This is a genomic window from Pseudomonas putida (assembly GCF_001636055.1).
GTDB classification, from domain to species: domain Bacteria; phylum Pseudomonadota; class Gammaproteobacteria; order Pseudomonadales; family Pseudomonadaceae; genus Aquipseudomonas; species Aquipseudomonas machongensis.
The window spans coordinates 5,663,295-5,720,965 of record NZ_CP011789.1 but is presented as its reverse complement, the minus strand read 5'-3'; the positions used below and the strand labels follow the sequence as shown (position 1 = coordinate 5,720,965).

The window sequence follows — 57,671 nt, the reverse complement described above, 5'->3', positions numbered from 1 at the left end:
GGCGACGTTGCGCCGCACCGACAGCGATTGATGCGATTGCTTCACGTGGCGAAGCGAGAACAGTTCGGCCGTGCTGCGCAGCGCTGCGAAGCGCTGGCGCAGCAGGGCGCTGGAATCGAACATGCGGGAACCTCCGGTTCGCGGTGGCTCCCCCTAGAACCACCCCTCTTGCATGCCCAGGCAGGTGTCGTCGCGTGCCTCGAGCAGTGCGAGCTCAGTATGGCAGCCTGGCACTTCCCAAGTCAGGAAATAACGTGCGGCCTGCAACTTGCCACAGTAAAAATCGCGATCGACATCGACTCCCTTCATCAGCCCGAGTTCGGCATGGATGGCCTGCTCCAGCCAGCGCCAGCCGATCACGCAGTGGCCGAACACCTTGAGGTACAGCGCCGAGTTTGCCAGCGCGCCGGCGACCTTGCCCTGGGCCAGGTCGCCGAGCAGTGCCAGGGTCACGGCTTGCAGGCGGTTGACCAGTTGCTCCAGCGGCTGGCGCAGTGCGTCCAGGTTGGGGTGATGGCTGGCGCGCTCGGCAGTGCTGGCGATCAGGCGAATCAGCTGCTTGAGCCCGGCGCCGCCGTTCTGCGCCAGCTTGCGCCCGAGCAGGTCGAGCGACTGGATGCCTTCGGTGCCTTCGTGGATCGGGTTCAAGCGGTTGTCGCGGTAGTACTGCTCTACCGGGTATTCGCGGGTGTAGCCGTGGCCACCAAGAATCTGGATCGCCAGTTCGTTGGCCTTGAGGCAGAACGTCGAAGGCCAGGACTTGACGATCGGGGTGAGCAGGTCGAGCAGTTCCTGGGCCTGGGCGCGTGCCGCCTCGTCGGGTGCGCTGTGGGTGTCGTCGAACAACCGGGCGGCATACAGGCCCAGGTCGAAGGCACCTTCCACATAGGCCTTCTGCGCCAGCAGCATGCGTCTTACATCGGCGTGTTCGATGATCGGCACTGCTGGGCTGCCGGGATCCTTGTTGTCCACCTGGCGGCCTTGCGGGCGTTGGCGGGCGTAGTCCAGCGAGTACAGGTAGCCGGCGTAGCCGAGCATCACCGCGCCCATGCCGACGCCGATGCGCGCCTCGTTCATCATCTGGAACATGCACGCCAGGCCCTGGTGCGGCTTGCCGACCAGATAGCCGACGCACTGGCCGTTGTCACCGAAGTTCAACGCCGTGGAGGTCGTGCCACGCCAGCCCATCTTGTGGAACAGCCCGGCCAGCAGCACGTCGTTGCGGGCGCCGAGGCTGCCGTCGTCGTTGACCAGGTACTTGGGCACGATGAACAGCGAAATGCCTTTCACCCCGGGCGGTGCATCCGGCAGCTTGGCCAGGACCATGTGCACGATGTTCTGCGACAGCTCGTGGTCGCCGCCGGAGATGAAGATCTTGTTGCCCTTGAGCCGATAGCTGCCATCGCCTGCGGCTTCTGCACGGGTGCGGATATCGGCCAGCGACGAGCCGGCGTGGGGCTCGGTCAGGGCCATGGTGCCGAAGTAGCGACCTTCGATCATCGGCTGCAGGAAAAGGCGCTTCTGCTCGTCGCTGCCAAAACTCTCGATCAGGTTGGCTGCGCCCATGGTCAGGAAGGGGTAGGCCGTGGTGCCAGCGTTGGCGGCCTGAAAGTGGGCGAAGCAGGCTTGCGAAACCAGGCTTGGCAACTGCATGCCGCCGACGTCGAAGTCGCGGTTGGCGTTGAGGAAGCCCGCCTCGAGGAAGGCCTCTACCGCAGGCTTGACCTCGGGAATCAGCTCGGCGCGGCCGTCGACATAGCGCGGCTCGTGCTCGTCGCCCTTGCGGTTGTGCGGGGCGAAGTACTTCTCGGCAATCGTGCGGGCCGTACCGAGCGCTGCGTCGAAGGTCTCGCGGTTGTGCTCGGCGAAACGCGGGCGCTGGGTCAGGCCCTCGGCGTCGAGGACTTCGTAGAGTTCGAAGGCGAGGTTGCGGCTGCTGAGGAGTTGCTCGGACATGACGGCATTCCTGGGTTCGAGATGCTGCGAGTCTAGAGCCAGGGATAGTGGCTGCACAGGCTCATGGGTGTGCGTGATGACACTCCAGAAGGCTGAGCGCAGGTGGGCCATCAGTGTCGCTCGCTTGTCGAACTACCTTGCGCTGCTCCACTGGTATTTCTGTCAGGTGTGGCTTGTGCATCGCTGGGGTAGCCTAGGCTCTGTCTGAAATGCATCTGCACTCGCCCATACTGCGTTGAGACGGGGCTCGGAATGCTCATGTACTCCAGTACCGTCGGGCGAGGCCCCCGGGCGTTCCTTACCCTGTTCGCCTTGTCTGGCCTTCGTGCAGACACATTCAGGACAGAGCCTAGGCCTTTGTCGGATCCCCGTTGAGCTCTGATTGGGGGGCTGCTTGCCATTTAGACCCGCACCGGAGCATTGCCCAATGACCAGCAACGCGCCATTAGTCCATTGCCAAACCCCATCGGTATCGGTGTTTGCTCGCAAGCTGAAGGTACGGGAAATCACCTGCCATCGTGATGGGCTTGCGCTTGGGCAGACCACCCTGCTCATCACGCGGCACAGGCACGATCCTAGTGGTTTCCTGGATCGTAGCAGCGACCCGCGTATGGCTGGGCGCGGTCTGGTGAACTTCGCGTTGGCCAACGATTTCGCTGGCAAAGTGCTGCGTGTTCAGAGTGTCGACGCGGGTATTGAAGTTGCCTTGGCTGATATCGATAGTCGGCCTTTGGTGCGTATCACTGCAATCGCGACAGGTGCAGAAGGGCGTGACGATTACAGCCAGGCGGTGGTACGTCGATCGGTGTACGAGGCTCACGGTCTGGCGGGCCGTTTGTCGAGCATCAGCGATACAGTTGGCGGTGGTGTTCCCCGCATGACCCAGCGCTTTGTCTATGGGGATAGCAGTGCACTGGAGCGGGGGCGAAACCTGGCGGGTCGCTGTATACGTCTTTACGACACTGCTGGCCTTGCCCTGCACGACGCCATCGCCATGACGGGGACCACGCTGTCTGTCACCCGACGTCTTCTGGGGCAGGGAGATGAAGTACAGACAGTGGTCGATTGGCAAGGTGAAAGCGTCGATGAATGGGATCGCGCACTTGAGCCGATTGCACAGGCGCGCACTACGTGTTCGGTCGTGGACGCAACCGGAACAGTATCGAGCATTGTCGATGCAGCAGGGCACCTGCGGCGTGTCACCTATGACATCGCGGGTCGGCTCCAGGCAAGCTGGCTGAGGCGCAAAGGCGCTCAAGAGTGCGAGATCGTCCGGTCGACGAGTTACCTGGCAGGTGGACATAAGACCCGTGAACTGCATGGTAATGGTGTGTTGAGCACCTATTTCTTTGAGCCACGAACGCAACGCCAGGCGCGGCTACGGATCGAGCGGCCTGCGAGTCATGCCCTGGGTGCAAGGCTCCTGCAGGATTTGCGGTATACGTTCGACCCTGTGGGCAATGTGGTGAGCGAACGTGACGAGGCCGACAATAGGCGGTTCTGGCGCAACCAGGTGGCGGAACCGCAGACAACCTACCATTACGACAGCCTTTATCAATTGGTCAGCGCCTGCGGAAGGGAGCAGGTCAATGCGTCATCGCGGTCGGGAGAGTACAACACGCCGTCTCCTTCTCCCCATGATGAGACGCTCTTTACCTGTTATACCCGCAACTTTATCTATGACACTGCTGGCAACCTGACGCGCATGGTGCACCGGGTGCCTGCTAGCAATCACTGTCGTGTCGTCGAGATCGCAGTCAGTGACCGCAGCAATCGGGCGGTGCTGGGCATGATGGCGAAGACACCTGCCGAGGTTGAGGCGTTGTTCACGGCAAAGGGTCAGCAGATCTCGCTGTTACCCGGCAATCCCTTGTGCTGGACGCCTCAAGGGGAGTTGCATCAGGTCATCTCCCAGCAACGCGAGGAGGGGCAGGATGACCATGAGCACTACCGTTATGACAATGCCAGCATGCGAGTCCTGAAAGTCAACACGCAGTGGAGCGCTGCAAGCCAGCACACGCTTCGAGTCACCTATTTACCCGGGCTTGAATTGCGCTGCACTACCCGCGATGCCTCCCTTGAGGAGGAGTTGCAGGTTATTTCGGTCGGTGAGCCCGGTCATGCACAGGTGCGAATGTTGCACTGGTGCAGCGAGGTGCCTGACGGGTTGGAGAACGATCAACTGCGCTACAGCTACGACACGCCACTGGGCAACGGCATCCTGGAGGTCGACGGCGCGGGCAGACTGATCAGCCATGAAGCGTATTACCCTTTTGGGGGAACCGCGTTGTGGGCAGCCCGTAGCGAGCTTGAAGGGAGTTACAAGACCTTGCGTTATTCAGGCAAGGAACGAGATGCGACTGGGTTGTACTACTACGGTTATCGCTACTACCAGCCGTGGGTCGGGCGGTGGCTGAGTGCAGACCCGGCGGGTGCGGTGGATGGCCTTAACTTGTATTGCATGGTGCGCAACAATCCGGTGACGCGCAGGGATGCCAACGGATTACACAGTTTTGAGTCGGAGTTCGGGGCTGACTTCGCTGCGTTGGACAAGTTGATCGAGTTTCCGGAGATTTTTAAAAATCTGAAGCCTGGGGTTGTACTAAAGGGCAATGTCAGTCACGACACGCAACATCGAAAGAAATTAACGGTGTATTGGATGCGTGAGAGTGAGGCGTATCAACCCACTGAACTGGAAAGGGTCATAGGTCCGTCGGGCAACAGCGAGCAAGAAGCTCTTGGTCCGGCTGCGCAGCTCGCGGAGGATCTAGGGGTGACTGAACAGTTTGCCAAGGACTTTATGCGTAGCACGTACACTCTGATAGAAAACGGCGAGGAAACGCCCTTGTTTGTACACAACGTCGAGAAGTACTTCAGCCCGCAGCAGCTAGAGGTTATTTCGATGCTTGCGCATCAAGCACTTGCTGCCGAGATAACCAGCTTACTCTACTCCATCGAGCCTGCCGGCGGGGCGTTCACCGAGGAAGGCCAGGTGCGCGGCATATGGTCAGCGGCCCCGGGCGCGGCCTCTGAATACCAGATTCACAGGGGCACAAGAGGCGAACCGGACGAGGTATCGATCAGCTCGAGACAGGTCTTCAGCCTGAAGGATGTGGCGACAGGGGACTTTATAGCTAAGGTTGATGCGATTACCCAGCAGACTGTATTGCTGGCCACATCTACCGAGAGTGGAGCGGTAAATTATAACCTCCAGAAGCATGTGCCCAGCCTGCAAAAGATAACGCTTTTGCATGTTTTGCCGGAGCAACCGGTGACCAAAAAGTCACCCGTTTTATCCAGATTCAAGTTCTGGAAATCGAAAAAAAAACAATAGGTGGGTTGCCCGCGACCACCGTTTCGCTGCTGAACCGGTGGGAGCGGGCTTGCCCGCGATGGCGTCAGTACGGTCAGCCGATGGTCATCAGGCTGGCGTTACCCCCCGCAGCCGCGGTATTCACGCTCACCGCACGCTCGATCACCAACCGCTCCAGCGCGATCTGCTGATCACCGCTGGACAGCCCATGCACACCCACGATGGCACCGGCACGCTTGGCGACCTGCTGGCACACCGCACGCAACTGGTCGGAGTCGCCGTGATGGATGACCGCGTCGAACGCCACTTCATCCTTGCTCCAGTCGGCCACCAGCTTGATCTTGCCTTGCAGTTCTTTCGGCAGGCGTCCGCGCAGGCCCTTGGCCGGCTCGCCGTCGGCCCACACCGCCGAGCTGCCCACTGCCAGCACCGCGGCGAACTGCGCGAGCAGGTCAGCCTCGTTGTCGGCCAGGCACAGCACATGCTCGCGAGGCAATACGGTGTAGGTGTTGCGCTCGCCGGTCGGGCCAGGCAGGACACGGGTGATGCCACTTTGCGACTGTTCGGCGAACTGCTCGCACAGTTCCACCAGCTCGGGCTGGTTGCTCGAAGCCCAGGCCTTGAGCACCTGCAGCGGCTTGAGCAGTTGGTCGCGCAGGGTGGTGTCGGCCTTGGTCTCACCGTCGGCGCGCTGGAAGTGGCGGGCGATGGCGTCAGCCGGACGGGTCGACAGCAGGCGGTACAGGTACAGCGGGCCACCGGCTTTCGGGCCGGTGCCGGACAGCCCTTCACCACCGAATGGCTGCACGCCGACCACGGCACCGACGATGTTGCGGTTGACGTACATGTTGCCGGCGTTGACGTTGTCCACCACCTTGGCGATGGTCTCGTCGATGCGGGTGTGCACGCCCAGCGTCAGGCCGTAGCCGGAGGCGTTGATCTGCGCGATCAGCTGGTCGAGGTGCTTGCGGTTGTAGCGCACCACGTGCAGCACCGGGCCGAAGATCTCGCGCTTGAGTTCGTCGAAGCTTTCCAGCTCGATCAGGGTAGGCATGACGAAGGTGCCGCGCTTGCACTCCTCGGATTCGGCGATGGCCACCTGGTAGACGCTGCGACCTTTCTCACGCATGGCCTGGATGTGCTTCTCGATGCCAGCCTTGGCTTCTGCGTCGATCACCGGGCCGATGTCCACCGACAGGCGCTCGGGGTTGCCCATGCGGTTCTGCGCCATGGCGCCCTTGAGCATCTCGATCACGCGGTCGGCGGAATCTTCCTGCAGGCACAGCACGCGCAGCGCCGAGCAGCGCTGGCCGGCGCTGTCGAAGGCCGACGACACTACATCGATCACCACCTGTTCGGTCAGCGCCGAAGAGTCGACGATCATCGCGTTCTGCCCGCCGGTTTCGGCGATCAGCGGGATCGGACGACCCTGGGCATCCAGGCGACCGGCGACGTTGCGTTGCAGCAGGCGCGCGACTTCGGTGGAGCCGGTGAACATCACGCCCTTGACCCGCTCGTCGCCGACCAGGCCGGCGCCGACGGTTTCGCCGCGCCCCGGCAGCAGTTGCAGCACGCCTTCAGGGATACCGGCTTCGAGCAACAGGCGCACGGCCTGGGCCGCGACCAGCGGGGTCTGTTCGGCCGGCTTGGCCAGCACCGGGTTACCGGCGGCCAGTGCGGCGGCCACCTGGCCGGTGAAGATCGCCAGAGGGAAGTTCCATGGGCTGATGCACACGACCGGGCCGAGCGGGCGGCAGGCGTCGTTGCTGAAGTCGTTGCGCGCCTGCACTGCGTAGTAGCGCAGGAAGTCCACGGCTTCGCGCACTTCGGCGATGGCGTTGGCGAAGGTCTTGCCAGCCTCGCGGATGAGCAGGCCCATCAGCGGCTGGATCTCGGCTTCCATCAGGTCGGCGGTGCGCTCCAGGATCGCGGCGCGCTCGGCCGGCGGGGTGGCTTGCCAGATTGGCGCGGCATTGAGGGCACACTGGATGGCGTTGTCGACGTCGGTGACGCTCGCCTCTTGCACATGGCCCACCACATCGCGGTGATCGGCTGGGTTGAGCACTGGCGCAGCGGCTTCCTGGCTGGTGGCGCAGGCCAGCAGCGGGGCAGCCTTCCAGTCGTTGTGTGCGGTTGCCAGCATGGCGCAGGACAGCGACGCCAGGCGGTGTTCGTTGGCCATGTCGATGCCAGCCGAGTTGGCGCGCTCGCTGCCATAGAGGTCGCGCGGCAGTGGAATGCGCGGATGCGGCAGGCCGATGCTGCCTTCCTGGGTGGCCATGCGCTCGATGCTCGCGACTGGGTCGGCGACCAGTTCCTGGATGGAGATCGAGTGGTCGGCGATCCGGTTGACGAACGAGGTGTTGGCGCCGTTTTCCAGCAGACGACGCACCAGGTAGGCCAGCAGGGTTTCGTGGGTGCCGACCGGCGCATAGACACGGCACGGACGGTTCAGCTTGCCATCGGCGATCTTGCCGACGACCTGCTCGTACAGAGGCTCGCCCATGCCGTGCAGGCACTGGAACTCGTACTGGCCTGGGTAATAGTTCTGGCCGGCAATATGGTAGATGGCCGACAAGGTGTGGGCGTTGTGCGTGGCGAACTGCGGGTAGATGGCTTCCGGCACCGACAACAGCTTGCGGGCGCAGGCGATGTAGGACACGTCGGTATAGACCTTGCGGGTGTAGACCGGGTACCCCTCCAGGCCTTCGACCTGGGCGCGCTTGATCTCGCTGTCCCAGTAGGCGCCCTTGACCAGGCGGATCATCAGGCGGTGACGGCTGCGCTTGGCCAGGTCGATGACCGAGTCGATCACGTACGGGCAGCGCTTCTGGTAGGCCTGGATGACGAAACCGATACCGTTCCAGCCCGCCAGTGACGGCTCGAAGCACAGGCGTTCGAGCAGGTCCAGCGACAGCTCCAGGCGGTCGGCTTCCTCCGCGTCGATGTTCAGGCCGATGTCGTAGTGCTTGGCCAGTTGGGTCAGCGACAGCAGGCGCGGGTACAGTTCTTCCATCACGCGCTCGTATTGCGCGCGGCTGTAGCGCGGGTGCAGCGCCGAGAGCTTGATCGAGATGCCCGGGCCTTCATAGATGCCGCGCCCGTGCGAGGCCTTGCCGATCGAGTGGATCGCCTGCTCGTAGGAGGCCAGGTACTTCTGGGCGTCGTGCTCGGTCAGCGCGGCTTCGCCGAGCATGTCGTAGCTGTAGCGGAAGCCCTTGGATTCGAAGCGGCTGGCGTTGGCCAGGGCTTCGGCGATGGTCTCGCCGGTGACGAATTGCTCGCCCATCAGGCGCATGGCCATGTCGACACCCTTGCGGATCATCGGCTCGCCACTCTTGCCGATGATGCGGGTGAGCGAGGAGGTCAGGCCGGATTCGTTGTGGGTGGAGACGAGCTTGCCAGTCAGCAGCAGGCCCCAGGTGGCGGCATTGACGAACAGCGATGGGCTGTTGCCCAGGTGTGGCTGCCAGTTGCCCGTGCTGATCTTGTCGCGGATCAGCGCGTCGCGGGTACCTTTGTCGGGGATGCGCAGCAGGGCTTCGGCCAGGCACATCAACGCCACGCCTTCCTGGGACGACAGCGAGAACTCCTGCAGCAGGCCCTGGACGATGCCGGCGCGGCCGCTGGCGCTCTTCTGGTTGCGCAGCTTGTCGGCCAGGCCTGCGGCCATCTTGTTGGTCGCTTCGGCCAGCGGGGCCGGCAGGCGTGCCTGCTCCAGCAGCATCGGCACCACTTCCTGCTCGGGGCGACGGTAGGCTGCGGTGATCGCTGCGCGCAGCACGGACTGCGGCAGAATGCTTTCGGCGAATTCGAGGAAGCACTGGTGGGCGTGGTCGGCCGGAAGTTCGCCGGCGTCGTCACCGAGCTGTGCGGCGTGGCCGTTGATTTCGTTCAGGGTTGCACCACCCTCGAGCTTCTCCAGGTAATTGAAGATCGCTTGCTTGATCAACCAGTGCGGGGTGCGGTCGATGGACTGCGCAGCCGCTTTGAGTCGCTCACGGGTCGGGTCGTCGAGTTTGACCCCAAGGGTGGTCGTCGCCATTTCTTATCCTCGTTATTGCCACGGGCGTGGCTAAGCTGGCGGCAAGATTAGCGCCAGGCACCTCTCGGGTGCAACCGGGTGCAACCCGAATTTTTCATGAAAAAGGTGCAACTCGTCCGGCGCAAGACGCTAAACAGCGGAAAGGGTCGTTTTTGCTGCCTTTGCTTATTAAAAGCGTCGCTTTTGCTTCAAAAAGGAGCAAAAAAGGGGTTTTAACTGAAAAGACATTTCCAGGTGCAACTTGCAAATGAAAAATGGTTGCACCCGATTCATGTTGTTGCATAGGATTCGCCGCCTGGGTGCAACCGTCTCACGAAAGTCGGGTGCAAGAGATAACAACAACGCCAGGGCACAACCATGGGCAATCCAATCACGATCACCTTTGTGATCTACATCGCGGCAATGGTGCTGATCGGCTTCGCGGCCTATCGCTCCACCAAGAACCTCTCCGACTACATCCTCGGCGGTCGCAGCCTCGGCAGCGTGGTCACCGCGCTTTCTGCTGGCGCTTCCGACATGAGCGGCTGGCTGCTGATGGGCCTGCCGGGCGCCATCTACATGTCGGGCCTGTCGGAGGCCTGGATCGCCATCGGCCTGACTGTCGGTGCCTACCTGAACTGGCTGTTCGTCGCCGGCCGTCTGAGGGTGCAGACCGAGCACAACGGTGATGCGCTGACGCTGCCCGACTACTTCGCCAGCCGTTTCGAAGACAACAGCGGCCTGTTGCGGGTGATCTCGGCCATCGTGATCCTGGTGTTCTTCACCATCTACTGCGCCTCGGGCATCGTTGCCGGCGCGCGTCTGTTCGAAAGCACCTTCGGCATGTCCTACGAGACAGCGCTGTGGGCCGGTGCTGCGGCGACTATCGCCTACACCTTCGTCGGTGGTTTCCTGGCGGTGAGCTGGACCGACACCGTGCAGGCGTCGCTGATGATCTTCGCGCTGATCCTCACGCCGATCATCGTGCTGATCTCCACCGGCGGCTTCGACACCACGATGCTGGCGATCGAAGCGCAGAACGCGGCGAACTTCGACATGTTCCGCGGCGCTACCTTCATCGGCATCATCTCGCTGATGGGTTGGGGCCTGGGCTACTTCGGCCAGCCGCACATCCTGGCGCGTTTCATGGCTGCCGACTCGGTGAAGTCGATCGCCAACGCACGCCGCATCTCCATGACCTGGATGATCCTGTGCCTGGCCGGCACTTGCGCCGTGGGCTTCTTCGGCATCGCCTACTTCTCGGCCAACCCTGATCTGGCCGGCCCGGTCACCGAGAACCACGAGCGTGTGTTCATCGAGCTGGCGAAGATCCTGTTCAATCCGTGGGTCGCCGGTGTGCTGCTGTCGGCCATCCTGGCGGCAGTCATGAGCACCCTGAGCTGCCAGTTGCTGGTGTGCTCGAGTGCACTGACCGAGGACTTCTACAAGGCTTTCCTGCGCAAGGGTGCTTCGCAGACCGAGCTGGTCTGGGTCGGTCGAATGATGGTGCTGGCCGTGGCATTGATCGCCATCGCGCTGGCGGCGAACCCTGACAACCGTGTGCTGGGCCTCGTGGCTTATGCCTGGGCGGGCTTCGGTGCTGCGTTCGGGCCGGTGGTGCTGCTGTCGGTATTGTGGAAGGGCATGACCCGCAACGGTGCCCTGGCGGGGATCGTGGTGGGTGCACTGACCGTGATCCTGTGGAAGAACTACGTCGGGCTTGGCCTGTACGAAATCATCCCGGGCTTCCTGTTCGCCACCATCGCCATCATCGTGGTGAGCAAGCTGGGGCGTCCGAGCGGCAGCATGGTTTCGCGGTTTGAAACGGCTGATGCTGCATATCACGCAGACAAGTAACACCTGCTGATCCGGCGACGGCTGCTTCGCGGGCGGGCCCGCTCCTGTGGGGGCGGGCCTGCCCGCGAATGGCCCTTGTGCCGATCGACGGCCAGGCCTGACTCCGCCCGCAAGGCAAGGTAAACTTGCCGCCCCCGCAGGAGTTGCCATGAACTATCGTCACGCCTTCCACGCCGGCAATCATGCCGACGTCCTCAAGCACATCGTGCTGACCCGCCTCATCGCCTTGATGTCGCGCAAGGAACAGCCGTTCGCCTATATCGACACCCACGCCGGCCTGGGTCTGTACGACCTGCAAGGCGACCAGGCCACGCGTACCGGTGAATATCTCGAAGGCGTTGCCCGCCTGTGGAATCGTGAAGACCTGCCGGCTGCCACCGCTGACTACCTGCGCATCATCAAGCGCCTCAACGCCGATGGCGAGTTGCGCTACTACCCCGGCTCGCCGGAGTTGGCACGGCGCCTGATGCGCCAGCAGGATCGCGCACTGCTCAACGAGAAACACCCCGAAGACGGGCCTTTGCTCAAGGAAAACATGAAGAAGGATCCGCGGGTCACCGTGCACCTGGGCGAGGGCTGGCATGTGCCGCGCGCGCTGCTGCCGGTGCAGGAAAAGCGCGCGATCATGCTGATCGACCCGCCCTTCGAGCAGGCCGACGAACTCAAGCGCTGCACCGTGGCGATGAAGGAGGCGATCGGTCGCATGCGCCAGACCGTCGCGGCCATCTGGTATCCGATCAAGGACCAGCGCTCGCTGACCCGTTTCTACCAGGACCTGACCAGCACCGGCGCGCCCAAGCTGCTGCGCGTCGAACTCTATGTGCATCACCAGGACAGCCCGCAGGGGCTGAACGGCTCGGGCCTCGCCATCGCCAACCCGCCATGGGGGCTGGAGGAGGAGCTCAAGGAGCTGCTGCCCTGGCTGGCCAGGGAGCTGGCACAGGCGGCGGGCAGCTTCCGCATGGACTGGCTGATCGCCGAATAACCCCGCTCCCACAAGGGGCAGTGTGTCCCTGATCTTTGCGTTATAATCCCGCCCTTTAGCCGCCAGCCGCCCACGAGGCCGCTGGCGCATCTCTACCGAATGAAGAGGCTAGTCCCTTGGCATTGACGATTCTTGGCCTGTCCGGCGCCCTTAGCCATGACCCTTCCGCGGCCTTGTACATCGACGGCAAGCTGGTTGCCGCTGCAGAAGAAGAGCGCTTCGTGCGTGACAAGCATGCGAAGAACCGCATGCCCTACGAATCGGCGAAGTTCTGCCTGGAGCAGGCCGGTATCAAACCGTCCGACGTTGATGTGGTGGCCATTCCGTTCGCCCCCATCAGCCTGTTCGGCAAGGCCCGCTGGCACTACGCCAAGCGCTACTGGTACGCCCCGGACCGCGCCCTCGATGCGATCCTGATGGGCAACCGTCGCTACAAGCGCTACCGCAAGAAGATCGTCTGGTGCCTGGAGCAACTGGGCTTCGACCCGAAAAAGGTCAAGATCGAACCGGTCGAGCACCACCTGGCCCACGCCTCCAGCGCTTATCACTGCTCGGGCTTCAAGGAAAAGACCGCGATCCTGGGTATCGACGGCAAGGGCGAGTACGCCACCACCTTCTTCGGCTACGGCGAAAACGGCAAGATCCACAAGATCAAGGAGTTCTTCGACCCGGATTCGCTGGGCGGCCTGTACGGCGCGATCACCGAGTTCCTGGGCTTCGAGATGCTCGATGGCGAGTTCAAGGTCATGGGCATGGCCCCGTATGGCGACGCCAGCAAGTACGATTTCTCCCGTCTGGCCAGCTTCGAGAACGGCGAACTGGTGATCAACACCGAGTACGCCAACGTTATCGGCCTGCGTCGCTATAAAGAGAAGGGCAAGGGCTTCTACTTCTCACCCAAGCTGATCGAATGGCTGGGCCCCAAGCGCGAAGGCGATATCGCCGACGAGCCGTACATCCATTACGCGGCCAGCATGCAGGCGCTGTTCGAAAAGCTCGCCTTGCAGATGATCGACCATTACCTGGGCGACATCCTCAAAGAGACCGGCAAGCTGGCCTTCGCCGGTGGCTGTGCGCTGAACGTCAAGCTGAACCAGAAGATCATCGCCCGCCCCGACCTCAAGGAGCTGTTCGTCCAGCCGGCCTCCGGCGACGCCGGTACCGCGGTCGGTGCAGCGGCCTACGTGTCCCACGCCCGTGGCGTGCCGGTCGAGAAGATGGAGCACGTCTACCTCGGCCCTGCGTACTCCAACGAGGACGTTATCGCTGCCTGTGCCCGCCATCCGAATGCGCCGAAGTGGCGCAAGCTCAACGACATGCCGCAGCGCATCGCCAAGATCATGGTCGACGGCAATCCGGTGGCCTGGTTCCAGGGCCGCATGGAGTTCGGCCCGCGTGCACTGGGTGGTCGTTCGATCATCGGCTGCCCGAGCGTGCCGAACGTCGCCGATCGTATCAACGAGCAGATCAAGTTCCGCGAGCGCTGGAGACCATTCTGCCCGTCGATGCTCGACACCGTTGCACCGCAGATGATCAAGATCGACCATCCCGCGCCGTTCATGACCTTCACTTTCGAAGTGGCCGAAGAGTGGAAGACCCGTGTGCCGGAAGTGGTGCACGAGGATGGCACCTCGCGTGCCCAGGTGCTCAAGCGTGAGTACAACCCGCGCTACTACGACATGATGAAGGCGCTCGAGGAGCTGACCGGCAACGGCGTGTCGCTGAACACTTCGCTCAATCGCCGTGGCGAGCCGATGATCTGCTCGCCTACCGACGCGCTGAACATGTTCTACGGTTCGGATCTGCAATACCTGATCATGGAAGACATCCTGGTGGTCAAGGACGGCGCGGCCGCGTATGACCAGCCGCTCTGACCTGCGTGTCCTGCAGTTCTGCCATGGCTACGACGGGCCGTTCCTCGACTGCGCCCGTCAGTACGCCAGCCTGTTCGAGGGGCGTGGCTACAAGGTCACCACGGTTTTCCTTACCGGCAAGGCCAACGCGCAGGTGGCTGCAGGCTGTGCATCCGACGAAGTGCTGTTTCTCGAGTTCAGCTCCAAGGCCGTACGCGGCCTGAAGCTGGGCGCGATCCGCGCGCTGCGCAAGATCGCGGCCGAGCGCCGTTTCAGCTTCTGCATCGCCCACCGCTTCAAGCCGATCTACGTCGCGCTGCTGGGTACCGGCTTGCCGGTGATCGGCGTGCATCATGCCTTCGGCGATTACCAGCGCAAGGGGCGACGTCTGTTCGCCAACCTGTTTCGCAAACGCTTGAGCCTGCTGGGTGTGTCCGACGCGGTGCGTGACGACATGCGCCGCTGTCTGGCGCAATGGCCGCACGAACGCATCCAGACGCTGTACAACCGTATCGACGTCGAGGCGCTGCAGGCCAGTCTCGTGCCGCGCGACGAGGCGCGGCGTGCCCTGGGGCTCGATGCACAGGCGTGGATCGTCGGCAACGTCGGCCGTCTGCACCCGGACAAGGACCAGGCGACCCTGCTGCGCGGTTTCGCCGAGGCGTTGCCTGGCCTGCCGGCCAATGCGCGTCTGGTAGTGCTGGGCAAGGGGCGGCTGGAAGACACGCTCAAGGCCCAGGCAGCCGAACTGGGGATTGCCGACCGTGTCGACTTTCTTGGCCAAGTGCCGGATGCCCGCCGCTATTTCCAGGCGTTCGATGTGTTTGCCCTGAGCTCTGACCACGAACCCTTCGGCATGGTCCTGCTGGAGGCGATGGTCGCTGGCGTGCCGTTGTTGGCCACGGCCTGTGGCGGTGCGCGCGAGGTAGTCGAAGGGGTAGGTGTGCTGTTCCCGCTGGGCGACGCCGGGCAACTGGCGCAGGGGCTGAAGCACATGGCCGGGCTGAGCGTCGATCAGCGTCGCGAATGCGCGCAACTGATGCTGCGGCGTCTGCGCGAGCGATTTTCCGACGCAGCCGTGCGCCAGGCGTTCTGGCAATTACCACAGGTGCGTGCACTGGAGGCTCGCAGCTGATGCTCAATCATCTGAAGGCCTGGCGCGAACGCGGCTGGGCCGTTATCGATGCGAACGAGTATGCGCACACCTGGCAGCGTTTCGGCGGCAGTGTCGCCACTCATCCGTTGGTGGTCGAGCAACTGGCCGAACTTGCACAGATTCCGGTGCGCTACCTGGGCTGGCGCCAAGGCGGCGAGCTCGTGGCGGCAGTCCCTACCTGGGGGCGTCACCTGGCGTTGTCCAAGGATGTTCTCAAGCGTCATGGCAAGAAGGGGCTGTTCGACCTGGGCAATGCCGAGCTCATCCTGCCTGCAGCGGTTGATGCTGCTGCGCCCTTGCGCCACGCCGGGCGCTACCTGTCGGAGCTCAATCACGGGCGCTTCGAGGGCTTGAAACCCCAGGCCGAGCAATTGGCCATGGCGCGCCCGCATGAAGATCTGTCGAAGAAGTTTCGCTACAACCAGCGCCGCGAACTGCGCCTGCTGGAGGAGGCCGGTGGCGTGGTGCGTCCGATCACCGACTTCAGTGGTGCCGAGATCGCCGCGATGTACTGCGACCTGTTCCAGCGCCGCTGGAGCTTCCCTGCGACCGGCGCCGCGCGTATGGATGAGGTGGTCGAGCGCTTGCGCGAGCTGCTGATCGGCTCGGTGCTGTTTCTCGAGGACAAGCCGATTGCCATCCAGCTGATTTACCGGGTCGAGTCGCCTGAATGGATCAGCGTCGAGTACGTCAACGGTGGTGTTGACCCTGAGACCAAGGCGTTCAGCCCCGGCAGCGTGCTGAGCTTCCTCAATACCCAGGCCGCCTGGGAAGACGCCAACGCCCGTGGCAAGGCCCTGCGTTTCTCATTCGGCCGTGCCGACCGTGAATACAAGGACCGTTGGTGCAACCCGGTCCCGGTGTACCAGGCATGAGTCGCAAGCAGCAATTGCTCAAGCGCCACCGGCGCAACAAGCGCCTCGGGCTGGTGATCGGGTTGTTGCTGCTGATCGCATTGGGCGCGCTGAGCTGGTGGTGGCTGCCACTGTTGCTGCTGCCGCTGGTCTGGGCCGCCCACGAAGCCTGGTTCGCCGACCATCTGTTCTACGCGCCCGGCGAAGATTATGCCTTCGACTTCGGCGAGCACAGCCGTGTCGAGGCCGTCGGCATTCAAGACGGCGTGCTGAAGAGCGCTGCATCGTTCAGCGATGATGACACGCTGATCCTCGAGGTTCGTGTGAAGTCTGGGTGGCTTGGTCGCTTTCTCGATCCTCGGGTCGAGCTGGTCGCGGACGCCATGCATGACAGCCAGACCTTCGAGCGCGGCGTCGATGGTGTGCGTTTTCTCAACCTGACCGGCCTTGGCGCGGCACTGCGCGATGGGCGACTGCGCCTGCTCGGGCGCCACTGCCGACTGCTGGGCGAGCCGCGCCTGTGGATAACCCCGGCTGTGGAGTTGCGCCGCCGTCGGGTCATGGTGATCGCGCCCCATGCTGACGATGCAGAGCTGGCGGCTTATGGGCTCTACAGCCAGGCCGACGAGGCCTGGGTGGTCACACTGACCGCTGGCGAGATCGAGGCCGAGCACTACCAACAGATGGGTCTGGCCAAGGCCGAGGCGGCGCAGCTCAAAGGGCGCCTGCGCGCCTGGGACAGTATTGCCGTGCCACGTTGGGCCGGGGTGCCGGAGGCCCGTTGTGTGCAGTTGGGCTATTTCTGTCTGCAATTGCCTGCCATGCAGGCTGCGCCCGATCAGCCTGCGGCCTCGCGTGAGGCGGACATGGCCGATATCCGGCCGTTCCGTCGTTTCAATCCGTTTCCGCTGCCGGCCGATGCCGATGGTGCGCCGACCTGGAACAACCTGCTGGCCGACTTGCGCGTGCTGCTGCAAATGGCCCGCCCAGAGATTCTGGTCATGCCGCACCCGCAGCTCGATCCACACCCGGATCATCTCTGTGCCCAAGCGGCTGTGCTCGAAGCCCTGCAGGGGTTGGACTGGCAGCCGCAGACCTTGTTGTGCTACGCCAACCACCTGCACGACAACGACCGCTGGCCCATGGGTGACAGCGGTGATGGCATTGCCCTGCCGCCGCAACTCGAAGCTGGCCAGCCCTGGGCGCCCTGCAGCCTGGTGCTGGACGTGCCGACCCAGCGCGACAAGGCCATGGCGCTGGGCATGATGCACGACCTGCAGCCTCCGGCGCCGTTCAAGCGTCGCCTGCGGCGTCTGTTGCAGCGCTGGCTGGCCGGGCGTCGACCGTCGCCTTACGGGGAGAACGAATTCTTCCGCAAGGCGGTGCGTCGACATGAACTGTTCTGGCGCCGCGAGCAGTGAGTGCCCGATGATTGACCGCGATGGCGTCACGCCCCCAAGGAATGCAATGAAAGTCCTATTTCTGGTGCAGAAGGAACAACGGGCCATCCTCGATCGCCTGTACGACGGCGTTGCGGCCAACTGCGAGTGCGACTTGCGCTGGTTGTCGAGCGACGACCAGCGCAACCTGCGGCGCTACTTCAAGCGTGAAGTGGACGTCGAGCGCTATGACCGTATCGTCTTTTTCCTGCGCTTCAAGCAGGAGATCCGCCAGGTCGGCTTCATTCGCACGATCCCTAATCTGGTGATCCTCGAGCACGATGCCTACCAGAACTACATTCCCTGCAAATACACCGGCAAGTTCAGCGCGCACTACCGCAAACTGCCTTGGGCGCGAGTGATCAGCTCTGGCTACATGGTCAGCGAGCGCCTGCGCCAGGAAGGTTTCGATGCGGTGTTCGTGCCCAAGGGCTATGACGAGCAATTGCTGACCGACCAGGGGCGTGAGCGTGATATCGAACTGGCCTTTGTCGGCAGCACCAAGAGCGTCGCCTATAGCGGCCGCAAGGCGTTGCTCGATGAACTGGGGCAGGTGGAAAACCTGGTGGTGACTCGTACCAAGTCCGGTGAAGACTACTGCAACACGCTCAACCGTATTCGCTTCTTCGTCAGTGCCGACGTTGGCATGGGCGAGTACATGATCAAGAACTTCGAGGCCATGGCCTGTGGCTGCGTGCTGCTGGCTTTCGACCAGGGCGAGGCGGAAAACCGTGCGTTGGGTCTTGAGGACATGCACAACGTGGTGCTGTACGACAGCATCCCGGTGCTGCAGGAGAAGTTGCGGACATTACGCGCCGATCCGGCATTCGCCGAACGCATCGCCGCCAATGGCCGCGAACTGGCGGTTTCTGGCTTTAGTTTTGCCCAGGTCGGGCGTAGCATCGTCGACCACATGATGCCCCCCCTCAGACCACGAGCGCCGCTTAGTGCGTGGCAGCGTCTGCGTCTGAAACTGGGGCTTTGAACCACATCAACCTGTCCATCGGACGGATTGGAAATGGCCGCAAGGCGGAGGGAGCCCAGTGCGCTTCTCGGAAAACAGTGACATCACGCTGGTGGTAACCAGCTGCGGGCGTTTCGACCTGCTCAAGACAACGCTGGAAAGCTTCGACCGCTACAACACCGCGTCGATCCGTGAGGTGTTCATCACCGAAGATTCGGGAGACGATGCGGTTCACGCTGCCGTCCCCGAGCATTGGAAGGCCCACTGCAAGGTGTTCGTCAACCGGCCCAAGCTGGGGCAACTGGCGTCGATCGACCTGGCCTACAGCCACGTCAAGACGCCCTACATCTTCCATTGCGAGGATGACTGGAGCTTCTATCGCCAGCACTTTGTCGAGGACTCCCGGCTGATCCTCGAGGCCAGCCCGCAGATCCTGCAGGTATGGCTGCGCAGCCATGCTCACGACCTGGCGATCCACAGCCCGTACATCCGCCTGGGAGACCGTCAGGTTATCGCCAATGTGCCCTGCTACCCCTTGCTTTCAGAAAAAGCCGATTGGCAGGCTTTCTCTCTGAATCCAGGATTGCGTCGGCTGAGCGATTACCAGACTTGTGCACCATTTGCTGCCTATTCTGGAGAGAAGGCGCTGTCGCGCCGTTATGCCGAGCTGGGCCTGACCGCCGTCACGCTCGAGGGCGATGCGGTGCTCCATACTGGTTTCGGTAGCCATGTGACCTTGCCCGAGGAAGTCCAGCGCAAGGCCAAGCGTCGCCAGCGTGACCGGATCAAGCTGGTTGCCACGCTCGTTGCAGGAACATTGGTCGGTATTGGAATCGGCTTTCTTGCTCATTGAATCGGTTGACCTGGCGGTTGGCCTGTCGGGTATGAGGGAGCTATGCCGATGAATGTTGTCAATGTGATGTGGTCGGGAGGTGCCCCGTACATGTCAGTTCACAAGGTGCACCGTCAGATGCTGTGCCATGTAGCAGAAGGGGCCGAGATCACCAATTGGCTGCTGCTGGGCGATGGCCTGTGCTGCGGCGAGGGCGCGATCCGAGAGTGGCACATGCCGCCTCGCACGCTCAAAGGCCGCAGCTTCTGGCGGTGGTTGACACCTGTGCTGCGGCACCGCTTGTACAAGGCACTGCAGCAGACCCGCCCCGACGTCTTGCTGCTCGACGGCATGGGTGTTGCGCGCCTTGTGCTGCCGTTGATGCGACATTTCCCGGAGACACGAGTGACCGTGCTCTTTCATGGCTCGACCCGCATGCGCGGCAGCGACATTCGCTTGCTGCGCGCGGTCGAGGCGCACCGCCTGAGCATTGCCGCGGTTTCCCGCACCCTTGCCCAGGCGCTGGAGCAGGCCCTTGGTCGATCGGTCGATACCCTGCGTGTCGCACTGGATCCCCAGGTATTCGGCGCGGCGCTCTTCGAGCGTGACCACGCCAGGCGGTTGCTTGCCATTGTTCAGCGTCCAGGGCCTGTATTCGGCGCGGTGGGTCGGCTGGTGGAGAGCAAGGGCTTCGAGATGCTGATCGAGGCCTTTGCTCAGGTCCACCGGCAGCAACCGGACGCCCGTATGGTGATCCTCGGCGACGGCGAGCTGCGAGTGCGCCTCAACGCCCGCATCCAGTCGCTCGGTCTGGGCGATAGTGTGCAGCTATGTGGTTACCGTCCCGATTTGTCGCAACTCTACCGTGCCTTCGACTGGCTGTTGGTGCCTTCGCGCTCGGAGGGGTTGGGGATGGTACTGCAGGAAGCCGTGCTGGCCGATGTGCCGGTGCTATGCAGCGACCTGCCGGTGTTTCGCGAGCAATTGGGACAGGCCGGGCGCTACCTGCCGGTAGGAGACCAGGCCGCCTGGGCGCGTGCGATCGGGGAGTGCAACACACTCAGCGCAAAGGAGACGGCTGCCAGGCAGCGTGATGCGTTGGACCCGGAGCAGGCCTGGCAGGCATTCAGCCAGGGCTCGCGGGCTTTGTTGCGGGGCTGATGTTCAGCGCTCCAGCAGCGCTGACTTCAGTTCGGTGAGCGGGAAGTGATCGCCCAGTCGCTCCCGCTCGATGTAGTTCGCCAGATGCTGCACGTTGCGTCGAACCATGCGTGCCGACAGCGGAGGGCGCAGAAAGCGCATGTCGGCGACATCAATGAGGCCCAGCTGTTGCTCGGGGGTAACCACGACGTTGCCCAGGTGCAATGAGCGGAAGTAGATCCCTGAACGATGAAGGTGCCGGATCAGTGCGATCAGTGCAGGCAGGTAGTCATTCCAGCTGAACCCCGGTAGGCGCGAGCGCTGCAGCAGGGTTTCACCCGGCAGCGGGCGATAGAGCACTGCGGTGCGCCCCGGCAGATCCAGTTTGTGATGGCTGATCACTTCCAGAGTAGGGATGCCCAGTTGCACCAGGCGCGCTGCGTTGTCGATGAACCGCTGGGAGTAGGGGCGCAGCAGCGCAGATGAAATCAGACGTTTACGACGAAAAACCTTGAGGATATTGCCATCCTCGAGCAGGTAGACTTTGGCGCCGTAACTGTCGGCCTCCAGAACCCTGGCGCCGAGTGTCAGCTGATCGAAGTCGGGCTGGGAGAGTCGGGAGCATTGCATGGATGGGTGCCTTGTCTTCTGCAAGCAAAATGACTGGCAATAATGCCGAAAATAATGCGGTTGCACCATGACGGTGTCATTGGACTGATCGGGGGAAGGAATGCTGTATGAAAAACGCTGGGCCCAGGCCTGGCTCGGATTCGGTTTCGTCTGGTTCCTGGCGGCGATCGCCTTGGCACCGAGCAACAAGCTCTATCAGCAAGGCCTTATCCTGTTCCTCTGGCTACCGACCCTGGTATTCGCCTGGTCCGCCCGACATCTTTTAGTGAGCGGGTGGCGCCGTCAGCCGGCGCTCTGGTCGGCGATCGCACTTTTGTTGGTCTGGGGAGCGTTGAGCCTGGTGTGGTCATCCACCGAAGAGGGCGGTCGCGAGGGTAAGCGGCTGATCTATATCCTGCTGTCCCTTCTGGCTTTCCCGTTGCTCGCGCAGCTTGGGGCCTACCGTGTACGAGTGTTGTTGCGCATCGGTGGCGTTTTGATGGCGATTGCTGCACTGATTTCGGTCTACCGCTTCTATCACGTCGCCGGTAACCTGCTGGTTTCTCGTCTGGAGGGAATCGGTGAAATCAGCCATCCGATCCTGGGCGCCTACGTCGTCGGTGTCATGGCCGTCGTGATGCTCTACGATTGCCCGCGCAATCGCCTCGTGCAGTCGGGTTGGCTGCTGGCCCTGGCCTGCCTGGGTGCCTTCATTGCCTTCAGCCAGAGCCGCGGGGCGGGCGTGGCCTTGCTGCTCACTGTTCTGTTGGCGCCATTCTGGATGCGTGATCGGCTCAGCAAGCTGATCGCCGTGTCGTCGCTGCTGATCACAGTTGTTGCGGTATTCCTGTTCCAGGATCTGATCATGCAGCGGGGTTCCTCCTACAGGCCTGAAATATTCCAGTCCTCCGTGCAGATGATCGAACAGCACCCATGGACCGGCCTGGGGCTTGGTGCGTTCTACCGCGTGGAGGCACTGGGGATCCAGTTCGACCATACCCACAATATGCTCACTCACGTTGCCGTCGAACTGGGGCTGCCCGGTATGCTGTTGTGGATAGCAGTATGGCTGTTCGCGCTGCGCGAGATCCTGCGTGCCCGCGAGACGATGTTGGGCAAGCTGGCGCTGGCAGTTTGGGTGTTTTCAACCGTGGCCATGCAACTCGATGCCGCAAGCCTCACCGGTACCCCCCGCGCGGAGTGGTTCATCAGCTGGTTGCCGGTCGGTCTGGCGATGATGTTGCCGTGGGTGCATGCCGAGCGAAAAGCCTGTGGTAAAATTTCCGGTTCAACCTGAACAGCGAGCTCGATGATGGCCGAAACACCGCGACCGGCGGACAACCCCACCAGCCTGAAGATCTATTTCAGGCTGCTGGGCTATGTGAAACCCTACATCGGCATTTTCCTGCTGAGCATTATCGGTTTCGTGATCTTTGCCTCGACCCAGCCGATGCTGGCGGGGATCCTCAAGTACTTCGTCGATGGCCTGAGCAATCCGCAAGCGGTGTTGTTCCCCGACGTCCCCTACCTGCGCGACCTGCAATTGCTGCAGGCGGTGCCGTTGCTGATCATCCTGATCGCTGCCTGGCAAGGGCTCGGGTCGTTCCTCGGTAACTACTATCTGGCCAAGGTGTCCCTCTGCCTGGTCCACGACCTGCGCCTGGAGCTGTTCAACAAGTTGTTGGTGCTGCCCAACCGCTACTTCGACAGCCATAACTCCGGGCACCTGATCTCGCGCATCACCTTCAACGTCACCATGGTCACCGGTGCCGCCACCGACGCGATCAAGGTGGTGATCCGTGAAGGCCTGACCGTGGTGTTCCTGTTCATCTACCTGATGTGGATGAACTGGAAGCTCACCCTGGTGATGGTTGCCATCCTGCCGGTCATTGCAGTGATGGTGAGTACTGCCAGCAAGAAATTCCGCAAGCAGAGCAAGAAGATCCAGGTGGCCATGGGGGACGTCACCCACGTGGCCTCCGAAACCATCCAGGGCTACCGTGTGGTGCGCAGCTTCGGCGGCGAAGCCTACGAAGAGCGTCGATTCAGAAATGCCAGCCAGAGCAACACCGACAAGCAGCTGCGCATGAACAAGACCGGCGCCCTCTACACCCCGGCCCTGCAACTGGTGATCTACAGCGCCATGGCCGCGCTGATGTTCCTGGTGCTGTTCCTGCGTGGTGATGCCTCGGCTGGCGACCTGGTCGCCTACATCACGGCGGCTGGCTTGTTGCCCAAGCCGATTCGCCAGCTTTCGGAGGTCAGCTCGACCATTCAGAAGGGCCTGGCCGGCGCCGAGAGCATCTTCGAGCAGCTCGACGAGAAGCCCGAGGTGGACGGCGGTACCGTGGAGAAGGAGCGTGTCGAGGGCCGTCTGGAGGTGCGCAACCTGAGCTTCACCTATCCAGGCACCGAGCGTCAGGTGCTGACCGACATCAGCTTCGTCGCCGAGCCCGGGCAGATGATCGCCCTGGTGGGGCGTTCTGGCAGCGGCAAGTCGACACTGGCGGCGCTGATCCCGCGTTTCTACCACCACAACAAGGGCGAGATCCTGCTCGATGGTGTGGAAATCGAGGATTATCGCCTGCGTAACCTGCGCCGACATGTGGCTCAGGTGACTCAGCATGTCACCCTGTTCAACGACACCGTGGCCAACAATATCGCCTATGGCGACCTGGCCGGTGCGCCGCGCGAGGCCATCGAGGCTGCCGCGGCCGACGCTTACGCCAAGGAGTTCGTCGACCAACTGCCCAAGGGCTTCGACACCGAGGTCGGCGAGAATGGTGTGCTGCTGTCCGGTGGCCAGCGCCAGCGCCTGGCAATCGCCCGGGCGCTGTTGAAGAACGCTCCCTTGCTGATCCTCGACGAGGCGACCTCGGCACTGGATACCGAGTCCGAGCGTCATATTCAGGCGGCGCTCGACCATGTGATGGAAGGGCGCACCACCCTGGTGATCGCGCACCGTCTGTCGACCATCGAGAAGGCCGACCTGATCCTGGTCATGGACCAGGGGCGCCTGGTCGAGCGTGGTACCCATGCCGAACTGCTTGAGGCTAATGGCCATTATGCCCGCCTGCACGCCATGGGACTCGATGAGCCGGACAAGGCCGATATCACCTGAAACCCTCATGAATCGGGGCGTGTGTGCCCCGATTGTCACTGGAATTGTCCCCGCCGCAGTTGGCGTTAAAGCCGCCGGCTGCCGTGTGCTAATATCCTGCCCCTGTTCATTTTTCCATATGGGTTGCCCATGAAGTTGTCCATGCCGCGTTTCGATCAAGCCCCGGTACTGGTGGTCGGCGATGTGATGCTCGACCGCTACTGGCATGGCGGTACATCGCGTATCTCGCCGGAAGCGCCGGTACCGGTGGTCAAGGTCGACCAGATCGAGGATCGGCCCGGCGGTGCGGCCAACGTTGCCTTGAATATCGCGGCACTTGGCGCCCCGGCTTCGCTGGTGGGCGTCACCGGCCAGGACGAAGCGGCCGACAGCCTGGCCAACAGCCTGCAGGCTGCTGGTGTGCGCTCGGTGTTCCAGCGCATTGCGCACCAGCCCACCATCGTCAAGCTGCGGGTCATGAGCCGCCACCAGCAATTGCTGCGCATCGATTTCGAAGAGCCCTTCGCCACCGATCCGCTGTCGCTGGGGGCCGAGGTCGATGCGCTGCTCGGAGGCGTCAAGGTGCTGGTGCTGTCGGATTACGGCAAGGGCGCGCTGAAGAACCACCAGTCGCTGATCCAGGCTGCTCGCAGCAAGGGCATCCCGGTACTGGCCGACCCCAAGGGCAAGGATTTTTCCATCTATCGCGGTGCCAGCCTGATCACCCCCAACCTCAGCGAGTTCGAGACCATCGTCGGGCGTTGCGCCGATGAAGCCGAGCTGGTCGCCAAGGGTTTGCAATTGCTCGACGATCTTGACCTCGGCGCGCTGCTGGTGACCCGTGGGGAGCATGGCATGACCCTGCTGCGCACCGGTCATCCGGCCTTGCACCTGCCGGCCCGCGCCCGCGAGGTGTTCGACGTCACCGGTGCTGGCGATACCGTCATCTCGACGCTGGCGGCTGCCATTGCCGCAGGCGAGGACCTCCCGCATGCGGTGGCCCTGGCCAACCTGGCTGCGGGCATCGTCGTCGGCAAGCTGGGTACGGCGGCCATCAGCGCCCCGGAGTTGCGCCGGGCGATCCAGCGCGAAGAAGGCTCCGAGCGCGGTGTGCTGGGGCTCGAGCAGTTGTTGCTGGCCATCGACGACGCGCGTGCGCACAACGAGAAGATCGTCTTCACCAACGGTTGCTTCGACATTCTCCATGCCGGGCATGTGACGTATCTGGAGCAGGCCCGTTCCCAAGGGGATCGCCTCATCGTTGCGATCAACGACGATGCTTCGGTCAGCCGTCTCAAGGGGCCTGGGCGTCCGATCAACAGCGTCGATCGCCGCATGGCGGTGCTCGCCGGCCTGGGGGCGGTGGACTGGGTCATCAGTTTCCCTGAGGGAACACCTGAAAACCTGCTGCGCCAGGTCAAGCCGGATGTGCTGGTCAAAGGCGGCGATTACGGGATCGACCAGGTGGTCGGGGCGGATATCGTCAAGGCCTATGGCGGTACGGTGAAAGTGCTGGGTTTGGTCGAGAACAGCTCGACCACCGCGATCGTCGAGAAGATCCGCAAGAACTAAGCAGGTGCTGCATCGCGTACCACCGGTGATCGCGGGGCAGGTTGCAGCGGCCAGGCGCCGCTGCTGCTATTTATGCAGTGTGGTCTTTGCCCGCTGCAGCAACGCCCGCGCCTTGTCGCTGAATCGCTGCAGGTGCGAAGGCTTCTCGGGCCGGCTCTCCACCAACCCTTGCTGACGCACCCATTCCCGCCAGCGCACGCGCTCTTCCCTCACCACCCACCCATCCTGCAGGGCGAAGCTTTCGGCCAGGTACAGCCCGCGCGTGCTCGCGGGTATCAGCTGGTCCTTCTTCAGGGTGTACAGCTCCGCCAGTGGCTTGCCGTCCTTCAGGGGCATCAGATACAGGTCGGGGCGCTTGCGGTTGAGCCGGGCCACCAGTTGGTCGCCTTCCAGGCGCTCGTCGACGTGGAACAGGCTGAGCGACTTGGCCTCCTTGGGGACCTGCAGGCGCAGATCGTAGATCAGTTGCAGCGAGGCGGTGGGCAGGTGCACATAGGCCCGTGGTCGCTCGAGCAGCATCAGGTTGCCGCAGTGTACCGGCCGCGCCGCGCCCGAGGCCGGGCTCAGGGTGAAGGGCAGGGCTTCGCGGTAGTGCAGGGCCGCGGCATAAGGGGCGGGTAGCCAGGTGTCGTTGAAACGTCCGCCCAGCCAGCCTTCCGGGGTTTCCAGCAGGCATTCTTCTGCCACTTCCTGGATGGCCGTGTGCAGCGGGAGGTTGAGCTCCTGGGCAGGTACGTAACCGGAGATCAGCTTGAGTACGACATCGCCGCGGTCCTGGCGGCGCTGACGCACCAGCACCCAGTAGTCGCGGTTCTGCCAGTTGAGGGTCAGGCGTACCGAAACGCCCAGGTTGGCCAGTTCGATGACGAAGCGTTCGCTGTCATCCAGCTGGATCGCCTTGCGCCGTTGCAGAGTCTGGGCGAAGTTCAGCGGCATACCGATGCTCTGGTAGCTCAGGCGTTCCGGGGTGGCTTCTACATGCAGCGGCAGGGTCTTGAAGTTGCTCGGGTTCTTGCGGATAAGCGTACGCGCCACGAGGCTCCTCCTTGCATTCGGCGGCCGCGTGAGCGGCTCAGGCCTGGCCCAGAATACGGGCGACGGTGGCCACGTTGTGGGCCAGGTGCAACGGATTGATGGTGCCGACAATAGCACTGCTGACCCCCGGATGGGCGAACAGCAGCTCGAAGCTGGCCTGGACCGGGTCGACTCCTGGAGACAGGCAGATATGCCCGCTGGCCAGGGCCTTCTTCACCAGGATGGCCTTGCCGTGTTCGGCAGCGTAGTCCAGCACCGGGCGCTCCGCCTGCTCGTTGAGGTTGTAGGTGATCATCGCGCAGTCGCCCTGTTCCAGTGCTTTCAGGCCGCCGTCGGCGGTCTTGCCGGAAAAGCCGTAGCCGAGGATCTTACCTTCCTGCTTGAGCGCGGCGAGTGTCTGGTAGACCTCTTGCTGCTCGAGGATGGCCAGGTCATTGCCGTCGGAGTGCACCAGTACCAGTTCGATACGGTCGGTTTCCAGGCGCTTGAGGCTGCGCTCGACTGAGCGTCGGGTATGGGCGGCGCTGAAATCGAAGTGCGACAGGCCGTTTTCGAACTCTTCGCCGACCTTGCTGACGATGATCCAGTCGTTACGCTGGCCACGCAGCAATGGGCCGAGACGCTCTTCACTGCGACCATAGGCCGGCGCGGTGTCGATCAGGTTGATGCCCAGCTCGCGCGCCTGCGACAGCAGCAGGCGGGCCTCGTCGTCGCCGGGGATGGTGAAGCCGTTGGGATACTTCACGCCCTGGTCGCGGCCAAGCTTGACCGTGCCCAGCCCCAGTGGCGATACCTTCAGGCCGGTGCCGCCCAAGGGGCGGTGGAAATCGTGCAGGGTCGGCAGGCTCATGGCAGCAGTTGCTCCCAGGCCGGCACGCCGAGTGGGGGACGCGGCAAGTCTGTCAGGTCGGCCTGGGCGCTCGGGCGAATACCATCGCGCTCGAAGGCGGCCAGGACGCGGTCGGAGAAGTCTGGCGCCAGCGCCAGCTTGGTCGGCCAGCCAACCAGCAGGCGTTCCTGCTCGCTGAGGAAGGCGTTGTCGGGGCGTACCAGGCCCGACTGTGCGGGCTCGGCGCGATCGACGCGCAAGGTGGCCCAGCGCACTTGGCTTTGATCGACCCAGGGCAGCAGGCCGGCGATCTCTTTTTGCGCTGCGGCAATCTGCGCGGCTGGCTCGCGGGCCACGCCATCGGCTTCGGCGAGGTCGCCGCCCAGGTACCAGACCCACTGGCCATCGGCCGCCGGGTGGGTGGTCACGGTGACCCGTGGCTTGGTGCCACCGCCCAGGCAGTGGGCGTACAGCGGCTTGAGGTTGGGGCCTTTGGCCAGGACCATATGCAAGGGGCGGCGCTGCTGCGCGGGTTGGCTCAGGCCGAGGGCATGCAGCAGGTCCTCGGTGCCGCCGCCGGCACTGAGCACGATGCGTTGGGCGCGGATCTCGCGACCATCGACCTTCAGGCCGACCAGCGCCTGGCCTTCGTGCAGTGGCTCGATCCGCTCGCCAGCGAGCAAGCTGTCACCGGCCAGTTGCGCGAGGTTGCCGAGCAGGCTGGGTACATCGATGACCAGCTCGGCCAGACGGTAGACCTTGCCTTTGAAGGCGCGGTCCTGCAGGGCCGGTGGCAACTGCTCGCCCTTGACCTGATCGACCCGGCCGCGCACGGCCTTGCTGGCGAAGAAGCTGGTGAGGTTGCCGGCCAAGGTGCCGGGCGACCATAGATAGTGGGCATCGGAGAGCAGGCGGGTGTCGCGCAGGTCCAGCTCGCCGCTGCCGGCCAGGGCCTCGCGCCAGCGCCGCGGCATGTCGGCGATGGCCTCCGAAGCGCCGGTCAGCGCGCCATGCAGGGCGTACTTGGTGCCGCCATGGATGATGCCCTGGGACTTGATGGTCTGCTCGCCGCCAAGGCTGGCGCGCTCCACCAGCACCGTCGAATAGCCCTGGCGACGCAGCCGGGCATTGAGCCAGAGGCCTGCGACCCCGGCGCCGACGATGAGTGCGTCAGTGGAAATGGCGGATGGCATGCGGGCACCTCGAAAACTGGAACGATTGCCCAGTATACAGCCCGTGCCCGGCAATGTTGCCTATCGATCAATGCCCAGCAGTCTTGGAGAAGAGCTGGATCACCACCACACCCCCTACGATCATCGCCATCCCCAGCATGGCCGGTACATCCAGCTTCTGCCCATAGATCACCAGCGCTGCGATGCTGATCAGCACGATCCCCATGCCGGACCACACCGCGTAGGCGATACCCACTGGAATGCTGCGCACCACCAGCGTGAGCATCCAGAAGGCCACGGCATAGCCACACACCATCAGCAGCAACGGCAACGGCGTACTCAGGCCCTTGACCGCTTTCATCGAAGCGGTGGCGATGACCTCGGCGCAGATGGCGATGGCGAGATAGGTGTAGGCATTCATGATCGGTTTCCTCTGGTTACTGGTCGGGCATTCTAGGTTGTTCCTGATTGCGGTAAAGTCATTACCTATCGATTCTGGAGATAGGTAATGGCCGAACAGTGGAACCTTGAACAGTTGCGGCTATTCGTCCAGGTCGCCGAGCTACGCTCGTTTTCTGCCGTGGCCCGTGCCCAGCGCAAGGCGCAGTCGGCCGTGAGCAACGCCATTGCGCTGCTCGAAGCAGACCTTGGCGTGATCCTTTTCGAACGCAGCAGTGGTCGTCAGCCGCGTCTGACCGAAAGTGGCGAAGCCTTGCTACGTGACGCTCAGGAGTTGTTGCGCCAGTGCGAGCGGCTCGATGGTCGCGCCCAGGCCTTGATGCGCGGCCAGGAACCGCTGCTGCGGGTGGCCCAGGATGAAGCCATGCCCTACCAGCCGGTGATCGACAGCCTTGATGAGTTGGCCAGCCAGTTCCCCTTTCTCCAGGTGCAACTGGCCAGTGGCGCACAGGGCGACGTGGCGCGCAAGCTGGTCGGGCGGCGGGCAGATCTCGGCTTGTTTTTTCATCACGAAAGCATCCCGGACTCGCTGGAGCGCCGTACCCTGGGCAGTGTCGAGATGGTCACGGTCTGTGCTGCGTATCATCCGCTTGCCCATGCCGGACGGGTAACCTGTCAGCAGCTGGCGCGTCACCGGCAGTTGCTCATCGCCCCACAGGACAGCGACTATCCGGGCGGCGAGCCGGTCAGCGCTCAGGTCTGGCGTGCCGACAGCTTCTACGTCATGGCCGAGTTGCTGATGCGCGGTCTGGGCTGGGCCTGGCTGCCACGGCACGTGGTGCAGTACCCGACGTACCAGGCGCACATGGTCGAGCTCGATAGCGAATGGCGCCCGCCGGCGCTGGTTGCCGAGCTGGCCTGGCGGCGCGACGAGCCGCTTGGGCCGGCAGCCCAATGGCTGGCTGAGCGCTTTGCCATGCACCTGCGGGCAATCGGCTAGTCTGACAGACCTTTTTCCCGTGAATCTGAGGTGGCTGTCTTCAACGTAGTATGGGCGAGTGCAGACACATTTCAGACAGACCCTAGTAAACTGCGGCGCCATGAACAGAACCCTCTACACCCTGCTGTTTCACCTGGGCCTGCCGCTGGTCGCGCTGCGCCTGTTCTTGCGTGGGCGCAAGGCGCCAGCGTATCGCCAGCGCATCGCCGAGCGCTTTGCCTGCAAGCTTCCGGCCATGCGCCAGGGCGGTATCTGGGTGCATGCGGTATCGGTGGGCGAGAGCATCGCTGCGGCGCCGATGGTCAAGGCACTGCTCGCGGCTTACCCGGACCTGCCCATTACGCTGACCTGCATGACCCCGACCGGCTCGGAGCGTATCCGCGCGATGTTCGCCAGCGAGCCGCGGGTCCAGCATTGTTATCTGCCCTACGATCTGCCCTGGGCAGCGGCGCGCTTCCTCGATCATGTGCGTCCGAAGCTGGGCATCATCATGGAAACCGAACTGTGGCCCAACCATATCCACCAGTGCGCCAGGCGCGGTATTCCCGTGGCCCTGGCCAATGCGCGGTTGTCGGAGCGTTCGGCACGCGGTTATGCTCGTTTCGCCGGCCTGACCCGGCCGATGCTCGAAGAGATGAGCCTGATTGCGGTACAGACCGAGACCGAGGCCGAGCGTTTCCGCAGTCTGGGCGCCCGTGCGCAGTGCGTGCAGGTGACCGGTTCGATCAAGTTCGACCTGAAGGTGCACGATCAACTACTGCCACATGCCCGCCAGTTGCGCGAGCAGTGGTCGGCCCTGCAGCGGCCAGTGTGGATTGCCGCCAGCACTCATGAGGGCGAGGATGCGCTCATTCTCGAAGCCCACCAGCGCCTGCTGCAGGTGCATGGCGATGCACTCCTGATCCTGGTGCCACGTCACCCGGAGCGTTTCGATGCGGTGCATGAACTGTGTCGCGAACGTTTCACCACGGTGCGACGTTCTTCGGGTGCGGCGGTAGACGGGCAGGTCCAGGTCCTGCTTGGCGATACCATGGGCGAGTTGATGTTCCTCTACGCCTTGGCTGATATCACCTTCGTGGGCGGCAGCCTGGTGCCCACTGGCGGGCACAATCCGCTGGAGCCGGCAGCGCTCGCATTGCCGGTAATTACCGGCCCGCACGTGTTCAACTTCCTCGAGATCAGCGCGATGTTGCGTGAAGCTGGTGCGTTACAACAGGTGGACGACGCCGAAGGACTGGCCGCTGCGGTCCGACGCCTGATTGAGCTTCCCCAGGATTGTCGGCGCATGGGCGAGGCAGGCAGGGCGGTGATGCAGGCCAACCAGGGTGCCCTGCAACGATTGCTCGAGGCCCTTGGGAAGCTCATCCAGACGCGTTCATGATGTCCTCTTTCGACCGTCTGCATGGATGTGTTCGGCATGAGATCAGGGTGGTAATTATGTGGCGATGTGGCTGAGTGGGATGTCAGTAGGCTCGACATGAGGATGCCGCTGGGGCATCCCTATTGGAGAACTACCACATGCGCTCTCTTGCCCTGTCTTTCGCTTTGCTCATGGCGTCGCTTCCCGCATTCGCATACCTGGCACCTCGGCCTGTCGAGACCGGAGGATTCGACGGTCCCTGGATTGAGATGCTCGTGGATCATGCGGATCCTAACGCAAACGTCGATGTGTATGGCGACACCTTCGTTGTGGACGACCAAGCTTCGTTCAACGTGGACGATGTAAGTCGAGGAGGGTTGTATTTCGTTGAACGGGAGCTAGGGAGTAACGACTTCCATGAGTCGTTCTCGCTGGCTAGCGGTGACCGCACCTGCATCTACACTATCAAGTACACGGCCGAAACAGCGAGTCTGCAGCCCTCTGCAAGCTCGACGGGCCCCGAATTGGCCTCCTGCACGCATGAGCTGACGCAGGATGGTAATCGACATACCGTGAAATTTGTCATGGACTGAACTGCACAACGGGCGAGCCGCCAGCTCGCCCCTTGTCATGTTCTTCAGGGCCGCCGCTCGAAGTTCTTCGCGGCTGCGGCCGCAAGATCCGGCGGCAGGAAGTCCTTGTCCGGGTTGTAGTCGGCTTTCAGGTAGCGCCCCAGGTCTTGAAGGTCTTGCGGGCTCAGCGTGCCGGCGGCCTGCTTGAGGCGAAGGTTGTCGAGGATGTAGTCGTAGCGGCTGTTGTTGTAGTCGCGCACCGAAGTGTAGAGCTGGCGCTGCGCATCGAGCACGTCGACGATGTTGCGGGTGCCGACCTGGTAGCCGATCTCGGTGGCTTCCAGGGCGCTCTGGTTGGAGATGATCGACTGTTTGCGGGCCTGCACCTGCTCCACATCGGTATTCACCGCGCGGTGCAGGTTGCGAGTGTTCTCCACCACCTGGCGGCGCAGGCTTTCGCGCTGCTGTTCGCTTTGGCTCAGGCGGGCATAGGCTTCACGCACCTGCGAGCTGGTCAGCCCGCCGCTATAGATCGGAATGTTCAGTTGCAAGCCAATGCTGGTCTGCTCCACGTCACCGCCGTAGCGCACGCCGGGTTGCGGCGCGGGGTTGGTGAAGCCGAGGTTGTCGTTGTCGCCCTTCTGGTAACGCGCCACGGCATCGAGGGTCGGGGCATGGCCGGCCTTGCGCTGGCGCAAGGTTTCCTCGGCGGCATCGACGGCGTGGTTGGTCGCCAGCAGGTTGAGGTTCTGCCGTGCGGCGGTCTCCACCCAGGCCTTGGCGTCGTTGGGCGCCGGTACCTGCACCGGCAAGCTGTGGACCACACCCTGCAGCGACCCATACTCGCGGTTGGTCAAGGTCACCAGCGCCTCGAAGGCGTCCTGCACCTGGCGCTCGGCGATGATCCGATTGGCACGGGCGGTGTCGTAGCTGGCCTGGGATTGCAGCACGTCGGTCTTGTCGGAGAGCCCGACGTCGAAACGCTCGTTGGACTGGTCGAGCTGGCGCTTGAACGCTGCCTCCTCGGCCTTGGTCGAAGCCAGGTTGTCCTGCGCGCGCAAGACGGCGAAATAGTTTTCGGCCGTTTGCAGGATCAGGTTCTGCTCGGTGGCCGACAGCTCCAGCGCCGCTTGCTCGTTGACCGCCTCGGCGGCCTGCAGTTGGAACCAGCGGTCGGCACGGAAGATCGGCTGCGACAGCGTGGCACTCCAGGAGTTACCGCTGCGGTTGGAGGTGATCGAGGGTTCGTCCAGCTTGGTGCGGGTGTTCATCATTTCCGCACCGGCGGACAGATTGGGCAGCAGGCCTGCCCTGGCCTGCGGTACCACTTCACGGCGGGCGCCGTAGTCGGCGCGTGCGGCGGCGAGGTCGGCGTTGTTGTTCACCGCTTCCTGGTAGACGCTGACCAGGTCGGTCTTCACCGTCGTGGGCACATCCACTGCCCAGACCACTCCGTTGGACGCACAAGACACGGCAATCGCCAGTGAAAGTTTGCGCAGCATAGGGCAATCCTTGTACGAAATTGAATTTCTGAACTGTTGAGTTTCGTGCGATGCGCCAGTGTAGTGCCGCTGGCTGTCGGCAACAATCCGCCTGTTGCACCTTTCGTCTCTCGTGCATTTACGCGCTTGGCTTTGCCGACCACTCCAGTCTAGACTGCGCACGTTCTTGTCGGGGTGCCTTGAATCGAAGGCTGAGATCGGAGAGTTTCCGGATCCCGTTGAACCTGATCAGGTTAGCGCCTGCGTAGGGAACAAGATTGCTCGCCTTCCCGGGGAGCCTCTTGTGCCAGGTCCGGGAATGTCAGGCTGTCGTGCAGCCAAGGCACCCCATGTATCCGGCACTGCACTCCATCCAAGGGGTGCGTCCGCGCCTTTCAGGTTCTCCCCGACATTCCGCCCGCTAGGAAGCTGTCTGGAGAGCCTGTGATGAGTAAACAAGAAAAAGCGATCAGCCTGAGCGAGTCGGCCAAAGTCGACCAGCAGTCCGTGCAACCCTTGCCCAATTCGCGCAAGGTCTACGTCCAAGGCTCGCGCCCGGACATCCGCGTGCCCATGCGCGAGATCAGCCTGCACGACACCCCCACCGACTTCGGCGGCGAGAAGAACGCGCCGGTGCTGGTCTATGACACTTCCGGCCCCTACACCGATCCCAACGTCATCATCGATGTGCGCAAGGGCCTGGGCGATGTGCGTTCGGCCTGGATCGACGCGCGTGGCGATACCGAGCGCCTCGAAGGCCTGAGCTCGAATTTCGGCCAGCAGCGCCTGAACGACGCCGAACTCGCCAAGCTGCGCTTCGCCCACGTTCGCAACCCTCGCCGCGCCAAGGCCGGTGCCAACGTCTCGCAGATGCACTACGCGCGCCAGGGCATCATCACCGCCGAGATGGAATACGTCGCCATCCGCGAGAACATGAAACTGCAGGAGGCCCGCACTGCCGGCTTGCTCGACCAGCAGCACGCTGGTCACAGCTTCGGGGCCAGCATCCCGAAGGAGATCACCCCCGAATTCGTACGTGAAGAGATCGCCCGCGGTCGCGCGATCATCCCTGCCAACATCAACCACACCGAACTCGAGCCGATGATCATCGGCCGCAACTTCCTGGTGAAGATCAACGGCAACATCGGCAACAGCGCCCTGGGTTCCTCGATCGAGGAAGAAGTGGCCAAGCTGACCTGGGGTATCCGTTGGGGCTCGGACACGGTCATGGACCTGTCCACCGGCAAGCACATCCACGAGACTCGCGAGTGGATCATTCGCAACTCGCCGGTCCCGATCGGCACTGTGCCGATCTACCAGGCCCTGGAAAAAGTCAACGGCGTTGCCGAAGACCTGACCTGGGAGCTGTTCCGCGACACCCTGATCGAGCAGGCCGAGCAGGGCGTGGACTACTTCACCATCCATGCCGGCGTATTGCTGCGCTATGTGCCGCTGACCGCCAAGCGCGTCACCGGCATCGTCAGCCGTGGCGGTTCGATCATGGCCAAGTGGTGCCTGGCGCATCACAAGGAGAACTTCCTCTACACGCATTTCGACGAGATCTGCGAAATCATGAAGGCCTACGACGTCAGCTTCTCGCTGGGCGATGGCCTGCGTCCGGGCTCGATCGCCGACGCCAACGATGCCGCCCAGTTCGGTGAGCTGGAAACCCTCGGCGAGCTGACCAAGATCGCCTGGAAGCACGACGTGCAGTGCATGATCGAAGGCCCAGGCCATGTGCCGATGCAGTTGATCAAGGAGAACATGGACAAGCAGCTGGAGTGCTGCGACGAGGCGCCGTTCTACACCCTCGGCCCGCTGACCACCGACATCGCACCGGGCTACGACCACATCACCTCCGGTATCGGTGCGGCGATGATCGGCTGGTTCGGCTGCGCCATGCTCTGCTACGTCACGCCCAAGGAGCACCTGGGCCTGCCGAACAAGGATGACGTCAAGACCGGCATCATCACCTACAAGATCGCCGCGCATGCCGCCGACCTTGCCAAGGGCCACCCGGGCGCGCAGATCCGCGACAACGCACTGTCCAAGGCGCGCTTCGAGTTCCGCTGGGAAGACCAGTTCAACCTCGGCCTGGATCCGGACACCGCACGCTCGTTCCACGACGAGACCCTGCCCAAGGAATCGGCCAAGGTTGCCCACTTCTGCTCGATGTGCGGGCCGAAGTTCTGTTCGATGAAGATCACCCAGGAAGTGCGCGAGTACGCGGCCAAGATCGAAGCCGTGGATGTGACCGCCGAGCAGGGCATGCGCGAGCAGGCCGAGCGGTTCCGCCAGGAAGGCAGCCAGCTTTATCACAAGGTGTAAGTGATGCCGGCAGGGTGGTGGTGAGCCACTCTGTCTTTGCATTTGTATCGAGGCCTCCGGCCCTTTCGCGGGCAAGCCCGCTCCGACAAACTAGGAGCGGGCTTGCCCGCGAAAGGGCCGGAGGCTTCACCACACATCCTCAACCCCTTTTGGCGACCCTTCCAATGACCACCCCCAGCCATTTCTCCCCCGATCATCCGGTCCCTTCCAGCCAGCGCTTGTTCGGTGCACGCGACCTGTTCTCGTTGTGGTTCTCCCTCGGCATCGGCCTGATGGTCCTGCAGGTTGGTGCCTTGCTCGCACCGGGCCTGGGCCTGGCGGGCTCGGTGCTGGCGATCGTGCTCGGTACGGCGGTCGGGGTGCTGTTGCTGGCGGCAGTGGGGGTGACCGGCAGCGATACCGGCCTTTCTGCGATGGCCGGTCTGCGCCTGTCGCTGGGACGCCATGGCGCGCGTCTGCCGGCGTTGCTCAACCTGCTGCAACTGGTCGGCTGGGGATCGTTCGAGATCATTGTCATGCGTGACGCCGCCAGCCTGCTGGGCGCACGCACCTTCGGCGAAGGCAGTGCCTGGAACAGCCCGCTGCTCTGGACCCTGTGCTTCGGCGCGCTGGCAACCCTGCTGGCCGTCAGTGGCCCGTTGGCCTTCGTGCGCAAGGTGTTGCGCAAGTGGGGGATCTGGCTGTTGCTCGGCGCCTGCCTGTGGCTGACATGGAATCTGTTCGCCAAGGCCGATCTTGCCGACCTCTGGCGGCGCCCAGGCGATGGCTCGCTGTCGCTGGCGGTGGGCTTCGATATCGTCATCGCCATGCCGCTATCGTGGCTGCCACTGATCGCCGACTACTCGCGCTTCGGCAAGCGTGCCAGCCGCGTCTTCGGCGGCACCGCGCTGGGCTTTTTCATCGGCAACGCCTGGCTGATGAGCCTGGGCGTCGCCTATACCCTGGCGTTCGCTCCGAGCGGCGAGGTGAATGCCATGCTGCTGGCGCTGGCCGGTGCAGGGCTGGGTATCCCGCTGTTGCTTATCCTGCTGGACGAGTCGGAAAACGCCTTTGCCGACATCCATTCGGCGGCAGTGTCCACAGGGCTGCTGGTGAGGCTGAAGGTCGAGCACCTGGCGCTGGCGATCGGTCTGCTGTGCACCCTGATTGCACTGTTGGCACCGCTGGCCCAGTACCAGAACTTCCTGCTGTTGATCGGTTCGGTGTTCGCGCCGCTGTTCGGTGTGGTGCTGATGGATCACTTCGTGATCCGCCGTCGCCGCCTGCCGCAGCAGGTGCCGGGACTGCATTGGCCGGCGCTGCTGGCCTGGCTGGCGGGGGTGGTGGTCTACCACCTGCTGGCGAACGAGGCGCCGGAGCTTGGGGCGACCCTGCCAGCCTTGCTGCTGGCAGGTGGCCTATATGGGGTACTGGGTGCTATCCGCGGCCGGGAAACAGTTCGGGCTTGATGACGCCGTTCAGGCGCGGATAAGGGATCTTCAGTTCGACGTGACCCATGGAATAGGGCGCGATCGCGTAGACCTCATACTTCACCACCACCGCGCCGTACGTCAGGGCGATGTGCGGCGAACGCTTGAATGGCCAGGTCTTCACGAACTCGGCGTCCTTGTCCATGCCGGTGCTGATCAGCCAGGCGCGGTGCGACTCCTCGACGGTCTTCCAGAACGTCTCTTCCTGGCCAGGCACCAGCATGTCCTGGAGCGTGAGCACCTTGTCCTGCTTGCGTGAATAGTTGATGAAGGCCCGCCCCGGCATGCCGTGGGCACCGCCGCTGTCCAGGTAACTGGACAGCTCGACGATCACCAGTCCGTCATGCTGCTCGCGTACCTTGGCCTGCAGGTAGCTGCTGTTGCGCGCTTGTGCGCTGGCCAGGTATTGCTGCTCATACTGCTGCAATGTGGTGGGTGTGGTACCGCGCTGGTTGTCTTCGGTCAGTTGCAGCAAGCGACGCTCGACGATGGCATCAAGCTTGGGCAGCGCCGGGAAGTGCACGGTGTCGATGTTCACCAGCGGGCAATCACGCTCGCTGCAACCGGGTTTGACGTGTTCCCAGGCGTCGCGCTTGACCTCGAGCGGTGCACGATAGTTGGGCGTGAACAAGCTCTGGCAGGCGCCGAGGGTCAACGCCAGCAGGGCGACGGCAGTCAGTTTGACGAGCGTCATGGTGATCCTTGCAGAACATGGATGATCGGCCTTGGACCGTCGGCAGGGCCTTCGGTTCGCCACTAAGCTAACAGAGTGAGGACAGCCTGTCCCGGTCGCCGGAAAGGGATGAAAGGTGGCGGCACGCAGAGTAGGATGGCGCGACGCAGTCGTTGATGTAATGAGGAATTCCATGTCAGACACCTTGAATTCGGTGCCCAAGGCGGTCGAGATCGTCGAACGGGCCAATTGCTTCCAGGGCTTCTACAAGCTCGACAAGGTGCGCCTGCGCCACGAGCTGTTCGCCGGTGGCATGGGGCGCGAGATCAGCCGTGAGCTGTTCGTGCGCCACGATGCCGTCTGCGTGCTGCCCTACGATCCGCAGCGTGACGAAGTGGTGCTGATCGAACAGTTTCGCGTCGGTGCGCTGGACAAGACCGACAACCCCTGGCTGATCGAGCTGGTCGCCGGGCTGATCGACAAGGATGAGCAACCTGAGGAGGTTGCCCACCGTGAAGCCGAAGAAGAGGCAGGCCTGAGCTTCTCCGCACTGTGGCCGATGACCCGATACTTCCCGTCGCCTGGCGGCAGTGACGAGTATGTCCATCTGTTCCTCGGGCGATGCAGCAGCGAGGGTGCCGGTGGCCTGCACGGGCTGGAAGAAGAGGGCGAGGATATCCGCGTGCGCGTCTGGTCGTTCGAGGATGCCTTGCAGGCGGTGCGCGATGGGCGCATCGCCAACGCGGCAAGCATCATCGCCTTGCAGTGGCTGGCGCTGAACCGTGACGAAGTCCGGGGGATGTGGAAGTGAACCTGCTGCGCGAACGCTACCGGGTCGACCTCGTCGGCCTGCAGGCTGCCTGCGAGGCCAATTACGCACGGCTGATGCGCCTGCTGCCGGACATGCGCACCACGCAAAGCTCGCGACGCATCGGCATGACCCAGGGCGACCAGATGCTTGGCGTGCTGGTGCTCGACGTGGTGTTGGCCTGCCCTTACACCACCACGCTGCGGATATGCCAGGAGCACAGCCTGCCGTGGCTGCCGGTGCCGCAACTCGAGGTACAGGTCTATCACGATGCGCGCATGGCCGAAGTGGTGAGTGCCGAGCACGCTCGGCGCCTGCGCAGCATCTATCCGTACCCCAACGCGGCCATGCACCAACCCGACGAGAAGGCCCAGCTCAACCTGTTTCTCGGTGAATGGCTGAGCCATTGCCTGGCCTGCGGCCACGAGTACGAAACCGTGCGTTGAAATGTGACGTCGGTTGGTTTCGAGTATTTGCTCCAACGCTTTCTACGGCCATAATCGTGCCGAATCCGATCAAGGAGACGGCCTTTGTCGCATTCACCAATTCCTCCTGCGCAGGCTCCGGTGCATGTGGTGCAGCTCACCGACGCCCACCTGTTCGCTGATCCGGCTGGCACCCTGCTGGGCCTCAACACCCGTGACAGTCTGCGCCACGTGGTGAGCCAGGTGCGTCGCGAGCAACCACGCATCGACCTGTTGCTGTGCACTGGGGACCTGTCCCAGGACGCCAGCGTGGCGTCCTACGCTGCGTTCCGAGAGCTGACGGAGGGTTTTGCCGTGCCGACCCGTTGGTTGCCGGGCAACCATGACGAGGCCAGGGTCATGGCGCGTGTGGCGCCAGATCTGGTCCATGCCGTTACCGACATTGGCGCCTGGCGCGTGGTGATGCTCAACTCGGCGGTGCTGGGTGCCACCCATGGGCTTCTTGAACAAGACCAGCTCTCGACCCTCGATAACGCGCTGGCGTCGGTGGGGGAGCGCCACTGCCTGGTGTGCTGCCACCACCAGCCGGTGGATATCGGCTGCGCCTGGATTGCACCGATCGGCTTGCGCAATGCCGATGAGCTGCTGCAGCGTCTGCGGGCATATCCACAGGTGAAGGCGTTGCTGTGGGGGCACATCCATCAGGAGTGGGACGAGGTCCGCGACGGTATTCGCTTGCTGGCCACGCCCTCGACCTGCATCCAGTTCGCCGCGCGCAGCGAAGACTTCAAGGTCAGTGAAGAGCAGCCAGGGTATCGCTGGCTGCGGCTGCATGCCGACGGACGGCTGGAGACCGGCGTCGAGCGGGCGAGGGATTTCGTGGTGACCCTGGATTTCAACAGCCCGGGTTACTGACAGGTTTACCGCTCCTGCGAAGGTCGCGCCCGTCGTGGGATTTGAAGATTGTGTTGCGAAAATCCCACCCTTGCGCCAAAACCCGGCGAACGCGCTACACTGCGCGTCCCTGTGCCCGCATCGTCGGGCGCGAAGCCACAGATTCCGGGGGCAGCATGTCGGGTTCCATCCTCTATATCCATGGCTTCAACAGCTCGCCGCTGTCCACCAAGGCGCGCCAGCTCGCGGCGGTGATGCAACAGCTCGGCTTGAGCGCGCAGTTGCGCGTCCCCGAACTGCACCATCATCCGCGCCAGGCGATGGCTCAGCTCGAAGCGTGCATCGCCGAACTCGGCACGCCGCTGCTGGTCGGCAGCTCCCTCGGCGGCTACTATGCCACGCACCTGGCCGAGCGCCATGGCCTCAAGGCCCTGCTGGTCAATCCGGCCGTGACCCCGCACAAGCATTTCGACGGCTACCTCGGTACTCAGCGCAACCACTACAGCGGTGAAACCTGGGAGCTGACCCACGACCATGTTCAGGCCCTGGCCGAAATGGAAATGCCACCCCCCGAAGATGCCTCACGCTATCAAGTGTGGTTGCAGACCGCCGATGAAACGCTGGACTATCGCCACGCCGAGCGTTATTACCGGGCCTGTGCCCTGCGTATCGAGGCCGGCGGCGACCACAGCTTCCAAGGCTTCGCCCAGCGTCTGCCGGCCTTGCTGGCCTTCGCCGGCATTGCCAGGGCGCAGTATGACGCGCTTGATTTTTCTGTATTTTGACCTTTTTGCATTCACCAGACTGACGACGAGAACCCATGGCCAATCCCAGCGCTAGCGCCTATAACGCAGACGCCATCGAAGTCCTCTCCGGCCTTGACCCGGTCCGCAAGCGGCCGGGCATGTATACCGACACCAGCCGGCCCAACCACCTGGCCCAGGAAGTCATCGACAACAGCGTCGACGAAGCCCTCGCCGGTCATGCCCGGTCGATCCAGGTCGTGCTGCACGCCGACCACTCGCTGGAAGTCAGCGACGATGGTCGCGGCATGCCGGTGGATATCCACCCTGAAGAAGGCGTATCGGGCGTCGAGCTGATCCTTACCAAGCTGCACGCCGGTGGCAAATTCTCCAACAAGAACTACCAATTCTCCGGCGGCCTCCACGGCGTGGGCATTTCGGTGGTCAACGCCCTGTCGACCCAGGTCCGCGTGCGGGTCAAGCGTGACGGCAACGAGTACCAGATGACCTTCGCCGATGGCTTCAAGGCCACTGAGCTTGAGGTGATCGGCACGGTCGGCAAGCGCAACACCGGCACCAGTGTCTACTTCGCGCCCGATCCCAAGTATTTCGATTCGGCCAAGTTCTCCATCAGCCGCCTCAAGCACGTGCTCAAGGCCAAGGCCGTGCTGTGCCCGGGGCTGTCGATCAGCTTCGAGGACAAGGGCACCGGCGAGAAGGTCGAGTGGCACTACGAGGATGGTCTGCGCTCGTACCTGGTCGACTCGGTCAGTGAATTCCAGCGCCTGCCCGACGAGCCGTTCTGCGGCAGCCTGGCCGGTCATAAAGAAGCTGTGGACTGGGCGCTGCTGTGGCTGCCCGAGGGTGGCGACAGCGTCCAGGAAAGCTACGTCAACCTGATCCCTACCGCCCAGGGTGGCACCCACGTCAACGGCCTGCGCCAGGGCCTGCTCGATGCCATGCGCGAGTTCTGCGAGTTCCGCAACCTGCTGCCGCGAGGCGTCAAGCTGGCGCCCGAGGACGTGTGGGAACGCATCACCTTCGTGCTCTCGATGAAGATGCAGGAACCGCAGTTCTCCGGCCAGACCAAGGAGCGCTTGTCGTCCCGCGAGGCCGCGGCGTTCGTTTCCGGTGTGGTCAAGGATGCCTTCAGCCTGTGGCTCAACGCCCACCCGGAGCTGGGCATGCAACTGGCTGAGCTGGCGATCAGCAACGCCGGCCGACGCCTCAAGGCGAGCAAGAAGGTCGAGCGCAAGCGCATCACCCAAGGGCCGGCATTGCCCGGCAAACTGGCCGACTGCGCCGGACAGGATCCGATGCGTGCCGAACTGTTCCTGGTCGAGGGCGACTCTGCAGGGGGTTCGGCGAAGCAGGCGCGTGACAAGGAGTTCCAGGCGATCCTGCCCCTGCGCGGCAAGATCCTCAACACCTGGGAAGTCGATGGCGGCGAAGTGCTTGCCAGCCAGGAGGTGCACAACATTGCCGTGGCCATCGGGGTCGATCCGGGTGCCACCGACCTGTCGCAACTGCGCTACGGCAAGATCTGCATCCTCGCCGACGCCGACTCCGACGGCTTGCACATCGCCACGCTGCTGTGCGCGCTGTTCGTCCAGCATTTCCGCCCGCTGGTCGAGGCCGGACACGTCTATGTTGCCATGCCGCCGCTGTACCGTATCGACCTGGGCAAGGAGATCTACTATGCCCTCGATGAGGCCGAGCGAGACGGCATTCTCGACCGTCTGGTCGCCGAGAAGAAGCGCGGCAAGCCCCAGGTCACCCGATTCAAGGGGCTGGGTGAAATGAACCCGCCACAATTGCGCGAAACGACCATGGACCCGAACACCCGGCGCCTGGTGCAGCTCACCCTGGATGACCTCGCCGGTACCACCGAGATCATGGACATGCTGCTCGCCAAGAAGCGTGCGGGCGATCGCAAGAACTGGCTGGAGACCAAAGGCAACCTGGCCGAGGTCCTGGTTTGATTCGTCTGCTTGTCGCAGCCTTGCTCGCGCTGGCCAGCCTGACGAGTTTCGCCAGCGACTGGCCAGAGCTCAAGCTCACCGCCGAGCACCCGATCGAGGGCATGCGCGGCGGTAACCTGTCGGGCCTGGCCCAGTGCCGTGGCGCCCTGTGGGGCGTCTCGGACCGCGACGACGATCGAATCTACCGGCTTGAACAGCAGGATGGCGTGTGGCGTGCCGAGGCCCTGGTCTTCACCCCGCCGCCGGTACCGGAGAGCGGGCTGCCCTGGGGGCTGAAGTCGCGAAATTGGGCAGTGTCGTTCATCCGTGGCGGCGAGCTGGATTTCGAAGGCATCACCTGTGACAGCGCGGGCAACTTCTATGTGGTCAGCGAGGCGCATGCGGCGGTGCTGCAATTGCCGGTCGAGGGCGAGCCGAACTGGCTGAGGATCGATCCGGCCATGGTTCGCCAGGCCCGTGCCAGCGGCATGCTGTTGCACTTCAATGCCTTGTTCGAGGGCCTGGCCATCAATCCGGCCGGTGACCGCCTGTGGTTGGCTGCCGAGCGCGAGCGTCGGGGGCTGATCGCCGTGCAGCGTCAGCAAGCGGTATGGACCTGCGGACGCAGCTGTGTGCTGCTCAGCGAGGCAGGGGTGGAGATGCAGCCGTCACAGATGCCAGGCTCGCGGGCGCTGTCGCGAGATTTCGCGGACCTTGCACTGTTCGACGGCAAACTGTTCACCCTGGAACGCAATGCCTTCCGCATTTGCCGGCGTGACGCCGACACCGGTGCGGTCGAGCGCTGCTGGTCGTTCGCCGCCGATGCCCTGGTCGACACACGTCGCTACGACCGGCCGTTCGGCTTGGCCGAAGCCCTGGTGATCGACAAGGACGGTGCCTGGATCGGCCTGGACAACAACAACGGCACCCGTGCCGATGGTGAAAACCGCCCTATCGTCTGGCGCTTTGCCGCGCCAGCGGGCGGCTGGAGCGCGAAGCCTTGAGCCAGCCAGCGGGCAAGCGGGCTGGCCGGGTCCTGATGGTCCTCGCCTGGGCGGCAGCGATGTTTCTCGCCACGCGCTTTTTCGGGCAGTGGGAGGATCGTCAGCAGAACCCCAACAGTGTCGTGCAGTCCGAACGCGGCGAAGACTTTATCGAGGTGCGGCTGCTGAGTAATGGCCAGGGCCACTTCGTCGCCGATGGCGCGATCAACGGCAAGGTCGTGCACTTCATGCTCGATACCGGTGCCACCGATGTGGCGATCCCCGAGGCATTGGCGCGCGATCTGGCGCTACAGCGCGGCGCGCCGGTGATGCTCAGTACCGCCAATGGCCGCACCGAGGGCTATCGCACGCGGCTCGATAGCCTGCAACTGGGCGATATCCGCCTGCGTGATGTGCGTGCCCTGGTGGTGCCGGGGCTGGACGGACAGACGGTGCTGCTCGGCATGAGCGCTTTGAAACAACTTGAATTTACTCAGCGCGGCGGCACCATGCTGCTGCGCCAGAACCTGAAATGACGAGGCTCGCATGAGCGACTTACTGGACAGTCTCGAAGGCGTCGAACGCCGTTCCCTGGCCGACTTCACCGAACAGGCCTACCTCAACTATTCCATGTACGTGATCATGGACCGCGCCTTGCCGCACGTCGGCGACGGCCTCAAGCCGGTGCAGCGGCGCATCGTCTATGCCATGAGTGAGTTGGGGCTGGATGCCGACTCCAAGCACAAGAAGTCGGCGCGTACCGTCGGCGACGTGCTCGGCAAGTTCCACCCCCACGGCGACTCGGCGTGCTATGAAGCCATGGTGCTGATGGCGCAGCCGTTCAGCTACCGCTACACGCTGGTCGACGGTCAGGGCAACTGGGGTGCGCCGGACGATCCGAAATCGTTCGCCGCCATGCGTTACACCGAGGCGCGGCTGTCGCGCTACTCGGAAGTGCTGCTCAGCGAGCTGGGCCAGGGCACCGTCGACTGGGTGCCGAACTTCGACGGCACCCTGCAGGAGCCGCAGGTATTGCCGGCACGTTTGCCGAACATCCTGCTCAATGGCACCACCGGCATCGCCGTGGGCATGGCCACCGACGTGCCGCCGCACAACCTGCGCGAAGTCGCCAGCGCCTGCGTGCGCCTGCTCGACGAGCCCAAGGCGACCATCGAGCAACTGTGCGAGCACATCCAGGGCCCTGACTACCCAACCGAAGCGGAGATCGTCACGCCACGGTCCGAGATCCAGAAGATCTACGAAACCGGCAAGGGCTCGATTCGCATGCGCGCGGTGTACCGAGTCGAAGACGGCGACATCGTTGTCACCGCGCTGCCGCATCAGGTTTCCGGCGCCAAGGTGCTGGAGCAGATCGCCGCGCAGATGCAGAACAAGAAGCTGCCGATGGTCGCCGACCTGCGTGACGAGTCGGACCACGAGAACCCGTGCCGCATCGTCATCATCCCGCGCTCCAATCGTGTGGATGCCGACGAGCTGATGCAGCACCTGTTCGCCACCACCGATCTTGAAAACAGCTACCGGGTCAACGTCAACATCATCGGCCTCGATGGCCGTCCTCAGTTGAAGAACCTGCGCGCGCTGTTGCAGGAGTGGCTGCAGTTCCGCATCGGCACCGTGCGCCGGCGCCTGCAGTTCCGCCTGGACAAGGTCGAGAAGCGCCTGCACCTGCTGGACGGCTTGCTCACCGCCTTCCTCAACCTGGATGAAGTGATTCACATCATCCGCACCGAGGATCATCCCAAACAGGCGCTGATCGAGCGTTTCGAGCTGACCGAGATCCAGGCCGACTACATCCTCGAGACCCGCCTGCGTCAGCTGGCGCGCCTGGAAGAGATGAAGATCCGTGGCGAGCAGGACGAGTTGCTCAAGGAGCAGGCCAAGCTGCAGGCCTTGCTGGGCAGCGAGACGAAGCTGCGCAAGCTGGTACGCAGCGAACTGATCAAGGACGCCGAAACCTATGGCGACGATCGCCGCTCGCCAATCGTCGAGCGCGCCGAGGCCAAGGCTCTGTCGGAAAACGAGCTGATGCCGACCGAGCCGGTCACCGTGGTGCTGTCGGAAAAAGGCTGGGTACGTTGTGCCAAGGGTCATGACATCGATGCCACGGGCCTTTCGTACAAGGCTGGCGATGGTTTCAAGGCTGCAGCGGCGGGGCGTTCGAACCAGTTTGCGGTGCTTATCGACTCGACCGGGCGCAGCTATTCGCTGGCAGCCCACAGTTTGCCATCGGCCCGTGGCCAGGGCGAGCCGCTGACCGGGCGTCTGACGCCGCCGCCGGGCGCCACCTTCGAGTGCGTGCTGTTGCCGGACGATGATGCGTTGTATGTGGTGGCGTCCGATGCCGGCTACGGTTTCGTGGTCAAGGGCGAGGACCTGCAGGCCAAGAACAAGGCGGGCAAAGGGCTGCTGAGCCTGCCCAATGGCGCCAAGGTGATGACGCCACGGCCGGTCGCCGACCGCGAGCAGGACTGGTTGGCAGCGGTCACCACCGAAGGCCGTCTGCTGGTGTTCAAGGTTGCCGACCTGCCACAACTGGGCAAGGGCAAGGGCAACAAGATCATTGGCGTACCGGGTGATCGTGTGGCCAGTCGTGAAGAATACGTCACCGATCTGGCGGTGATTGCCGAGGGATCGACGCTTGTATTGCAGGCTGGCAAGCGTACCCTGTCACTGAAGCCGGATGACCTCGAACATTACAAAGGCGAACGCGGACGTCGTGGTAGCAAATTGCCACGTGGATTCCAGCGCGTCGACGGCATGGTGGTGGAGCGCCCGGAGTAAACCGGTTGTTCGTCTGGAACGGCGTTTTCAGCGTCGTTCCGGGCGGAAATGCTGGAGTCCGGCGACTATTTCGCGGATGATACACCCCTTGCGGGGCCGGCGTGGCCGTGTGCCCGCGGGAATCCACACGAGTATCACTGCGGTTGCCGGGCGGCGGCCGCTTGGATGGGATGATGAAATTTCTGCGCCTTCCATTTGCGCTGCTGATGACGGGTCTGCTGGGGCTGAGCGGGTGCAGCATGCACCAGCCGGTGGCCCTGTACCAACTCGACAGCGGCGACCCCGGCCAGCCTTCGCAGGCTGCCGGCATGGCGGTCGTGCTCGGTCCGGTATCGGTAGCCGACTACCTGCAACGTGAAACCTTTCTGCAACGTCAGCCTGATGGCAGCCTGACCGCGGCGACCGACGGTCGCTGGGCCGGCAGCCTTTCGTCGGATATCGACCAGTTGCTGGTGCGTCAGCTCGCCTGGCGCCTGGACAGCCAGCGCGTCGTGCTTGCACCTGCCAGCACTGGCTTCACGCCGGATGTGCAGGTGCTGCTGTCGATCACCCGCCTGGACTCGGGCGCCAACCAGCCGGCGATCCTCGATGCCCAGTGGCGCGTACTGGATCGTCGTGGCCATGTGCGCGACAACCGTATCGTCCACCTCGAGCAACAGCATGAGGGCAGCGAGGCCTCGCAAGTCCAGGCCCAGGGGCAGTTGCTGCAGAAGCTGGTCGAGCAACTGAGCGTTGCCGTCAAGCCGCTGGCGAACCAGCCAGCGGTCGCTGAAGATGCGCCGAAAAAGCCAGCGGCTCCGGTCCAGGTCAAGAAGGAACCGGAGAAGTCGAGGATTCCGATGGCTTCGCCGATCCGCACCGATATGGAAGTCTATCGATTCTGATTCGACAGACATGAAAAAGCCCGCAGCGATGCGGGCTTTTTTGTGGGTGCCGGATAGCAGGCCTTTCGCGACTCAAGGCCGCTTCTACAACTGCACCGCGGATCAGGCCATTCAGGCCCGACGCTCATGCATCCGCGCCAACTGGCGCTCGAGCATCGACGGGTAGGGCTCCATCAGTCGCTCGACACAGCAGGCGCCTTCAGGGCTGGCGATCGGCCGAATGCGCGCGCGCTGGCGGATCAGGGCGTCGTCGCTGACCTGGCGCTCGACCAGCAGCAGGTTGCGGCTGTGTTGCGACAGCGCCAGGGCATCCTGGGCCTTCTCGGTCATCAGCAGGTCGACCTGATCCATGCCCAGCAGGTCTTCACCCAGCGCCAGTCCCAGTTGCAACTGCAGGGTGATACCGCTGTCGGCGACCTCGATCTGCAGGGCGTGGCCCAGGGCGCGCAGCAATTCGCCACAGCAGATGGCATTGGTGAGGTAGTCCTCGCCGCTGTCACGGCTGTGGAACAGCAACAGCGTGCTGCCGTCGTCAAGGGTGTGCACTTCACCCTCGTACAGCGACGCGGCCTGGTCGAGGCAGTCGCGGTAGCGCTCCAGCAACTCGGTCAGGCGCGTGCGCGGCAGACGGCGCAGTTGCTCCTGGGAGCCGAGTTGCACGGCGAGCACGGCGCTGGTGTTCGGTTCGTCAGACTCTGGGATGGCCAGTGCCTTGGGGCTGTGCACGGTGTCGTCGATCAGGTCGGCAAAGGCGTCGTCGTCTGCGTCGTCGTCCTGGGCGGCCACCCTGGCCGCTACAGGCTTGGGTGCGGCCTTGCGTGGCGGCTCCTCCACATGCAGGTCGGCAAAATCATCTTCGTCGTCTTCATGTTCTTCCGGCTCCGGCGGTGGCGGCGGGGCCAGGCGGGCATGAAGCTGACGAGCGAGATCGCCGATTTCGTCCTGGCGCTCGATGGCCGGGGTATAGGGGTGGGGGTCACGCAGCCAGACACGCAGTTGCAGCAGCGGCGTCGAGATGAAGCGGCCCAGGCGCAGGCTGAGGGTAAGCGCCAGCGCCAGCAGGATGGCCGCGAGAATGCCCATGCTCTGCAGGCTGATCAGCATCGGTTGCTGGAACTGGCTCATGTCCAGGCTGATGCGCAGTTGCCCGGCGGTCACGTCCTGGAAGGTGATCTTGGTCTGGTAGACCCCTTCGGCCTCGCCCAGCAGGCTGTTTTTTGGCCGTTGCCCGGCCTCGGCGAGGATTCGGTTGTCGACGCTGTAGATCGCCGCGTGGGCCACCAGCGGGTTCTTCACCAGATTGCCCAGCAGCACGTTGAGGCTGAGGATGTCGTTGGACACCAGCAGCTCGGTAGCCGAGGTCGCGGTCTGCACGGTCAGGCTCTGGCCGACGGCATCGGCCTGTTCGTGCATGGCCTGCTTGAACTGCAGGCCCATCACGCAGGCATAGATCACCAAGGCCAGCGCCACCAGGAAAATGTTATGGCTGGCGATGCGCAATGCCAGGGGAATACGACGCTGGCGCAGGGCTCGGAAGATCATCAGAAAGAAGTTGTCGGTTTTGACAGGCGTGGGCCGGTTCACAGAGCGCGGCTCTTTATGGCGGAAAAGATGCTGGGCAGTATAGCGACCCGCGTTTTGTCGGCAAAGTATCGATGGCGCCCGATGGTCATGGAAAGTGGGTAGAATGCGCATTTTTCATCGAGTTGGAGCCCGGTCTTGCGCGAAATCGTCCTGATCAACATCACTGGTGAAGACCGTCCGGGTCTCACTGCGGCCATCACCGGCGTCCTGCTCCAGGGCGGTGTGAACATCCTCGACATCGGTCTTGCGGTCATGCATGGCACGTTGTCGTTCGGCATTCTGGTCGATATTCCCGACAATGAAGTCGCTACCGGCCTGCTGCAAGGGGTGCAGTCCAAGGCCCATGAGCTGAACCTGCAGGCGCGCTACACGCCAATCTCCGAGGCAGACTACCAGCAATGGGTGGACGGCCATGGCGACAATCGCCACATCGTCACGCTGCTCAGCCGCAAGGTCACGCCCGAACAGTTGCAACGGGTCAGTGCAGTCATCAGCCAGTATGGCCTGACCATCGAGCGGATCGAGCGCCTCTCGGCACGTGTGGCGCTCGACGCCAGCACCGACAAGAGTCGCGCCTGCCTGGAAATCTCCGTGCGCGGTGAGCCGACCGACGCCCAGTCCCTGCGCGCCGATTTCTTCGCATTGTCGGCCGAGCAGGGTATCGACATCGCCTTCCAGCAGGATGACCTGTTCCGTCGCAATCGCCGCCTGGCGGTGTTCGACATGGATTCGACGCTGATCGAAGCCGAGGTGATCGACGAGTTGGCCAAGGCAGCAGGTGTCGGCGAACAGGTTTCGGCGATCACCGAGCGCGCCATGCGTGGCGAGCTGGATTTCCGTGCCAGCTTCAAGGAGCGCATGGCATTGCTCAAGGGCCTGGACGTCGGCGTGCTGGACGAAATCGGCGCTTCGCTGCGCCTGACCGAAGGTGCCGAACACCTGTTCGCTGAACTCAAGCGCCTGGGCTACAAGACTGCAATCCTCTCCGGCGGTTTTTCCTACTTCGCCAAGCAGGTGCAGGCACGCCTTGGCATCGACTACGTGTTCGCCAATGAGCTGGAAGTGGTGGATGGCAAGGTGACGGGCGTGGCGATCGAGCCGATCGTCGATGCCCAGCGCAAGGCTGACCTGCTGCAGGAGCTGGCGCACAAGGAAGGGTTGCAACTGGAGCAGACCATCGCCGTGGGCGACGGCGCCAACGACCTGCCGATGCTGTCGCTGGCCGGCCTGGGCGTGGCTTTCCGCGCCAAGCCGCTGGTGCGTCAGTCTGCCAAACAGGCGATTTCCACGCTGGGGCTGGATGGCGTGCTGTATCTGCTGGGCTGGCGTGACCGCGACGGGCGCGTGTGAACCGTTGAAACAGCGGGGCTGCAAAGCAGCCCCAGCGATCCCGGGTCAGCCCTGTACCGGCAGCGCCAGTTGCTCACCCATGCGCACGGCAGACCCGGCGCCGAGGGCTTCGGCCCACTTCACCTGTTCTGGCCCGAACAGCACGATCGCGGTCGAACCCAGCTTGAAACGCCCCAGTTCCGCGCCTTTTTCCAGATGGATCGGCGCGCGGCTGGCTTCGTCGTAGCGGAAGGTCTTCAGCTCGCGCTTGGGCGGTGTGACCAGCCCGGCCCAGACTGTCTCGATCGAGGCAACGATCATCGCACCCACCAGCACCACCGCCATCGGCCCGCGTTCGGTGTCGAACAGGCAAACCACGCGCTCGTTGCGGGCGAACAGCTCGGGGACGTTCTCAGCCGTGGTCTGGTTGACCGAGAACAGGCGGCCCGGCACGTAGACCATCTCACGCAGGGTGCCGGCCAGCGGCATGTGCACGCGGTGGTAGTCCTTCGGCGACAGGTAGATGGTGGCGAACTCGCCGCCCATGAACGGCGCGGCCAGCGCCGGGTCGCCGCCGAGCAGCTCGAGGGCGCTGAAGCTGTGGCCCTTGGCCTGGAAAATACGGCCGTGCTCGATCGGACCGAGCTGGCTGACCGCACCGTCGGCCGGACACAGGATCGCGCCCGGGGTTTCATCCAGGGGGCGCGCCCCCGGCTTGAGGGCGCGGGTGAAGAAGGCGTTGAAGTGCTCGTAGGCGGTGAGGTCCTCGACCAGCGCCTCGGACATGTTCACCTGGTAGCGTTTGGCGAACCAGGCGGTGAAGGCATTCTTGAACCAGCGAGCGCGGCACTCGGCGACGCAGCCGGCCAGGCGCGACAGCAGGTGGTGCGGCAGCAGGTGCTGGCTGATGATGAACAGACGGGATTTCATGCAGTTTCCTTAAACTTCTACAGGCGTGTCCGGGTGATTGCCCCACTCGCTCCACGAGCCGGCGTAGGCCTTGACCCGTGGATAGCCGAGTGACTTGGCCACCAGGTAGGTGAATCCGGAGCGACGGTGGGTCTGGCAGTGGGTGATCACTTCCTTGTCAGGGGTGATGCCCAATTGCTGCAGTACTTCGGCGATGTCCTTGCGGATGCGCAGGTGGTCGTTGAGGTCCATGCCTGCAGTCCATTCGAAGTTGACCGCGCCGGGGATGTGGCCGGCCTTGGCTGCCAGCACCTTCTCGCCGTTGAATTCCTGCGGGCCGCGGGCGTCCCAGACCACCAGGTCGTCGGCGCCCAGGCGGCTTTGCAGGTATTCGCGGGTGGCGGTGGGTTCGGCGCGCAGGCGCAGGCGCACAGGCGTGCTGGCGGCTGCTGGCACTTCAGTGACGAGCTTGTCCGCAGGCCAGGCCTGGATGCCGCCGTTGAGGTAGTGGTAGCGCGCGTGGCCGATCACGTCGAGCAGCCAGATGAAGCGCCCGGCCCAGCCGCCGCCTTCGTCGTCGTATACCACGTACACCGCGTCGTCTCGGTGGCCGAGCTCGCTGAACAGCTTTTCCAGGTCGGCCTGGGCCGGCAGCAGGCCGGGAGCCGGAGGCTGTCCCAGCTGGGTGCGTTTGCCCTCGACGAACCGCGCGCCTGGGATGTGGCCGCTGACATAGCGGTTGGCGCTGCTCAGGTCGACCAGGATCAGCTCGGGCGAATCCAGGCGTGGCAGCAGGTCGGCGGCTTCGATCACCAGGGGCAAGCCGGAAAAATCAGTCATCCACGGTCTCCGGGGAGCAAGGGAGGTGCGATTGTAGCGCAAGGTTCAGGCATTGCGGTTGGCGAAGCTGGCCAGCGCGCGCTCGATACATTGTGCGGTTTTTCCGAAGGCCTGCACGCTCACGTCCGCAAGCGGCCTGCCGCCCTGGTCGGCGATCGCCAGCATCAATACCTGGTCGTTCACGGCCAGCGAGCGCAACAGCAAGTGCTCGCTGGGGAACAACGCACGCAGCGGTGCGGGCAGCAGGGCGGAAAACTGGGCATGATTGTCGGGCGTCAGGCGCAGTTGCGAGGCTTTGCTCAGCAGTTTTTGCAGCAGCTTGCTCTGGCCTGCTGCCAATGTCAGCGCTGAGGCTTCGCGCGGCAACCCGGCGCTCTGCTGTACGCGCAGGCAGTCATTGGGTTTGTCGAGCAGCAGCAACAGCACCCGCTGCATGCCGCAAGCCAGCAGTGCCTCGCGCGCCTGGGTGGCCAGGTGCACGGTGTTGGTGAACGGGCTGGGCTGGGCCAGCAGGTCGCCGCACAGCGTGCGCCAGCGTTGCAGGTCCTGGGCAGGTGGCGGTGGCGGGGTGAGCATGTCTGGGTGCGGGCGCCGCTGCTGCCAGGGCCAGATCAGCGCCTCGGCCGGGTGGAACAGTGCATGCCGGGCATGGTGGCGCGCGCTGGCCGCTGCTTGCTGGTGCACTTGCTGTTGCACATCATCCAGCGTGGTTTGCAGGTACATGGCGGTGAGCAGTTGCCAGCGCAGCAAGTGCGGGTTGTCCCAGCCGACCTGCGCCGACAGCGCCAGGCCGTTGGCCAGCAGCACGGTATTGGCCGGCTGGTTGAACCAGCGGCGCAGCCCGGGCTCTTCGTCCAGTCGATGCTGCTTGCTCAACTCGTCAGGCTCGCGGGCGATGTTCAGTACCTGGGCCAGTTGTTCGCGTTCTTCGAGCAGCAGGCGATAACCCTGGGTGACCCATTCCGGCAGGCGCCAGTGCGTGGCGACGGCGCGGCACAACTCCATGATGCGCACGCCGAACAGTGCATGCTCCACCTCTGAAGCCTCTTCACCCTTGTGAATGACCCGCAGTTCCCAGGTGTCGAGCAGCTTGGGGTAAGCCAGGGCCAGTGCCCACAGTGGCGACAGGAACAGCAGGCTGCCCCAGTGGATTTCCTGCCACAGGCGCGCCAGGCGGCTGGCGAACAGGCCGTTGGCTTGCTGGGTGGCGTGCTGGCTGATCAGCAGGAATTGGCGCAGCACCGGCGGAATGTCGTCTCCCGGTATCGATGGCAGGCGTCCCATCAGTTGCAGGATGCGGCTCAGGCCCAGACGGTTCAGGGCGATTTCCAGGCTTTCGGCGGGCTCGGCCTGGCTGGCGTGGTTCGGGTGATTGGCTTCGCGCATCACGCACAGCACCAGCGACGGGCTGTCCTGCATCAGTTCGGCGATGTCGCGCAGCGAGCGGCGATTGTCGTTGATGGCCGCCAGAACCCGGTCATGACTCTCTTTGGGCACCGGCACGCGGATGCCGTCGAGCAGCCTTACCCAGGCGTCTAGAGAGGAGGGGATCTGCGCTGGCACCTTGGTTTCGATTGGCATTTTGACATCAGTCCAAACTGGCTTTTCGCATTGAGTGGCTATAGTCTGGCGCAGTTCTGCCGATAAGGAGAAGAAGAGTTTCCAAGCTTCCGCCCCTGACCCTGACCACGACAGCAAGTGCTTCCAATCTATGGCTAAAATTATCGGCATCATCGTCGTATTCGCGAGTGTCCTCGGCGGATACGTCCTCTCCCACGGCAAGATCGCGGCGCTGATCCAGCCGTTCGAAGTGCTGATCATCGGCGGTGCGGCCTTTGGCGCGTTTCTCCAGGCCAACCCTGGCTACATGACCATGCACGTCATGAAGAAGTCGCTGAAGATGTTTGGCAGCCGCTTCACCCATACGTTCTACCTGGAAGTGTTGGGCCTGATCTACGAGATTCTCAACAAGAGTCGCCGCGAGGGCATGATGGCCATCGAGGGTGACATCGAGGATCCCGCGGCCAGCCCGATCTTCGCCAAGTACCCTGCGGTCATGGGCGATGCGCGGATGACCGCGTTCGTCTGCGACTACCTGCGCATCATGTCGACCGGCAACATGGCACCCCATGAGCTCGAAGGCCTGTTCGACATGGAGCTGCTGAGCCTGAAGGAAGACCTCGAGCACCCGTCCCATGCGGTGACCAGCGTTGCCGACGCCATGCCCGGCTTCGGTATCGTGGCGGCGGTACTCGGCATCGTGGTGACCATGGCCTCGCTGGGCGATGGCGACCAGAAATCCATCGGCCTGCACGTCGGTGCTGCGCTGGTCGGGACCTTCTTCGGTATTCTCGCGGCCTATGGTTTCTTCGGCCCGCTGGCCAACTGCCTGCGCCACGACGCCAAGGAAGAACTGAACGTCTACGAGGCGATCAAGGCTTCGCTGGTGGCCTCGGCGTCCGGCATGCCGCCGTCGCTGGCCGTCGAGTTCGGGCGCAAGGTGCTGTACCCGGCGCACCGTCCGAGCTTTGCCGAACTGGAACAAGCGGTTCGCGGTCGCTAAGCCATGGAGAACAATCAGCCCATCATCGTCAAGCGCGTCAAGCGCTACGGCGACGGCCACCATGGCGGCTCCTGGAAGATCGCCTTCGCCGACTTCGCCACGGCGATGATGGCGTTCTTCCTGGTGCTGTGGTTGCTGTCCACGGCCACCCCGGAGCAGAAGATCGCCATCGCCGGCTACTTCAAGGATCCGATCGGCTTCTCCGAGAGCGGTACGCCCTACGTCATCGACCTGGGCGGCTCGCCGCAGCTGGCCCCGGAAAAGACCATCAACCCGGAGGAGAAGTCCGAGCCGACGCCTGACACCAGCGTGCAGATGGACAAGGACCGGATCGAGACCATGGCCGACCAGGTCGAGCAGGAGCGGCTGCAACTGCTGCTGCAGGAGCTGCAGAACAAGGTCGAGGAAAATCCGCAACTGCAGAAGTTCAAGGACCAGATCCTGTTCGAGATTACCCAGGACGGCCTGCGCATCCAGATCATGGATGCCGAGAACCGGCCGATGTTCGACCTCGGCAGTGCGCGCCTGAAGCCCTACTTCGAAGACATCCTGCTGGCGATGGCCGACACCATCAAGGCCGTGCCGAACAAGATCAGCGTCAGCGGCCACACCGATGCCAAGCCTTATGCCGGTACCGGTGATTTCGGCAACTGGGAGCTGTCGGCCAACCGTGCCAACGCCGCGCGACGTGCGCTGGTGGCGGGTGGTTATCCGGATGGCCAGGTGGCGCGAGTGGTGGGTTACGCCTCGTCGTCGCTGTTCGACCGCGAAAACCCGTTCAACCCGGTCAACCGCCGGATCGACATCATCGTGCTGACCAAAAAAGCGCAGCGGGATATCGAGGGCGAGCAGGGTGCACCTGAGGCACCGGCCAACCCAACCCCGTCTGCCAATGCGGCGCCAGGAGCCCCTGGTGCCTCCGCCGCGCCGGCCGATGGCTCGACGCCGATGCAGCCGCGTGAGCTGCGCCAGAAGCTGAACATCTTCGAGGATGGCGTGCTGAAGATGGACGAGCCCAAGGAAAACTGAGTTCGTAATCTGCAGGAGCGGCGCAACGCCGCTCCTGCATCTTCAGTAGGTGTCTTGCGTCAGGCTTGCCACGATCGAGCGGTAGCTGTGCATCCGCTGCGCCGAGATACGCCCTTCCTCCAGACCTTTGAGCAACGCGCAGCCGGGCTCGCGGTCATGCTTGCAGTCGCGGAAGCGACAGTTGCCGAGCAGGTCGCGGAACTCGATGAAGCCCGCTTCCACATCGTCACGGCTGACATGCGCCAAGCCAAACTCGCGGATACCGGGGGAGTCGATCAGGTCGCCGCCGTTGGGGAAGTGGTAGAGCCGTGCGGTGGTGGTGGTGTGGGTACCCTGGCCCGACCACTCCGACAGATCGCCCACCCGCGTTTGCGCCTGCGGCAGCAGGCTGTTGACCAGCGACGACTTGCCCACACCCGACTGCCCGACGAACACGCTGATGTGCTCGTCCAGTGTCTGCTGCAGGCGCTGCATGCCATCGCCGTGGTGTGCGGACACTTCGAGCAGTGGGTAACCGAGATCGCGGTACACCGCTAGCAGCGCATTGAGCGTCGCTGCGTTGTCGTCGTTGATCAGGTCGGCCTTGTTCAGCAACAGCAGCGGGCGGATGCCAGCGTGCTCGGCAGCAACCAGGTAGCGGTCGATGAGATTGGCCTGGGGCTCGGGTGCCGGGGCGAAGACGATCACGATCAGGTCGACGTTGGCCGCGACCGGCTTGAGCTGGCCGTGGTTGTTCGGCCGGCACAGCTCGGTGCTGCGCGGCATCTGCGCGACGATCACACCGTTGCCCTGGTTGCCGGCCCGCCAGACCACCTTGTCGCCTGTGACCAGGGCAGGCAGGTTGGCGCGCAAGTGGCAGCGGAACACCTGGCCTGCGACGTCGCCGTCCTGGGCCTCGACCTCGACCGTGACGCCGAAGTGGGCGATCACCAGGCCCAGTTGTTCGGGCCCCAGGTCGCCGCCTTCGAGCTCTTGCAGGGCGTGCTGCTCGCGTTTGGCGGCGCGGGCGGCGCGTTCACCCTGGATCTTTTCGATGCGCCAGTTCTGGCGGCGGTTGAGCTGGCGTTTGGCCATGGAGGTTCCGTGTTGGCGGGGCAAAAGAAAACGGCAGGCAGTTTAGCACGCTCCACTAGGCTAATATGTTGGCCTATTCGAGGAGCTCATTCATGCACAACCCACAGAACCTGATCTGGATCGATCTGGAGATGACCGGCCTGGATCCGGACAACGACGTCATCATCGAGATGGCCACTATCGTCACCGACAGCGAGCTGAACACCCTGGCCGAAGGCCCGGTGATCGCCATTCATCACAGCGACGAAGTCCTGGCGCGCATGGACGAGTGGAACACCCGCACCCATGGCGCCTCGGGCCTGACCCAGCGCGTGCGCGAAAGCCGTATCGACATGGCCGAAGCCGAAGCCCAGACCATCGCCTTTCTCGAGCAGTGGGTACCAAAGGGCAAGTCACCCATCTGCGGCAACAGCATCTGTCAGGACCGCCGCTTCCTCTATCGTCACATGCGCGCGCTGGAAGGCTACTTCCACTACCGCAACCTCGATGTCTCCACACTCAAGGAGCTCGCTGCGCGCTGGGCGCCGGACGTGCGCGACAGCTTCAAGAAAGGCAGCACCCACCTGGCACTGGATGACATCCGCGAGTCGATCGCCGAGCTGCGTCACTACCGCGAGCATTTCATCAAGGTCTGATGAATCAGGGGGCGTGCATACGCCCCCTTTTGGTGCCACGCGCGACTGAGTAGACTGCGCGCCTTTTCTCGCACGGATCTGCGCCATGCTGTTGATGCTCTACCTCATCGCCATCACTGCCGAAGCCATGACTGGCGCCTTGTCCGCTGGCCGGCGCGGCATGGACTGGTTCGGCGTGGTACTGATCGCCTGCATCACCGCCCTGGGTGGTGGCTCGGTGCGCGACGTACTGCTCG

48 protein-coding genes and 1 riboswitch (2 of these 49 cut by a window edge) are annotated in these 57,671 nt (G+C 63.5%); of the genes, 32 read left to right on the top strand and 16 right to left on the bottom strand.

Annotated elements, in window-relative coordinates:
* Positions 1 to 123 carry the start of a TldD/PmbA family protein gene (locus AB688_RS25570; protein ID WP_063546479.1) on the bottom strand. It extends 1,320 nt beyond the left edge of the window, so only the first 123 of its 1,443 coding nucleotides appear in the window; the start codon lies at positions 121 to 123; its stop codon lies off the left edge, out of view.
* A gap of 30 nt (positions 124 to 153) precedes the next feature.
* Positions 154 to 1,956, bottom strand: a complete 1,803-nt coding sequence (locus AB688_RS25565) for an acyl-CoA dehydrogenase (protein ID WP_063546477.1) — start codon at positions 1,954 to 1,956, stop codon at positions 154 to 156.
* Positions 1,957 to 2,383: 427 nt separating this feature from the next.
* Between AB688_RS25565 and AB688_RS25560 the strand changes: the two genes are divergently transcribed.
* Positions 2,384 to 5,290 carry an RHS repeat-associated core domain-containing protein gene (locus tag AB688_RS25560; RefSeq protein ID WP_063546475.1) on the top strand — a complete coding sequence of 969 codons (2,907 nt, stop codon included), beginning with the start codon at positions 2,384 to 2,386 and terminating at the stop codon, positions 5,288 to 5,290.
* 73 nt (positions 5,291 to 5,363) lie between these two features.
* Here AB688_RS25560 and putA read toward each other — a convergent pair whose 3' ends face one another.
* Together putA and AB688_RS26950 are read right to left on the bottom strand one after the other, a co-directional pair.
* Positions 5,364 to 9,314 (bottom strand): trifunctional transcriptional regulator/proline dehydrogenase/L-glutamate gamma-semialdehyde dehydrogenase, encoded by a 3,951-nt coding sequence (putA, locus tag AB688_RS25555; protein WP_063546473.1) that lies wholly within the window; start codon positions 9,312 to 9,314, stop codon positions 5,364 to 5,366.
* Positions 9,315 to 9,408: 94 nt separating this feature from the next.
* The gene (locus tag AB688_RS26950) at positions 9,409 to 9,597 is read right to left on the bottom strand and encodes a hypothetical protein (RefSeq protein WP_155738237.1); all 189 of its coding nucleotides are present in this window, start codon (positions 9,595 to 9,597) and stop codon (positions 9,409 to 9,411) included.
* 74 nt (positions 9,598 to 9,671) lie between these two features.
* Between AB688_RS26950 and putP the strand changes: the two genes are divergently transcribed.
* From putP to AB688_RS25510, 9 genes are all read left to right on the top strand, one after another.
* Complete coding sequence (putP, locus tag AB688_RS25550; protein ID WP_054893139.1) at positions 9,672 to 11,150, top strand: sodium/proline symporter PutP; 1,479 nt, start codon at positions 9,672 to 9,674, stop codon at positions 11,148 to 11,150.
* Positions 11,151 to 11,298: 148 nt separating this feature from the next.
* A complete protein-coding gene (locus tag AB688_RS25545; protein ID WP_063546471.1) occupies positions 11,299 to 12,135 on the top strand; it encodes a 23S rRNA (adenine(2030)-N(6))-methyltransferase RlmJ in 837 nt (278 codons plus the stop codon).
* 116 nt (positions 12,136 to 12,251) lie between these two features.
* Complete coding sequence (locus tag AB688_RS25540) at positions 12,252 to 14,009, top strand: carbamoyltransferase (RefSeq protein WP_054893141.1); 1,758 nt, start codon at positions 12,252 to 12,254, stop codon at positions 14,007 to 14,009.
* Positions 13,993 to 15,123 carry a glycosyltransferase gene (locus AB688_RS25535; protein ID WP_063546469.1) on the top strand — a complete coding sequence of 377 codons (1,131 nt, stop codon included), beginning with the start codon at positions 13,993 to 13,995 and terminating at the stop codon, positions 15,121 to 15,123. The genes AB688_RS25540 and AB688_RS25535 overlap by 17 nt, the downstream gene beginning before the upstream one ends.
* Complete coding sequence (locus tag AB688_RS25530; RefSeq protein ID WP_054893143.1) at positions 15,123 to 16,019, top strand: antimicrobial resistance protein Mig-14; 897 nt, start codon at positions 15,123 to 15,125, stop codon at positions 16,017 to 16,019. Before AB688_RS25535 ends, AB688_RS25530 begins: the two co-directional genes overlap by 1 nt.
* Positions 16,016 to 17,419, top strand: coding sequence for a PIG-L deacetylase family protein (locus tag AB688_RS25525; RefSeq protein WP_063546467.1), 1,404 nt, complete (start codon positions 16,016 to 16,018; stop codon positions 17,417 to 17,419). Before AB688_RS25530 ends, AB688_RS25525 begins: the two co-directional genes overlap by 4 nt.
* 46 nt (positions 17,420 to 17,465) lie before the next feature.
* Positions 17,466 to 18,422, top strand: a complete 957-nt coding sequence (locus AB688_RS25520) for a glycosyltransferase (RefSeq protein ID WP_063546465.1) — start codon at positions 17,466 to 17,468, stop codon at positions 18,420 to 18,422.
* Between the two features lie 58 nt (positions 18,423 to 18,480).
* The gene (locus AB688_RS25515) at positions 18,481 to 19,254 is read left to right on the top strand and encodes a glycosyltransferase family 2 protein (protein WP_063546463.1); all 774 of its coding nucleotides are present in this window, start codon (positions 18,481 to 18,483) and stop codon (positions 19,252 to 19,254) included.
* Positions 19,255 to 19,302: 48 nt separating this feature from the next.
* The gene (locus AB688_RS25510) at positions 19,303 to 20,394 is read left to right on the top strand and encodes a glycosyltransferase (protein WP_063546461.1); all 1,092 of its coding nucleotides are present in this window, start codon (positions 19,303 to 19,305) and stop codon (positions 20,392 to 20,394) included.
* Between the two features lie 3 nt (positions 20,395 to 20,397).
* Here AB688_RS25510 and AB688_RS25505 read toward each other — a convergent pair whose 3' ends face one another.
* Positions 20,398 to 21,003: a hypothetical protein gene (locus AB688_RS25505; RefSeq protein WP_063546459.1), complete on the bottom strand. Its 606-nt coding sequence runs from the start codon at positions 21,001 to 21,003 to the stop codon at positions 20,398 to 20,400.
* Positions 21,004 to 21,103: 100 nt separating this feature from the next.
* Here AB688_RS25505 and AB688_RS25500 point away from each other — a divergent pair, with 100 nt between their 5' ends.
* From AB688_RS25500 to hldE, 3 genes are all read left to right on the top strand, one after another.
* Positions 21,104 to 22,279: an O-antigen ligase family protein gene (locus AB688_RS25500; RefSeq protein ID WP_063546457.1), complete on the top strand. Its 1,176-nt coding sequence runs from the start codon at positions 21,104 to 21,106 to the stop codon at positions 22,277 to 22,279.
* 15 nt (positions 22,280 to 22,294) lie between these two features.
* Complete coding sequence (msbA, locus tag AB688_RS25495) at positions 22,295 to 24,103, top strand: lipid A export permease/ATP-binding protein MsbA (RefSeq protein WP_054893200.1); 1,809 nt, start codon at positions 22,295 to 22,297, stop codon at positions 24,101 to 24,103.
* A 129-nt stretch (positions 24,104 to 24,232) separates the two neighbouring features.
* Positions 24,233 to 25,654 (top strand): bifunctional D-glycero-beta-D-manno-heptose-7-phosphate kinase/D-glycero-beta-D-manno-heptose 1-phosphate adenylyltransferase HldE, encoded by a 1,422-nt coding sequence (gene hldE / locus AB688_RS25490; RefSeq protein ID WP_063546455.1) that lies wholly within the window; start codon positions 24,233 to 24,235, stop codon positions 25,652 to 25,654.
* Between the two features lie 66 nt (positions 25,655 to 25,720).
* On the opposite strand, the gene AB688_RS25485 is transcribed toward hldE, so the two are convergent.
* The 4 genes from AB688_RS25485 to AB688_RS25470 form a co-directional block, all read right to left on the bottom strand.
* Positions 25,721 to 26,689: a hypothetical protein gene (locus tag AB688_RS25485; RefSeq protein WP_063546453.1), complete on the bottom strand. Its 969-nt coding sequence runs from the start codon at positions 26,687 to 26,689 to the stop codon at positions 25,721 to 25,723.
* Between the two features lie 37 nt (positions 26,690 to 26,726).
* Positions 26,727 to 27,539, bottom strand: a complete 813-nt coding sequence (locus AB688_RS25480) for an aldo/keto reductase (protein ID WP_063546451.1) — start codon at positions 27,537 to 27,539, stop codon at positions 26,727 to 26,729.
* On the bottom strand, positions 27,536 to 28,711 hold the full coding sequence (locus AB688_RS25475; RefSeq protein ID WP_063546449.1) for an NAD(P)/FAD-dependent oxidoreductase: 1,176 nt from the start codon (positions 28,709 to 28,711) through the stop codon (positions 27,536 to 27,538). The genes AB688_RS25480 and AB688_RS25475 overlap by 4 nt, the downstream gene beginning before the upstream one ends.
* 67 nt (positions 28,712 to 28,778) lie before the next feature.
* Positions 28,779 to 29,111 (bottom strand): DMT family transporter, encoded by a 333-nt coding sequence (locus tag AB688_RS25470; RefSeq protein ID WP_054893153.1) that lies wholly within the window; start codon positions 29,109 to 29,111, stop codon positions 28,779 to 28,781.
* A gap of 87 nt (positions 29,112 to 29,198) precedes the next feature.
* Here AB688_RS25470 and AB688_RS25465 point away from each other — a divergent pair, with 87 nt between their 5' ends.
* From AB688_RS25465 to AB688_RS25455, 3 genes are all read left to right on the top strand, one after another.
* A complete protein-coding gene (locus tag AB688_RS25465; RefSeq protein WP_063546447.1) occupies positions 29,199 to 30,089 on the top strand; it encodes a LysR family transcriptional regulator in 891 nt (296 codons plus the stop codon).
* A 100-nt stretch (positions 30,090 to 30,189) separates the two neighbouring features.
* On the top strand, positions 30,190 to 31,470 hold the full coding sequence (waaA, locus tag AB688_RS25460; RefSeq protein ID WP_063546445.1) for a lipid IV(A) 3-deoxy-D-manno-octulosonic acid transferase: 1,281 nt from the start codon (positions 30,190 to 30,192) through the stop codon (positions 31,468 to 31,470).
* A gap of 137 nt (positions 31,471 to 31,607) precedes the next feature.
* Complete coding sequence (locus AB688_RS25455) at positions 31,608 to 32,042, top strand: hypothetical protein (RefSeq protein WP_063546443.1); 435 nt, start codon at positions 31,608 to 31,610, stop codon at positions 32,040 to 32,042.
* Positions 32,043 to 32,086: 44 nt separating this feature from the next.
* Here the strand turns inward: AB688_RS25455 and AB688_RS25450 are convergent, their stop codons facing one another.
* Positions 32,087 to 33,523, bottom strand: coding sequence for a TolC family outer membrane protein (locus AB688_RS25450; protein ID WP_063546441.1), 1,437 nt, complete (start codon positions 33,521 to 33,523; stop codon positions 32,087 to 32,089).
* 160 nt (positions 33,524 to 33,683) lie between these two features.
* A riboswitch (TPP riboswitch) is annotated at positions 33,684 to 33,791 on the top strand.
* 158 nt (positions 33,792 to 33,949) lie between these two features.
* Between AB688_RS25450 and thiC the strand changes: the two genes are divergently transcribed.
* Both thiC and cytX read left to right on the top strand, forming a co-directional pair.
* Positions 33,950 to 35,830 (top strand): phosphomethylpyrimidine synthase ThiC, encoded by a 1,881-nt coding sequence (gene thiC, locus AB688_RS25445; RefSeq protein WP_063546439.1) that lies wholly within the window; start codon positions 33,950 to 33,952, stop codon positions 35,828 to 35,830.
* 164 nt (positions 35,831 to 35,994) lie between these two features.
* On the top strand, positions 35,995 to 37,278 hold the full coding sequence (gene cytX, locus AB688_RS25440) for a putative hydroxymethylpyrimidine transporter CytX (protein WP_063546437.1): 1,284 nt from the start codon (positions 35,995 to 35,997) through the stop codon (positions 37,276 to 37,278).
* Here cytX and AB688_RS25435 read toward each other — a convergent pair.
* Positions 37,247 to 37,993 carry an RsiV family protein gene (locus tag AB688_RS25435; protein ID WP_054893160.1) on the bottom strand — a complete coding sequence of 249 codons (747 nt, stop codon included), beginning with the start codon at positions 37,991 to 37,993 and terminating at the stop codon, positions 37,247 to 37,249. The genes cytX and AB688_RS25435 overlap by 32 nt on opposite strands.
* Before the next feature lie 172 nt (positions 37,994 to 38,165).
* Between AB688_RS25435 and AB688_RS25430 the strand changes: the two genes are divergently transcribed.
* The 9 genes from AB688_RS25430 to AB688_RS25390 all read left to right on the top strand — a co-directional run bounded on the left by AB688_RS25430 (position 38,166) and on the right by AB688_RS25390 (position 47,472).
* Positions 38,166 to 38,783, top strand: a complete 618-nt coding sequence (locus tag AB688_RS25430; protein ID WP_063546435.1) for an NUDIX domain-containing protein — start codon at positions 38,166 to 38,168, stop codon at positions 38,781 to 38,783.
* A complete protein-coding gene (locus tag AB688_RS25425) occupies positions 38,774 to 39,226 on the top strand; it encodes a DUF1249 domain-containing protein (protein WP_054893162.1) in 453 nt (150 codons plus the stop codon). The genes AB688_RS25430 and AB688_RS25425 overlap by 10 nt, the downstream gene beginning before the upstream one ends.
* Before the next feature lie 84 nt (positions 39,227 to 39,310).
* On the top strand, positions 39,311 to 40,120 hold the full coding sequence (gene cpdA / locus AB688_RS25420) for a 3',5'-cyclic-AMP phosphodiesterase (protein WP_063546433.1): 810 nt from the start codon (positions 39,311 to 39,313) through the stop codon (positions 40,118 to 40,120).
* Between the two features lie 155 nt (positions 40,121 to 40,275).
* On the top strand, positions 40,276 to 40,884 hold the full coding sequence (locus AB688_RS25415) for a YqiA/YcfP family alpha/beta fold hydrolase (protein WP_063546431.1): 609 nt from the start codon (positions 40,276 to 40,278) through the stop codon (positions 40,882 to 40,884).
* A 35-nt stretch (positions 40,885 to 40,919) separates the two neighbouring features.
* On the top strand, positions 40,920 to 42,824 hold the full coding sequence (gene parE, locus AB688_RS25410; protein WP_063546429.1) for a DNA topoisomerase IV subunit B: 1,905 nt from the start codon (positions 40,920 to 40,922) through the stop codon (positions 42,822 to 42,824).
* Positions 42,821 to 43,807 (top strand): esterase-like activity of phytase family protein, encoded by a 987-nt coding sequence (locus tag AB688_RS25405; RefSeq protein ID WP_063546427.1) that lies wholly within the window; start codon positions 42,821 to 42,823, stop codon positions 43,805 to 43,807. The genes parE and AB688_RS25405 overlap by 4 nt, the downstream gene beginning before the upstream one ends.
* Complete coding sequence (locus AB688_RS25400; RefSeq protein ID WP_054893167.1) at positions 43,804 to 44,322, top strand: retropepsin-like aspartic protease family protein; 519 nt, start codon at positions 43,804 to 43,806, stop codon at positions 44,320 to 44,322. The genes AB688_RS25405 and AB688_RS25400 overlap by 4 nt, the downstream gene beginning before the upstream one ends.
* Positions 44,323 to 44,332: 10 nt before the next feature.
* Positions 44,333 to 46,588, top strand: a complete 2,256-nt coding sequence (gene parC, locus AB688_RS25395) for a DNA topoisomerase IV subunit A (protein WP_063546425.1) — start codon at positions 44,333 to 44,335, stop codon at positions 46,586 to 46,588.
* Between the two features lie 173 nt (positions 46,589 to 46,761).
* Positions 46,762 to 47,472, top strand: a complete 711-nt coding sequence (locus AB688_RS25390) for a PqiC family protein (RefSeq protein ID WP_063546423.1) — start codon at positions 46,762 to 46,764, stop codon at positions 47,470 to 47,472.
* A 111-nt stretch (positions 47,473 to 47,583) separates the two neighbouring features.
* Here the strand turns inward: AB688_RS25390 and AB688_RS25385 are convergent, their stop codons facing one another.
* On the bottom strand, positions 47,584 to 49,056 hold the full coding sequence (locus tag AB688_RS25385) for a hypothetical protein (RefSeq protein WP_063546421.1): 1,473 nt from the start codon (positions 49,054 to 49,056) through the stop codon (positions 47,584 to 47,586).
* A 135-nt stretch (positions 49,057 to 49,191) separates the two neighbouring features.
* On the opposite strand from AB688_RS25385, the gene serB reads away from it, so the two are divergent.
* Positions 49,192 to 50,406 (top strand): phosphoserine phosphatase SerB, encoded by a 1,215-nt coding sequence (gene serB, locus AB688_RS25380; protein ID WP_054893171.1) that lies wholly within the window; start codon positions 49,192 to 49,194, stop codon positions 50,404 to 50,406.
* A 45-nt stretch (positions 50,407 to 50,451) separates the two neighbouring features.
* On the opposite strand, the gene asd is transcribed toward serB, so the two are convergent.
* From asd to AB688_RS25365, 3 genes are read right to left on the bottom strand one after another with little or no spacing between them, the layout of a single operon-like run.
* The gene (gene asd, locus AB688_RS25375; RefSeq protein WP_054893172.1) at positions 50,452 to 51,315 is read right to left on the bottom strand and encodes an archaetidylserine decarboxylase; all 864 of its coding nucleotides are present in this window, start codon (positions 51,313 to 51,315) and stop codon (positions 50,452 to 50,454) included.
* Between the two features lie 9 nt (positions 51,316 to 51,324).
* Entirely contained in the window at positions 51,325 to 52,134 is an 810-nt protein-coding gene (locus AB688_RS25370; protein ID WP_063546419.1) for a rhodanese-like domain-containing protein, read from the bottom strand.
* A 45-nt stretch (positions 52,135 to 52,179) separates the two neighbouring features.
* The gene (locus AB688_RS25365; RefSeq protein WP_063546417.1) at positions 52,180 to 53,715 is read right to left on the bottom strand and encodes an HDOD domain-containing protein; all 1,536 of its coding nucleotides are present in this window, start codon (positions 53,713 to 53,715) and stop codon (positions 52,180 to 52,182) included.
* A 130-nt stretch (positions 53,716 to 53,845) separates the two neighbouring features.
* On the opposite strand from AB688_RS25365, the gene motA reads away from it, so the two are divergent.
* Positions 53,846 to 54,697: a flagellar motor stator protein MotA gene (gene motA, locus AB688_RS25360; RefSeq protein ID WP_054893175.1), complete on the top strand. Its 852-nt coding sequence runs from the start codon at positions 53,846 to 53,848 to the stop codon at positions 54,695 to 54,697.
* A gap of 3 nt (positions 54,698 to 54,700) precedes the next feature.
* Positions 54,701 to 55,726, top strand: a complete 1,026-nt coding sequence (gene motB, locus AB688_RS25355) for a flagellar motor protein MotB (RefSeq protein ID WP_063546415.1) — start codon at positions 54,701 to 54,703, stop codon at positions 55,724 to 55,726.
* Between the two features lie 42 nt (positions 55,727 to 55,768).
* Here the strand turns inward: motB and rsgA are convergent, their stop codons facing one another.
* Positions 55,769 to 56,800: a small ribosomal subunit biogenesis GTPase RsgA gene (rsgA, locus tag AB688_RS25350; protein WP_063546413.1), complete on the bottom strand. Its 1,032-nt coding sequence runs from the start codon at positions 56,798 to 56,800 to the stop codon at positions 55,769 to 55,771.
* A gap of 92 nt (positions 56,801 to 56,892) precedes the next feature.
* Here rsgA and orn point away from each other — a divergent pair, with 92 nt between their 5' ends.
* Both orn and AB688_RS25340 read left to right on the top strand, forming a co-directional pair.
* Positions 56,893 to 57,435, top strand: a complete 543-nt coding sequence (orn, locus tag AB688_RS25345; protein ID WP_054893178.1) for an oligoribonuclease — start codon at positions 56,893 to 56,895, stop codon at positions 57,433 to 57,435.
* 85 nt (positions 57,436 to 57,520) lie between these two features.
* A protein-coding gene (locus AB688_RS25340; protein WP_063546411.1) for a trimeric intracellular cation channel family protein crosses the window boundary here: on the top strand, positions 57,521 to 57,671 show its 5' end (the start). Its footprint extends 461 nt past the window's final position; 151 of the gene's 612 nt are visible here — the first part of the coding sequence; the start codon lies at positions 57,521 to 57,523; its stop codon lies beyond the right edge, outside the window.

Coding starts and splice junctions, on each gene's coding strand:
- AB688_RS25565 (WP_063546477.1), bottom strand. CDS start 1,956: ATGTCCGAGCAACTCCTCAGCAGCCGCAACCTCGCCTTCGAACTCTAC.
- AB688_RS25560 (WP_063546475.1), top strand. CDS start 2,384: ATGACCAGCAACGCGCCATTAGTCCATTGCCAAACCCCATCGGTATCG.
- putA (WP_063546473.1), bottom strand. CDS start 9,314: ATGGCGACGACCACCCTTGGGGTCAAACTCGACGACCCGACCCGTGAG.
- AB688_RS26950 (WP_155738237.1), bottom strand. CDS start 9,597: ATGCAACAACATGAATCGGGTGCAACCATTTTTCATTTGCAAGTTGCA.
- putP (WP_054893139.1), top strand. CDS start 9,672: ATGGGCAATCCAATCACGATCACCTTTGTGATCTACATCGCGGCAATG.
- AB688_RS25545 (WP_063546471.1), top strand. CDS start 11,299: ATGAACTATCGTCACGCCTTCCACGCCGGCAATCATGCCGACGTCCTC.
- AB688_RS25535 (WP_063546469.1), top strand. CDS start 13,993: ATGACCAGCCGCTCTGACCTGCGTGTCCTGCAGTTCTGCCATGGCTAC.
- AB688_RS25530 (WP_054893143.1), top strand. CDS start 15,123: ATGCTCAATCATCTGAAGGCCTGGCGCGAACGCGGCTGGGCCGTTATC.
- AB688_RS25525 (WP_063546467.1), top strand. CDS start 16,016: ATGAGTCGCAAGCAGCAATTGCTCAAGCGCCACCGGCGCAACAAGCGC.
- AB688_RS25520 (WP_063546465.1), top strand. CDS start 17,466: ATGAAAGTCCTATTTCTGGTGCAGAAGGAACAACGGGCCATCCTCGAT.
- AB688_RS25510 (WP_063546461.1), top strand. CDS start 19,303: ATGAATGTTGTCAATGTGATGTGGTCGGGAGGTGCCCCGTACATGTCA.
- AB688_RS25505 (WP_063546459.1), bottom strand. CDS start 21,003: ATGCAATGCTCCCGACTCTCCCAGCCCGACTTCGATCAGCTGACACTC.
- AB688_RS25500 (WP_063546457.1), top strand. CDS start 21,104: ATGCTGTATGAAAAACGCTGGGCCCAGGCCTGGCTCGGATTCGGTTTC.
- msbA (WP_054893200.1), top strand. CDS start 22,295: ATGGCCGAAACACCGCGACCGGCGGACAACCCCACCAGCCTGAAGATC.
- hldE (WP_063546455.1), top strand. CDS start 24,233: ATGAAGTTGTCCATGCCGCGTTTCGATCAAGCCCCGGTACTGGTGGTC.
- AB688_RS25480 (WP_063546451.1), bottom strand. CDS start 27,539: ATGAGCCTGCCGACCCTGCACGATTTCCACCGCCCCTTGGGCGGCACC.
- AB688_RS25475 (WP_063546449.1), bottom strand. CDS start 28,711: ATGCCATCCGCCATTTCCACTGACGCACTCATCGTCGGCGCCGGGGTC.
- AB688_RS25470 (WP_054893153.1), bottom strand. CDS start 29,111: ATGAATGCCTACACCTATCTCGCCATCGCCATCTGCGCCGAGGTCATC.
- AB688_RS25465 (WP_063546447.1), top strand. CDS start 29,199: ATGGCCGAACAGTGGAACCTTGAACAGTTGCGGCTATTCGTCCAGGTC.
- waaA (WP_063546445.1), top strand. CDS start 30,190: ATGAACAGAACCCTCTACACCCTGCTGTTTCACCTGGGCCTGCCGCTG.
- AB688_RS25455 (WP_063546443.1), top strand. CDS start 31,608: ATGCGCTCTCTTGCCCTGTCTTTCGCTTTGCTCATGGCGTCGCTTCCC.
- AB688_RS25450 (WP_063546441.1), bottom strand. CDS start 33,523: ATGCTGCGCAAACTTTCACTGGCGATTGCCGTGTCTTGTGCGTCCAAC.
- thiC (WP_063546439.1), top strand. CDS start 33,950: ATGAGTAAACAAGAAAAAGCGATCAGCCTGAGCGAGTCGGCCAAAGTC.
- cytX (WP_063546437.1), top strand. CDS start 35,995: ATGACCACCCCCAGCCATTTCTCCCCCGATCATCCGGTCCCTTCCAGC.
- AB688_RS25435 (WP_054893160.1), bottom strand. CDS start 37,993: ATGACGCTCGTCAAACTGACTGCCGTCGCCCTGCTGGCGTTGACCCTC.
- AB688_RS25430 (WP_063546435.1), top strand. CDS start 38,166: ATGTCAGACACCTTGAATTCGGTGCCCAAGGCGGTCGAGATCGTCGAA.
- AB688_RS25415 (WP_063546431.1), top strand. CDS start 40,276: ATGTCGGGTTCCATCCTCTATATCCATGGCTTCAACAGCTCGCCGCTG.
- parE (WP_063546429.1), top strand. CDS start 40,920: ATGGCCAATCCCAGCGCTAGCGCCTATAACGCAGACGCCATCGAAGTC.
- parC (WP_063546425.1), top strand. CDS start 44,333: ATGAGCGACTTACTGGACAGTCTCGAAGGCGTCGAACGCCGTTCCCTG.
- AB688_RS25390 (WP_063546423.1), top strand. CDS start 46,762: ATGAAATTTCTGCGCCTTCCATTTGCGCTGCTGATGACGGGTCTGCTG.
- asd (WP_054893172.1), bottom strand. CDS start 51,315: ATGAAATCCCGTCTGTTCATCATCAGCCAGCACCTGCTGCCGCACCAC.
- AB688_RS25370 (WP_063546419.1), bottom strand. CDS start 52,134: ATGACTGATTTTTCCGGCTTGCCCCTGGTGATCGAAGCCGCCGACCTG.
- AB688_RS25365 (WP_063546417.1), bottom strand. CDS start 53,715: ATGCCAATCGAAACCAAGGTGCCAGCGCAGATCCCCTCCTCTCTAGAC.
- motA (WP_054893175.1), top strand. CDS start 53,846: ATGGCTAAAATTATCGGCATCATCGTCGTATTCGCGAGTGTCCTCGGC.
- motB (WP_063546415.1), top strand. CDS start 54,701: ATGGAGAACAATCAGCCCATCATCGTCAAGCGCGTCAAGCGCTACGGC.
- rsgA (WP_063546413.1), bottom strand. CDS start 56,800: ATGGCCAAACGCCAGCTCAACCGCCGCCAGAACTGGCGCATCGAAAAG.
- orn (WP_054893178.1), top strand. CDS start 56,893: ATGCACAACCCACAGAACCTGATCTGGATCGATCTGGAGATGACCGGC.